35 protein-coding genes and 1 pseudogene are annotated in these 40,591 nt (G+C 38.9%); 21 read left to right on the top strand and 15 right to left on the bottom strand.

The annotated features are described in order from the left end of the window. The 5 genes from H6F62_RS17685 to H6F62_RS17665 form a co-directional block, all read right to left on the bottom strand. Positions 1 to 1,886: glycosyl hydrolase family 18 protein (locus tag H6F62_RS17685; protein WP_190372597.1), on the bottom strand; the 1,886-nt coding region annotated here is incomplete at its 3' end. Between the two features lie 261 nt (positions 1,887 to 2,147). After that, on the bottom strand, positions 2,148 to 4,388 hold the full coding sequence (locus H6F62_RS17680) for an FdhF/YdeP family oxidoreductase (RefSeq protein WP_190372596.1): 2,241 nt from the start codon (positions 4,386 to 4,388) through the stop codon (positions 2,148 to 2,150). Between the two features lie 99 nt (positions 4,389 to 4,487). Further along, on the bottom strand, positions 4,488 to 4,757 hold the full coding sequence (locus H6F62_RS17675; RefSeq protein ID WP_190372595.1) for a type II toxin-antitoxin system Phd/YefM family antitoxin: 270 nt from the start codon (positions 4,755 to 4,757) through the stop codon (positions 4,488 to 4,490). A gap of 340 nt (positions 4,758 to 5,097) precedes the next feature. Beyond that, positions 5,098 to 6,000 carry a S1 RNA-binding domain-containing protein gene (locus H6F62_RS17670; protein ID WP_137909106.1) on the bottom strand — a complete coding sequence of 301 codons (903 nt, stop codon included), beginning with the start codon at positions 5,998 to 6,000 and terminating at the stop codon, positions 5,098 to 5,100. A gap of 53 nt (positions 6,001 to 6,053) precedes the next feature. Continuing rightward, positions 6,054 to 6,806 (bottom strand): dienelactone hydrolase family protein, encoded by a 753-nt coding sequence (locus H6F62_RS17665; protein WP_137909105.1) that lies wholly within the window; start codon positions 6,804 to 6,806, stop codon positions 6,054 to 6,056. A gap of 204 nt (positions 6,807 to 7,010) precedes the next feature. On the opposite strand from H6F62_RS17665, the gene H6F62_RS17660 reads away from it, so the two are divergent. Beyond that, complete coding sequence (locus tag H6F62_RS17660) at positions 7,011 to 7,997, top strand: GntR family transcriptional regulator (protein ID WP_137909104.1); 987 nt, start codon at positions 7,011 to 7,013, stop codon at positions 7,995 to 7,997. A 164-nt stretch (positions 7,998 to 8,161) separates the two neighbouring features. On the opposite strand, the gene apcD is transcribed toward H6F62_RS17660, so the two are convergent. Next, positions 8,162 to 8,647, bottom strand: a complete 486-nt coding sequence (apcD, locus tag H6F62_RS17655; protein ID WP_137909103.1) for an allophycocyanin subunit alpha-B — start codon at positions 8,645 to 8,647, stop codon at positions 8,162 to 8,164. A 146-nt stretch (positions 8,648 to 8,793) separates the two neighbouring features. Here apcD and rlmD point away from each other — a divergent pair, with 146 nt between their 5' ends. Then, complete coding sequence (rlmD, locus tag H6F62_RS17650) at positions 8,794 to 10,176, top strand: 23S rRNA (uracil(1939)-C(5))-methyltransferase RlmD (RefSeq protein ID WP_137909102.1); 1,383 nt, start codon at positions 8,794 to 8,796, stop codon at positions 10,174 to 10,176. Between the two features lie 411 nt (positions 10,177 to 10,587). Beyond that, the gene (locus tag H6F62_RS17645) at positions 10,588 to 11,037 is read left to right on the top strand and encodes an anti-sigma regulatory factor (protein WP_137909101.1); all 450 of its coding nucleotides are present in this window, start codon (positions 10,588 to 10,590) and stop codon (positions 11,035 to 11,037) included. An 83-nt stretch (positions 11,038 to 11,120) separates the two neighbouring features. Here H6F62_RS17645 and H6F62_RS17640 read toward each other — a convergent pair whose 3' ends face one another. Next, entirely contained in the window at positions 11,121 to 11,387 is a 267-nt protein-coding gene (locus H6F62_RS17640) for a DUF6439 family protein (RefSeq protein ID WP_137909100.1), read from the bottom strand. 120 nt (positions 11,388 to 11,507) lie between these two features. On the opposite strand from H6F62_RS17640, the pseudogene H6F62_RS21085 reads away from it, so the two are divergent. The 4 genes and pseudogenes from H6F62_RS21085 (at position 11,508) to H6F62_RS17625 (ending at position 14,109) form a co-directional block, all read left to right on the top strand. Further along, positions 11,508 to 11,759: pseudogene (locus tag H6F62_RS21085) on the top strand (hypothetical protein). 153 nt (positions 11,760 to 11,912) lie between these two features. After that, on the top strand, positions 11,913 to 13,304 hold the full coding sequence (gene asnS / locus H6F62_RS17635; protein WP_137909099.1) for an asparagine--tRNA ligase: 1,392 nt from the start codon (positions 11,913 to 11,915) through the stop codon (positions 13,302 to 13,304). 86 nt (positions 13,305 to 13,390) lie between these two features. Beyond that, positions 13,391 to 13,663: a hypothetical protein gene (locus H6F62_RS17630; RefSeq protein WP_137909098.1), complete on the top strand. Its 273-nt coding sequence runs from the start codon at positions 13,391 to 13,393 to the stop codon at positions 13,661 to 13,663. Positions 13,664 to 13,665: 2 nt separating this feature from the next. Next, the gene (locus tag H6F62_RS17625) at positions 13,666 to 14,109 is read left to right on the top strand and encodes a putative toxin-antitoxin system toxin component, PIN family (protein ID WP_137909097.1); all 444 of its coding nucleotides are present in this window, start codon (positions 13,666 to 13,668) and stop codon (positions 14,107 to 14,109) included. A gap of 604 nt (positions 14,110 to 14,713) precedes the next feature. Here the strand turns inward: H6F62_RS17625 and groL are convergent. Both groL and groES read right to left on the bottom strand, forming a co-directional pair. Continuing rightward, positions 14,714 to 16,351 (bottom strand): chaperonin GroEL, encoded by a 1,638-nt coding sequence (groL, locus tag H6F62_RS17620; RefSeq protein WP_137909227.1) that lies wholly within the window; start codon positions 16,349 to 16,351, stop codon positions 14,714 to 14,716. A 98-nt stretch (positions 16,352 to 16,449) separates the two neighbouring features. Then, a complete protein-coding gene (groES, locus tag H6F62_RS17615) occupies positions 16,450 to 16,761 on the bottom strand; it encodes a co-chaperone GroES (RefSeq protein ID WP_028082734.1) in 312 nt (103 codons plus the stop codon). Positions 16,762 to 17,837: 1,076 nt separating this feature from the next. Between groES and H6F62_RS17610 the strand changes: the two genes are divergently transcribed. Further along, positions 17,838 to 18,518 (top strand): response regulator transcription factor, encoded by a 681-nt coding sequence (locus tag H6F62_RS17610; RefSeq protein WP_137909226.1) that lies wholly within the window; start codon positions 17,838 to 17,840, stop codon positions 18,516 to 18,518. Positions 18,519 to 18,818: 300 nt separating this feature from the next. Here H6F62_RS17610 and H6F62_RS17605 read toward each other — a convergent pair whose 3' ends face one another. Next, positions 18,819 to 19,691 (bottom strand): ParA family protein, encoded by an 873-nt coding sequence (locus tag H6F62_RS17605; RefSeq protein ID WP_137909225.1) that lies wholly within the window; start codon positions 19,689 to 19,691, stop codon positions 18,819 to 18,821. 362 nt (positions 19,692 to 20,053) lie between these two features. Between H6F62_RS17605 and H6F62_RS17600 the strand changes: the two genes are divergently transcribed. The 6 genes from H6F62_RS17600 to H6F62_RS17575 all read left to right on the top strand — a co-directional run bounded on the left by H6F62_RS17600 (position 20,054) and on the right by H6F62_RS17575 (position 25,262). Beyond that, on the top strand, positions 20,054 to 20,893 hold the full coding sequence (locus tag H6F62_RS17600; RefSeq protein ID WP_137909224.1) for an urease accessory protein UreD: 840 nt from the start codon (positions 20,054 to 20,056) through the stop codon (positions 20,891 to 20,893). A 40-nt stretch (positions 20,894 to 20,933) separates the two neighbouring features. Next, a complete protein-coding gene (locus tag H6F62_RS17595) occupies positions 20,934 to 21,236 on the top strand; it encodes an urease subunit gamma (RefSeq protein WP_137909223.1) in 303 nt (100 codons plus the stop codon). Positions 21,237 to 21,323: 87 nt separating this feature from the next. Next, on the top strand, positions 21,324 to 21,629 hold the full coding sequence (locus H6F62_RS17590; protein WP_137909222.1) for an urease subunit beta: 306 nt from the start codon (positions 21,324 to 21,326) through the stop codon (positions 21,627 to 21,629). 42 nt (positions 21,630 to 21,671) lie between these two features. Then, positions 21,672 to 23,378 (top strand): urease subunit alpha, encoded by a 1,707-nt coding sequence (ureC, locus tag H6F62_RS17585; RefSeq protein WP_137909221.1) that lies wholly within the window; start codon positions 21,672 to 21,674, stop codon positions 23,376 to 23,378. Then, positions 23,327 to 23,809, top strand: a complete 483-nt coding sequence (locus H6F62_RS17580; RefSeq protein WP_190372594.1) for a hypothetical protein — start codon at positions 23,327 to 23,329, stop codon at positions 23,807 to 23,809. The genes ureC and H6F62_RS17580 overlap by 52 nt, the downstream gene beginning before the upstream one ends. A 67-nt stretch (positions 23,810 to 23,876) precedes the next feature. Beyond that, positions 23,877 to 25,262 carry an aldehyde dehydrogenase gene (locus tag H6F62_RS17575; protein WP_137909219.1) on the top strand — a complete coding sequence of 462 codons (1,386 nt, stop codon included), beginning with the start codon at positions 23,877 to 23,879 and terminating at the stop codon, positions 25,260 to 25,262. A gap of 263 nt (positions 25,263 to 25,525) precedes the next feature. Here the strand turns inward: H6F62_RS17575 and rpmF are convergent, their stop codons facing one another. Further along, positions 25,526 to 25,702, bottom strand: a complete 177-nt coding sequence (gene rpmF / locus H6F62_RS17570; RefSeq protein ID WP_137909228.1) for a 50S ribosomal protein L32 — start codon at positions 25,700 to 25,702, stop codon at positions 25,526 to 25,528. A gap of 318 nt (positions 25,703 to 26,020) precedes the next feature. On the opposite strand from rpmF, the gene H6F62_RS17565 reads away from it, so the two are divergent. Beyond that, entirely contained in the window at positions 26,021 to 27,856 is a 1,836-nt protein-coding gene (locus tag H6F62_RS17565) for a caspase family protein (protein WP_137909218.1), read from the top strand. Between the two features lie 103 nt (positions 27,857 to 27,959). On the opposite strand, the gene H6F62_RS17560 is transcribed toward H6F62_RS17565, so the two are convergent. The 4 genes from H6F62_RS17560 to H6F62_RS17545 form a co-directional block, all read right to left on the bottom strand. After that, a complete protein-coding gene (locus H6F62_RS17560; RefSeq protein ID WP_137909217.1) occupies positions 27,960 to 28,337 on the bottom strand; it encodes a Mo-dependent nitrogenase C-terminal domain-containing protein in 378 nt (125 codons plus the stop codon). A gap of 1,012 nt (positions 28,338 to 29,349) precedes the next feature. Continuing rightward, positions 29,350 to 31,116, bottom strand: coding sequence for a ribonuclease J (locus H6F62_RS17555; RefSeq protein ID WP_190372593.1), 1,767 nt, complete (start codon positions 31,114 to 31,116; stop codon positions 29,350 to 29,352). 339 nt (positions 31,117 to 31,455) lie between these two features. Continuing rightward, on the bottom strand, positions 31,456 to 32,340 hold the full coding sequence (dapA, locus tag H6F62_RS17550) for a 4-hydroxy-tetrahydrodipicolinate synthase (RefSeq protein ID WP_137909215.1): 885 nt from the start codon (positions 32,338 to 32,340) through the stop codon (positions 31,456 to 31,458). A gap of 79 nt (positions 32,341 to 32,419) precedes the next feature. Further along, complete coding sequence (locus H6F62_RS17545) at positions 32,420 to 33,445, bottom strand: aspartate-semialdehyde dehydrogenase (protein WP_137909214.1); 1,026 nt, start codon at positions 33,443 to 33,445, stop codon at positions 32,420 to 32,422. Between the two features lie 587 nt (positions 33,446 to 34,032). Between H6F62_RS17545 and tig the strand changes: the two genes are divergently transcribed. The 6 genes from tig (at position 34,033) to H6F62_RS17515 (ending at position 39,803) form a co-directional block, all read left to right on the top strand. Then, entirely contained in the window at positions 34,033 to 35,445 is a 1,413-nt protein-coding gene (gene tig, locus H6F62_RS17540; RefSeq protein ID WP_190372592.1) for a trigger factor, read from the top strand. A 161-nt stretch (positions 35,446 to 35,606) separates the two neighbouring features. Then, on the top strand, positions 35,607 to 36,284 hold the full coding sequence (clpP, locus tag H6F62_RS17535) for an ATP-dependent Clp endopeptidase proteolytic subunit ClpP (RefSeq protein ID WP_028084510.1): 678 nt from the start codon (positions 35,607 to 35,609) through the stop codon (positions 36,282 to 36,284). 30 nt (positions 36,285 to 36,314) lie between these two features. Continuing rightward, positions 36,315 to 37,655 carry an ATP-dependent protease ATP-binding subunit ClpX gene (gene clpX / locus H6F62_RS17530; RefSeq protein ID WP_137909212.1) on the top strand — a complete coding sequence of 447 codons (1,341 nt, stop codon included), beginning with the start codon at positions 36,315 to 36,317 and terminating at the stop codon, positions 37,653 to 37,655. Positions 37,656 to 37,810: 155 nt separating this feature from the next. Next, positions 37,811 to 38,638, top strand: coding sequence for an alpha/beta hydrolase (locus H6F62_RS17525; protein ID WP_137909211.1), 828 nt, complete (start codon positions 37,811 to 37,813; stop codon positions 38,636 to 38,638). 353 nt (positions 38,639 to 38,991) lie between these two features. Further along, positions 38,992 to 39,381, top strand: a complete 390-nt coding sequence (locus H6F62_RS17520; protein ID WP_190372591.1) for a hypothetical protein — start codon at positions 38,992 to 38,994, stop codon at positions 39,379 to 39,381. Beyond that, positions 39,378 to 39,803 (top strand): PIN domain-containing protein, encoded by a 426-nt coding sequence (locus tag H6F62_RS17515; protein WP_137909209.1) that lies wholly within the window; start codon positions 39,378 to 39,380, stop codon positions 39,801 to 39,803. The genes H6F62_RS17520 and H6F62_RS17515 overlap by 4 nt, the downstream gene beginning before the upstream one ends. Positions 39,804 to 40,591: the final 788 nt, after the last annotated feature.

Genomic DNA, 40,591 nt, shown 5'->3' with positions numbered 1-40,591 from the left:
GAAGCCAAAGTTAAAACAACAGTTTCATCGCTTTCTGGAGTGCTATCACCTGTGGGGTCAATAGTCAGAGTGGCTGTACTCGCACCCGCAGCAAAGGTGATGGTTTTTCCTGTTCCTGGTGTTGCACCTGTATAGTCGCTACTATCTGCTGTACCCGTAACGCCATAGTTAACGGTTAAGGCGTTGGTTGTTGCTTCTGTACGGGTGAAGGTGTAAATTAGGTTGGTAGTTCCGTTTTCTAATACGCTACTGGGTGATACTGCTAGGGTAATGCTGGGTGAAACAACATTATTAATTCCCAAATTTGTAGCCGCAACATTGATTAAGGAATCAGGATTAGTTATGGGCAAATCTTGGGTGATTTCCCAGAAGAACGCACCACCGAGTCCTTGTTGTTTGACATAATCAGTTTTCCCCAAAATTGATTGGTTATTTTCATAGGTGCTAAACACCCCTGTTTGAGAACTATAAATGTAGGGAACTTTGGCGCTATTATCCCAGAACGATTGATAGCCATTTGTCCCCAATAGATTATAAAGCTCCCTATATGTGCGCTCAGAGCTACCAGTACCCTGCTGGAACAGCCCATTGTTGCTACCAGCGTTAACTCCAGTCCAGGTGCGCCCATAAAGTGGAATGCCCAAGACAATATCTGTAGCTGGAACTCCAGCACTGAGATAATGTTGAATCGCCCAATTAGTATTTACTTTAGCCGCGTTGTAGGTAGTGTCATTTGTGCTTTTATACAAAGCTGACTGATGATTTGTTGTGTTCTCCCAAGGTCCGTGGTAGTCATAAGACATGACATTAATAAAGTCTACATAATCGGAAGTTGCTCTCAAATCTTGTGGGCTGAAATCGTAAGGGTTGCCCCCATAATCAGATGCAGACAACTGGTAAGGAGAACCAGAAAGGGCTGTAGTGAGAAGATATTGCTTGCCATCATTTTGAGAGGCTTGATTGATTTGTGTCCGCAATTGTGCCAGCAATTGAATGTAATTATTATCCTCGTTTGCTTGAGGATAGTCCCAGTCAATATCTAAGCCATCAAATCCATTAGTCTTCATTAGTTGGATAGCAGACTGAGCAAAGTTTGCCCTAGACTGCACCGTAGCAGCAGCAGAGGAGAAATCATTCTCTGTTGCACCGCCAATGGAAAGCATGATTTTCAGGTTGGGATTTTGAGCTTTAATTTGTTGAAGTTTAGCGATGTCACCTGTTCCTGTTCCATCTTGAGGTAGTTGAACCGTACCAGTTGAAGTGACATCAGCAAATGAGTAGAACAAATGTGTAAGTTTATTAAACGGAGTATCTACAGGTGTATTGGAATTAAGATTCCAAGAGCCTATATATCCACCCACGATATAATTGGGTAAAACAGAATTATACGCCTCCATTGCCTGAATTTGCAAAGCCAGAGGCGCTTCAATTAATCCAGTCGCATATTCTAACAGCCAATCTCCACCCAATGCAGCACTACCAGTCCAGTCATCAGATGCAGCTACATCTGCCCCGGTCAATTGACTAATTTGCTGGACAAAAGCTTTACCAATAACCCCCCCAGCCACGTCACAACCATACAGCAGAATGTCTCCTGTGGTAGTGAGAGATTGACCCCACTGCTGTAATTGTGAACTATAGCTATTGAGGTTTGCTGAGTTTAACTGAGTTGAAGCAAGGGATAAACTACTCTCTCCACCGTGAGAAATAATTTGAACACTATCAATGTCTGTCAGTGCTGCTAATTTATCGGTAATTTGCCTAATACCATCCCGTGTTTGGTCAAGAATAAACACCAGTGAGCCAGGTTCGACACCATTAACTAGATTCTGCCAGTCTGTAACATTGGGATCAATGAAAACGACGTTTTTGGTAGATTTTGCCACAATTGTAATCCTGTATTAATTAAAAAGTTGTTTTTTTTACTTTACCAACCCCGCACTGACTCCAGTATCTATCTTGAGATAGGTTTTCATGTCGCATTCGTCATTAGACGATATCATATCACCTATAGTGTCTACAATTTTCTCGTTTCCTCTGTATGAAAAAAAATTTTTAGAAGGCTTTGCTTTTTTTTTCAAATGGAGGCAGAGCCTCCTAATGGCATTCCCAGTCTGAGACTGGGAACGAGATAATAGAGATAATATTTAGTACACAAAAACCGGAACTCTTTTATAAGCAGGTGTACCACTTTGAGGATCAATTGCTGCTGTCAATAAAACGTTAGCTTCAGGATAAAACATAAAGGCTACACCTTCACGAATTGCACCACAAATAATTTCAATATTCTCTAGTTCTCCTCCACTTCCTTTAACTGTAACTCGTTGATGTTCTTGAAATCCTGCTTTTTTAATATCCAAACTATTCATTAAAATACAATGACGATGGGGCATATTGCGATATTTATCTGCACTGCGATAAACTACGGTATTATGTTGTCCATAACCGCGTCCTGTTCCCAATATTAAGACAATTCCTGGTTGATTTTCCTCCACACCAAAAGCTGATTTATCAGGTAAATTTAATTGTGGTAAAGGTGTGACAAACATCCGGGCTTTACCATCAAAAGTGGGAAATTTAGGTTGATCAAAAATCCGTCCTGCAATGGTAAATTCTGCCTGAGTTTGATCAATTTGACCTATTTTTTCGTAACCAGGAATAGTTTTAGCAATTAATTCTCTAACATAAACCGTATCTTGCAATTTACGCCAATTAATCGGATGTTCATCATGTAAACGATGGGCTATTTCTGTAATTAATTCTACTTCAGAAATCAAATCAGAATTATCTGGTTGTAAATGACTTTTACCTGCATCATTTAACCTGACAAAATTATTACCTGATTCCGTTGTTGTCCGGTGGGGGTTTTCAAAGCGATTGAAAACAGGTAAGATTAAAGTTTGCTGTTTTGCTAATCCGTGAAAATGTCCTAAATTCGGTTTGGTCGCTACATAAAAAATGGTTTCTATTTGTGATAAAGCCCGTTTTGCTTGTGATAAGTCTGGGTTAGCTGCATACAAATTTCCCCCTAAACAAAAGAGGGTATTGATCTTTCCTAATTCTGCGGCTGCTATTAAATCACGGGTATGATAACCTGGAGTTTCATTCAGGGGTTTTCCTAACAGCTGAGATAGTGCTTGTTTGATTTCTTCTCGCAAATTGACGGTGACACCCATTGAACCAAATCCTTGGACGTTAGAATGTCCTCTAATGGGCATTGTTCCTGCGCCAATTTTACCAGCATTACCTGTAATTAAAGCCGTATTTGCTATACTCAAAACATTATTTACACCGTTAGTTTGTTGAGTGATTCCCATAGCCCAAGCAAATACTACTCGCTCAGATTTACCAATTATATAGGCTGTGGCGGTAATTTCTTCTTGAGATAATCCGCAGGTTTTGGTGATATCATCCCAAGATATATTATGGGCATAATCTAAGATTTGTTGCCAGTTTTGAGTGGAGGATTTGAGATATTCTATTTTAATTAAATTTTGGGCAATTAGGGATTTTTGTAACCCTAGAAATAAGGCTACATCACTACCAGGAATGGGTTGCAAATACAAAGAAGATATATCAGAACCACCGGTAAGTAAGGATTTGATCGGAAAAGCAGGAGAAGCAAATTTGACTAAACCGATTTCAATTTGGGGATTAATAATAATCACTTTACCACCCCTGTCCCGTAATTTGATTAATTCGTTCATTAATCGGGGATGATTTGCGGGTGCATTAGAACCAATTAAAACCACACAATCACTATGTTGTAAGCCTTCTAAACTTACCATTGATGTTCCTGAACCGAAAACTTTTTTTAAGCCGACGGTTGAGGGAGCGTGACATAAATCCGAACAATCTGCTAGATTATTACTACCTAGCGATCGCATTAACAATTGTAATAAATAAGCGGCTTCATTAGATGAACGTCCAGAACTATAACTAGCTATAGTTGCTGGTGTTAAACTAAAGGCTGGTTTTGCGATTTGATAAACTTCTTCCCAACTAATACGTTGATAATGGGATGATCCTGATTTAAGAATGAGAGGATAACTAAGTCTACCTAAGTTATCACATTCTTGAGAAGTTAATTTTTGTAATTCACTGATATTATATTTTTGGAAAAAATCTGGTTTAATTCCTGGTTGCAATTCCGCAGCAATAGCTTCTACACTTTTAGCACAACGTTGTAAATATTCTCCTGCTTCATTGACAAATCCTCCTTGTTGTCCACCCGTACCCCAAGCACAGGATAAACAAGCGCTTTTATGATTGAGAGTTTGCCATAATTGTAAACCTTGGGGTGAGAGAGTTTTTTCTACCCAATATTGGATTACGGGTAAACCGCCCCCTGCATGGGAATTAGATTTATTTTCTGGTAAATTGTCCATAAATAGGAGTTGTATATCTTATTTATAAAGCTTTAATGAATTCTTCTGGACTAAAAGATTCTTCATCGTCTTCAGAAATTAAATAAATGTCCAATTGTTTTAAAGGTTTCCATTCTTGATACAGCAAGTAGCTTTGAGTGAAGTACACCTTGTGCGGGCAAGATGCCCGCACCACAAGAGTTTTATTATTAATATCTGTACTTCATAATATCGGGAACTGCTGTAACTAATGAGAGTAGCGATCGCTTTTCCAGCTTTTTCAATAACAATTGATGTTTCTCCTTGGGTAAGACTATCCAAAAAATCACTCAAATGTTCTTGTATTTCAACAGCAAGTAGCTTTGAGTGAAGTACACCTTGTGCGGGCAAGACTTGTACTGAGATTGGTCGAAGTATGCCCGCACCACAAGAGTTTTATTATTAATATCTGTACTTCATAATATCGGGAACTGCTGTAACTAATGAGAGTAGCGATCGCTTTTCCAGCTTTTTCAATAACAAATAACAATTGATGTTTCTCCTTGGGTAAGACTATCCAAAAAATCACTCAAATGTTCTTGTATTTCAGTAGCATTTACTTGATTCATGATCATTTCACTATGATGATATTGATGATTTTAACTGCATCTGAATAAATAGGGAATAGGGATTAGCAATTAGCAATTAAGATCTGACAATTACCAATTACCAATCACCTGTTATCAATCAACTATTCAGCAGTTTTATTAGCTGCACGATTAGCACGAGCTTCTGCTGAATTCATGACTTCTGCAAAATTTTCCACAAGTTCACCAGGGAAATTTTCCAAAACTCTGGTAGAAATAGCAATTCGACCTTTACCCTGGTCTAAATCAATAATTACAGCTTTAATGGGTTGACCAATTTGAAAGACCTTTTCTAAAGATTCAATAAATTTTTGGCTGACTTGTTTAATGTGGAGTAAAGCACTGACACCATTTAAATCTACAAATACACCAAAAGGTTTGATGCCGGTAATTTTTCCCTCTACTAATTGACCTAATTCTAATAAACTGAAGTTACTAGAACGAGCCGCTAAACGTTGAGAAAGAACCAGTTTCTTAGTTTCACGATTAATTTCTAAAAAGCCGACGGTGAGACTTTGGCCTTTGAGTGCTTCTAGATTATCACGTTCAGATATGTGCGATCGCGGAATAAACCCCCGCACACCCAAAAGATCAACCGTAACACCGCCTTTATTAATACCTGTTACCCGCACTTGGACGGTTTGGGAATTTTCTTGCATTTCTAACAGTCTGTCCCAGATCTGACGCATTTCCAATTGCTTACGGGAAATAGTAACTTGACCTTCAGCATCCTGATCCCGAATAATTAAAAACTCTAGTTCCTCATTCATCGGTAATACTTCCGACAAATCAGTTACTGCTCTCAAAGAAGCCTCATCTTGGGGAAGAAACGCAGACGATTTTCCACCAATATCAACATAAGCTCCATCATGGTCAATTTGGAAGACTTTACCACGAACAATTTGCCCTTTTTGAAATTGGTAATCGTGCTTTTCTAGTGCTTTAGCAAAATCGTCCATTGAAAAAGACGAATTGGCTGTTTGAGAAAGTTTGGATTCGGAATTCATGACTTTGAAGATAAATTGTTATTTGTTAGTTGTCAGTGGTCACTGGTCAATTGTCAGTTGTCAATTGTCAGTTGGCTAAAAAGTTCTTGGACTTGTTGCCAAGCATTCGCCGCAGCTTTAGAATTATAACTGGCACGATGGTCACAAAAAAATCCGTGATCAGCCCCATTGTAGCGAAAAACACGATGGGGAATTTTGTATTTTTCCAGTTCTGCTTCAATTTCGTCCACTTGTTCTAGGGGAATACTCCCATCTTGGTTCCCAAAAAAGGCGTAGATAGTTCCTTTAATCTCTGATGTCCGGGTAATAGTGGGATTTCCACCTCCAGGAGTGCGATTAGTAATCCCCGCACCGTAAAAGGATGCAGTAGCCTTAATATCTGGTAAAGTAGCAGCTAGATAGGCGACGTGACCACCAAAACAAAAGCCAATACAACCAAATCCCTCTTTTTTGACTTGGGGTAAAGTTTTTAAGTAGTTAATAGCTGCTTGAATATCGCTTAAAATTTCTGATGCTGTGGTCTGTAACCAAGCGTATTTTCGGCCTATTTCCACGTCTTCGGGAGTATAACCAGTTTCAAATCCAGGTGCTTGACGTTGAAACAGTGCCGGGGCGATGGCTACATAACCCAGTTTAGCAATTCGTTCTGTTACATCCCGAATATGCACGTTAACACCAAAAATCTCCTGTAAAACAATAATTCCCGGATAAGAACCAGGGGAAGTTGGTTTTGCTAAATAAGCATCTATTTGGAAATTGTCCGCGGAAATTTGAATTGTTGAAGTATTTATTGCTGGCTCTGTCATAATTAAGTTGGCAGTAAGGGAAAAGACAAGAGATAATAGGCCACAGACAAGAACTTAAATAGCTCTTTAATTGATTTTGACTCTTAACTCCCGACTCCTGTATAGTTCCTTGGTAATATTTATCAGAGTAAATTAACCCATTAATCATATATTTAATAGGTAACTGATGGCAATTAATATAAGTTTTAGGCAGAGGAATTGGTCATGATTCAGTTCCGTATTCAACCAGACAGTGAAATTCCCGCATCTAACCAACTATTTAATCAAATCCGATTTGCGATCGCCTCCGGGCAATATTCACCCGGATACAAATTACCCAGTACCAGGGCTTTAGCAATGCAAACCGGGTTACACCGCAATACCATTAGCAAAGTTTACCGCCAATTGGAGGTAGAAGGATTTGTGGAAAGTCTTGCAGGTTCAGGAATCTATATTCGTACCCAAGGTCATGAAGGTGGAAATAGATCACAGTCCCCCATTCTCAAACAACATCCAACCAGTTATAAAGTAGTTCAACAAGCCCTAGACGAGTTACTCACCCAAGGCTGTTCTCTCAATCTAGCACGGGAACTATTTTTAGCAGAAGTTGACTGGCGTTTGCGTTGTAGCGCGAGAGTATTAGTAGTAACTCCATCTCAAGATATTGGGGCTGGGGAATTAATGGTTGATGAATTAGAGGAATCCCTGCAAATTCCCGTCCAGCTAGTACCAATGGAACAACTAATGGCGGTATTAGACCAAACAGCCTCGGCCACATTAGTCACCAGTCGTTATTTTATCGGAGAAGTGGAAGCGATCGCTGCCCTCAAAGCCGTTCGTGTTATCCCCCTAGATATTCACGACTACGGAAAAGAACTAACTGTAGTTAAAGGCTTACCCAAATCCAGTTGTATCGGTATAATTAGCCTCAGTTCTGGTATTCTCAGAGCTACAGAAGTCATTCTCCACGGTTTACGAGGTGAAGAATTATTAGTAATGACTTCCCAGCCTAAGGATGATTATAAACTACACGCCATTGTCAAACGCTCAGAAATCATCTTTTGTACCGATCAAGTCAGCTACTCCACAGCCCAAGCAACCTTACAAACCTTCCTAGAAGACCTCATTCGTCCACCTAAACTCATTCGCTGTGAAAACTATATCGGTACACAGTCAATTAATTTACTAAAACGCGAACTGGGACTAATTTAACTAATTTAACAGCAGTCACTTATCACGGAGATAAAATATCCCCACAACTGGTTAATAACTTGACAAATATTGCCATAGCCACTACCAACTGCGGGGAAGTCAAGAGCCTTAACCCTATTCCCTATTTACTGTTCCCAATTCCGGGCTATAATACAGGCCTTTGATTAAGACATGGCTTGAATGATGTAATCAAAGTAGGGTGCGGTCTCTGAAGCGTCTTCTGCATTTAGTAAATCCAAGGACGCTTGTTTGAGAGAATTAATCGCCTCTACCATTCCTGGAACAGGAACGCCTAGAGAATTGTACATTTCTCGTACACCAATCAAACCAATTTTTTCAATGGGTTCTTTGTCACCAGCAAGTACACCGTAGGTAATTAGGCGTAAGTACCAGCCAAAATCCCGAATACACAAAGCCCGTTGTTTTTCACCGTAAGCATTACCACCAGGGGCGATAAAATCAGGGCGTTTTTGCCAAAGTTTTTTGGTGGCTTCTTGAACAATTTTTTTCTCGTTTTCTGAAAGGGTGGCAGCGATTCTTGTGCGCTTTACACCAGTTTCCAAAAATGCTTTGATGTTTTTGAGTTCACCACTGCTGGGATAACGCAGTTCGTCGTCAGCTTGGAGAATAACTTGGCTAATTACAGTCATGATGATCTAAATAACCCGAAATATTTATATTTGCTAGTTTACCGACTTAGAGGAACATTCGTGAAGTGTGTGGGAAGATAGACATAAATCTATTCACAATTCTACATTAAGGAACTCTCCCTTCCCTATTCCCTAACAACTCACTAATGACTAATATAATGTGGCGACAAGGTGAAATTATCGAACTGGAAATTACTGATTTAAACGACACTGGTGACGGTGTGGGACGCTTTGAACAGCGTGTGGTTTTTGTTCCTGATACTGTACCAGGCGATCGCCTACTTGTCAAGTTACTCAATGTTAAGCCAAAATATGCTTATGGTCAGGTGCAGGAATTATTGCAAGCCTCGCCTCAACGGGTGCGACCAAGCTGTATTGTCGCTGATAAATGTGGTGGTTGTCAATGGCAACATATTAAATATGATTACCAGTTAATAGCCAAACAAAATCAAGTAATTCAAGCTTTAGAAAGAATTGGCGGTTTTGTTAACATACCTGTAAATCCAGTATTAGTAGCTGCTACATCCTTGGGTTATCGCAACAAAGTTACCTATCCTCTTGGTATTGCTGCTACAGGTCATGTCCAAGCTGGATATTATCACAAAGGTACACATAAATTAATAAACTTAAATCAATGCCCAGTGCAAGATCCACGGTTAAATCCTTTATTAGCTGAAGTAAAATTAGATATTGAAAAGCAGGGTTGGTCAATTTATGACGAAACCAGACACAAAGGATTAATTCGCCATTTAGGTTTACGCATTGGCCGTCGCACAGGAGAAATGCTGCTAACTTTGGTCGTCAAAGATAGGAATTTACCAGGAATTGAAAACCAAGCACAGCAATGGTTACAGCGTTATCCCCAATTAGTGGGCGTGTCATTAAATCGTAATAGCGATCGCACAAATGCTATATTTGGACTAGAAACCCGTTGTTTAGCTGGAGTTCCTTACCTACGAGAAAAATTCGCCGGACTGGATTTTCAAATTCGCCCAGATACCTTCTTCCAAGTGTACACAGAAACAGCCGAAGCACTATTAGAGGTAATTCAGTCAGAACTAAATTTACAAGGTCATGAAGTCCTAGTAGATGCCTATTGTGGCATAGGGACCTTAACTTTGCCCCTGGCTAAACAAGCAAAGCATATCATCGGTTTAGAATTACAATCAACAGCAGTAAAACAGGCAATTGTCAATGCTCAAGAAAATAGAATTAATAATGTCACATTCCAAGTAGGTGCGGTGGAAAAGATTCTCCAGAATTTAGAGATCATACCGGATGTCGTCTTACTTGATCCACCACGGAAAGGATGTGAAGATAACGTTATCAAAACATTAAGAAACCTGAAACCTTCTCGAATTGTTTACGTCAGTTGTAAAGTATCTACCTTAGCCCGTGACCTCAAATTACTTTGCGAAAATGGACTGTATAGACTCACAAGGGTGCAACCTGCCGACTTTTTCCCCCAAACTGCCCATGTAGAGGCAGCCGCTTTTCTGGCACTATCGGACAATGACCAGAGTAGTTAATTTTTCACAAAAAATAAAAATCAGAAATTTGTAGTCTAGTGGATACTCATAATGCTAGAATGAAACTACATAGAAATAGAAACTCATTTTGTTTTAAAGAAATCGAGGCTGCATAAAATGTTAAGAAAGGAATAAGATTGTGTTAAATACAAACCAGCAGTTAATGAGATTGTTTTTCTCCTCCTGTTCAAAAATAGCAGTTTTTATTTATCTGCTAAATCAACAGATTAACTTGAGAAAATTGTAAATAAGCAATATGAATTCTCGTCTTAATTTACCAGCCAAGAGCATTTTTATAAATTTAGTTTTACAGACGTAAGTTTACAGGCAACATGATCACCTAATTCTGATCAGAATGCCTGAAACAGCTTTCCTGATGTCTAGCTAACTAAAAGCTACGGGGTTTCTCTTGTGATTACCATTTCTCTTCGTCCAGTCGGGCGTTACTGGGGGACAATTAGTTTTGCTTCCACCCTTTATCTTTGTCCAATCCTAGATTTATTGTTGACAGATATTCCGGCAAAATTGCAATCAGAACTGCGACTAGGACTCCAAGAAGCCCTAGTAAATGCCGCTAAACATGGGAATAATCTTGATCCCGCTAAATTAGTAGTAGTCCGTTTCTCATTAGTAGATAATCAATATTGGTGGATTATCTCAGATCAGGGTAGCGGTTTCACTCCCTCCATTACAGGTGATAGTGATCCCAATGACTATTTACCACCTGAGGAAGCAGAAAGTGGACGCGGTATGTCCTTGCTGCATCAGATTTTTGATCAAGTAGAATGGAATCGCAAAGGTACAGAACTCAGGCTTTGTAAGCAGGTAGAAAGCCGTCGTTTATTATCTTTGGGAAGGTGAAGGGTGAGGTTAATTCCTTTATTACTGGGGCAACCACAGGGGGTTTGCCCTTACCCCATTGGGCAACCACAGGGGGTTTGCCCTTACTTTGTTTTGTGTCCGTGGGTGGGGCAAGGAGGGGCGGAAATTGATTTGTCTAGCCAGCCTACAGCCTGTTCTAGTCTGGCTTGCGCCTCTTGGGGTTCATTTTTGACTAAAAAGACTATGGCGGCGGCAACCTGTTCACTAGCGCGGGCATTGCGGTTAGATTTGAGACGATGCCAATCCTCTGGAGTGATCCTTAACCTTTCCATGAGTGCTTGTGCCAGTTCTAAAGTGCTAATTTCATTTAGTTGACTAGTTTGCAACATAAGACTAAGTGCTAAGTTAAGAGTAAAATTTATGATTTAATCATCATAGCTAATTACGAATCGCTAATGACTAATTTAGAGGAAAATCCCCACTTAGATTTTGCACAGGAATGAGAGGAAGTGGAAACTTGAGTAAGATTCTTGAAGGCACAATGGCAACAATAATTAAAGAATTTAAAGCAAAATAGCAAACAGACCCCATAAATTAAGACAGAGTTAACCTGCATTCAAAAACAGTGGGAAACCTTGGAAATCAACTGAGAAAGCCGGTTGTTTTCTTGGGATACCCTAAAAAGACCTTTTTGGCAAGCTATCCGTTTTGGCGGTTTGGGCGTTATTATAGGTTGGTTACTAAAATCTTGGGTTGGATGATGGAATTTTAGATTTTGGATTTTGGATTTTGGATTTTATTTAAACCAAGTCCAATGATATCAAATCGGAAATTTTATGATTCGGTTTATCCGATTTTCAGTCTCTATTTTGCTATAATTGGTATTATATAGTCAAAAAAAACAGTTGGAGAAAATGCTAAATCGTCGTATTGCAGAAATATTAAGAAGTGGTAAACCAGAAGAAACTTTGGTAGTCCAAGGTTGGGTAAGAACAAAACGCGAGTTAAAAGGATTTGCGTTCTTAGAAGTTAATGATGGTTCATCCTTGGGTAATTTGCAAGTTGTGATTAATCAAGATTTACCAGATTATCAAGGAATCTTAAAACAAATCAATACGGGTGCTTCTATAGAAGTATCAGGAGTGATAGTAGCTTCCCAAGGTAAAGGACAAAGAATAGAATTAAAAGCGGATACGGTGAAAATATACGGAGACGCTGATCCTGATACCTATCCTCTGCAAAAGAAACGTCATTCCTTTGAGTTTCTAAGAACCATAGCCCATTTGCGCGGTAGAACTAACTCCTTTGGTGCGGTATTTCGGGTAAGAAATGCTTGCGCGACTGCTATTCACCAATTTTTTCACGAACGGGGTTTTTTATGGGTACATACTCCCATTATTACTGCTAGTGACTGCGAAGGGGCTGGAGAATTATTTACTGTTACTAATTTTAATTTAAAGAATGTTCCCCGCAGAGAAAATCAAGAAATTGATTATAGTCAAGACTTCTTTAGTAAACCTGCATATTTAACAGTTAGTGGACAGTTAGAAGCCGAAATTATGGCTATGGCTTTTACTAATGTCTATACTTTTGGTCCTACATTCCGGGCGGAAAATTCTAATACTTCTCGTCATTTAGCCGAATTTTGGATGGTTGAACCAGAAATGGCGTTTTGTGATTTAGAGGGTGATATGGATTTGGCTGAGGAGTTTCTGAAATACATTTTTAAATATGTAATGGAAACTTGTCCAGAAGACATGGAATTTTTTAATGAACGCATTGATAAAACTGTTTTAGAAACTGCTAATAATATTATTAACAATCAATTTGAACGGTTGACTTATACAGAAGCAGTTAAACTTTTAGAAAAAGCTGATGTTAAATTTGATTATCCTGTGAGTTGGGGTGCTGATTTACAATCAGAACATGAACGCTATTTAGCCGAACAACTGTTTAAAAAGCCAGTCATTGTGACAGATTATCCGGCACAAATCAAAGCTTTTTATATGCGGTTAAGTGATGATGAAAAAACCGTCCGCGCTATGGATATTCTCGCACCAAAAATAGGGGAAATTATTGGTGGTTCCCAACGGGAAGAACGGTTAGATGTTTTAGAAAAACGGGTTTTAGCACAAGGTATGAACCCGGAAGATTTGTGGTGGTATTTAGATTTGCGTCGTTATGGGACTGTTCCTCATGCTGGTTTCGGTTTGGGGTTTGAAAGGTTGGTACAATTTATGACGGGTATGGGGAATATTCGGGATGTTATTCCGTTCCCTCGCACACCAGAAAACGCGGAGTTTTAATGATTTTAGAGACGTTGTAAATCACGTCTCTTTAACCGAAGCCTTTGTTATACTAAAAGTAGGTAAACTGTTCCTATGAAAATGTTATGCCATCACCTAAGATTATTGAAATTGAACAAATATTACAAACTTACTCCATTGAAGATAAACAATGGTTATTACAGCAGTTAATTCAACAACTGGGATTAAATAATCAAGAAAAACCACCCGGAGATTATAAACAACAAGCAAAAGAGATTATTGCAGAAACTATCAGCGAAGTTTTAGCTTTATCCAATGACTGTGAAGAGGAAGTTTGGCAAAAATTTTATGCCGCTAGTGGAAGAATATCGGCAAAATTAAATGAATCGGATTTCTGATAATGTCTTTTCAAAAATTTGATTCACCAATACCTTTAGTAATTGTAGATACATCTGTTTTCATCTCGGCTTTATTGAGTAAAAACCCAAATAGTGCGCCTTGTCAAATTATTATATTCTGGCGAGAAGGTAAATTTAATCTAGTAATTTCTCCACAAATATTAGAGGAATTAGTTGAAAAATTATTAGCAAAAAATATTGATAAAACTGATATCAAAGATATTTTGACAGCCATTTTTTACACAGCAATTAAAATCCAAGGTACTTATGAAGCAACAATCTTGGATAATATTGATCCTAATGATAATATGTTTTTGGCCGCAGCTTATGAAGTTAGTGCTGATTATTTAGTTTCTCTTGATAAGAAACATATTTTGCCGTTAAAATACTATCACGGAACACAAATTTTATCACCGGATTTATTTATCAGGATATTAGATAAATAAAATCAGTTTTAGTGAGGCTGAAACAATATTAGTATCTAGTACAGTAAGTAGCTTTGAGTGAGGTACACCTTATGCGGGCAAGATGCCCGCACCACAAGAGTTTTATGATTAATATCTGTACTTGATAATATCGGAAACTGCTGTAAATAACTGATTTACAGCAGATTTTATCTTCATGAGGTAGGCTTTTAGCGGGCAAGATGCCCGCACCACAAGAGTTTTATGATTAATATCTGTACTTGATAATATCGGAAACTGCTGTAAATAACTGATTTACAGCAGATTTTATCTTCATGAGGTAGGCTTTTAGCGGGCAAGATGCCCGCACCACAAGAGTTTTATGATTAATATCTGTACTTGATAATATCGGAAACTGCTGTAAATAACTGATTTACAGCAGATTTTATCTTCATGAGGTAGGCTTTTAGCGGGCAAGATGCCCGCACCACAAGAGTTTTATGATTAATATCTGTACTTGATAATATCGGAAACTGCTGTAAATAACTGATTTAAGCACCACGTTTTACAGATTCATCAAAAATTCGCAAAAAAAACAGCCGCCTCCTTACGGAAGCGGCTATTTATTTAAAGGTAGGAAAAGATTCTAGTAGTCGTAATCTCCACCACCCATACCAGCGCCAGCAGCGGGAGCGCCATCTTTAGGTTCTGGCTTGTCAACAACAATACATTCGGTTGTTAACACCATACCAGCGATAGAAGCGGCATTTTGCAGAGCAGAACGAGTTACTTTGGCTGGGTCAACAATACCAGCGGCCAACATATCTACAAATTCGTTGGTAGAAGCATTGAAACCAATGTTGAAGTCCTTCTCTTTGACTCTTTCTGCAATTACAGCGCCGTTTTGACCGGCGTTTTCTGCAATTCTCTTCAGAGGTGCAGGTAAAGCGCGAGCGACGATTAAAGCACCAGTTAACTCTTCATCTTTGAGGTGACTGTGGGCCCAAGTTTCTAACTGAGGAGCGAGGTGAGCCAAGGTTGTACCACCACCGGGAACAATACCTTCTTCTACAGCGGCCTTGGTAGCGTTGATAGCGTCTTCCAAGCGTAGCTTCTTGTCCTTCATTTCGGTTTCGGTAGCTGCACCAACTTTAACTACAGCTACACCACCGGACAATTTAGCCAAACGCTCTTGGAGTTTTTCTTTGTCGTAGGAAGATTCGGTTTCTTCCATTTGACGACGGATTTGTTCGCAACGGGCTTTGACACCAGCTTCATTACCTTCAGCCACAATGGTGGTGCTGTCTTTGGTGATGGTGATGCGACGAGCTTTACCTAAGCTTTCTATCTTGGTGGTATCTAGTTTCAAACCAGCGTCTTCGGTAATCATTTGACCACCGGTTAAGACAGCGATATCTTCTAGCATAGCCTTACGGCGATCGCCAAAACCAGGAGCTTTCACAGCAGCAACGTTAAGAACACCGCGTAAACGGTTAACTACCAAAGTTGCTAAGGCTTCTTTTTCGATGTCTTCAGCGATAATTACCAAAGGACGGCCGGAACGAGCTACTTGTTCGAGGACGGGAACTAAATCTTGGACTAAAGCAATTTTCTTGTCGGTTAACAAGATGAAAGGCTCATCAAAAACGGTTTCCATGCGCTCTGCATCGGTAGCGAAGTAAGGGGAAATATAACCCTTATCAAAGCGCATCCCTTCGGTGATTTCCAATTCGGTGGTCATAGACTTCCCTTCTTCTAGGGAAATTACGCCTTCTTTACCCACTTTGTCCATAGCTTGAGCAATCATGCTACCGACTTCTTCATCGTTACCAGCGGAAATTGCTGCAACTTGAGCGATCGCTTTAGAATCTTCTACAGGGCGGGCGTGTTCAGCAATTTTTTCGACTAAAAACGCAGATGCTTTATCAATACCGCGCTTTAATAAAATCGCATTAGCACCAGCAGCAACGTTCCGCAGACCTTCTTTAACGATAGCGTGAGCCAAAACGGTAGCTGTGGTTGTACCATCACCCGCAGCGTCGTTGGTTTTAGAAGCAGCTTGACGAATCAGAGCCACGCCAGTATTTTCGATGTGGTCTTCTAATTCAATTTCCTTAGCGATGGTGACACCATCATTAACGATTTGTGGTGCGCCGAATTTCTTTTCTAGAACGACGTTACGACCTTTAGGACCGAGGGTAACAGCTACAGCTTCAGCCAGAATATCAATACCACGCTCTAGAGCGCGACGGGCGTTTTCGTTGTAAATAATGCGCTTTGCCATAATAAATCTAAATCCCGATAGTAAATTGAATTTGTCTTGAAATTGGTGAATGGTAAAGAGATAATGGGGAAAACTCTTGACCTATCACCCATCCCTAACTAGCTAACGACTGCTAGAATGTCTTTTTCAGAAAGGAGTACATATTCTTCAGTACCCAGTTTGATATCAGTGCCAGCGTACTTGGAGTACAACACTTTATCGCCAATGTTGATGTCCATTGGTTGACGGCTACCGTCGTCATTACGCTTGCCAGGTCCAACAGCGGCGATTTCGCCTACTTGGGGTTTTTCCTGGGCATTATCGGGCAAATACAAACCGCCTGCGGTTTTTTCTTGGGGGGCGCTCACTTTGATGAAAACGCGATCGCCCAGGGGTTTAACGGTGGAAACGCTTAGAGATACAGCTGCCATACAAAATTTCTTGCTTTCTTAGCACTCTCGACTCATGAGTGCTAATTTAGCGAAAGATGGGACATAATAGCAATGCTGGCTCATGTACGGGTTTCCGAACTCAGGACAGGGTGGCGGTACTTAAGTGCAAATATCCAATTATTTTAGTTGTCAGGGTTTGTTGCGTAAGTAATGAATATTTTGATATGGACAAATTTATTTGCAAACTTGGGAAATTGTTATAGAACTGTAATCAGGGATCTACTCAATGAGTAACAGCACAGTGATCCACAAACAGCCATCTCGTCCCCAAAACTACTAGGGACTAGAGACCAGGGAGCAGGGAACAGGGAGCAGGGAACAGGGAATAATTGCCAATTACCCATGACCCATTCACACAAAAACTCTAGACTTTGTGTAACCACAAACAGATAAATGCTCAATTCTGTTACAAATCCGCTAGTCTAGAACTTGGGAATGTTGTTAACCAGGATTGGGGAAGCGATAACCCCATCAGTTATCAGACAGCCGTTCCATAAGCATCTTCACAACTCAAGCCAAAAACTTGCGTGTTTGTTGTTCTAGAACGATAATGGTATATTACCTAGATGCGGTCTGGTATCGCCAATTAAGCCCAGAAGTCATGAGATCAAGTCATCTAAGACCAGTGAATTGGCAATTAGTATGGTGAAAAAATCTGCATTGCATTTTTAACCCATACTTCAAAAACTTCCCCGGTTGATTTTGAACCTCTGATAGAGGTTTCACCGCCGAAGGATATAGTAAAGCAGCAGTGGACCAATGAAAGCGCGGGTGAGTTTTGAGCTAGGGTCGTCTTGAAAAAATACCGACTTGTGATTCACAACGACGATGATTTAATCAGGGTTTTTTAGCCTGCACTTTTCAAATGGACATATAATAGCGCATTATGAAGACTACTGCTATACGTATCCTTACTAGACTTTTGCCATCCACCTACTAGTATGTTGAAAGTGACTACCACTTTTAAGACTTAGGGGCGATAAAGGTAATTTCAGTGGGAAAAAGACAACACAATCAAGTCATCCACCATACAGGATAACTATATCAACACCCTAATGGATCGAAGCGCGACAAGTGCCACTGTTATGAAAGAAACCAGCATGAAAGAACACAAACGACTTTTACTGATTGATGATGACCCCAACCTCATCTTGCTGGTGAAGGATTACTTAGAGTTCCGAGGCTATGAAATCGGAACGGCAGAAAATGGAAGAGAAGCTCTGGATATTCTAGAACATGACGTTCCAGATATGATTATTTGTGACGTGATGATGCCGGAAATGGACGGATACACTTTTGTCGAACAAGTCCGACAAAACGAACGCACTGGCTGGATTCCTGTTCTCTTCCTCTCGGCTAAAGGACAAAGCACGGAGAGAGTTAAGAGTTTAAATAAAGGTGGGGACGTATATATGGTCAAGCCTTTTGAACCTGAAGAACTCGTAGCACAAGTAGAATCTTCGCTTAAGCAAACTGTTCGTTGGAAAGAACACCAAAGCAAGGGGAGCGGCGACAATGCTTCTCGCATCCAAGTTCCTTTCGATGTCCAGCTAACCCCAACGGAACTGAAAGTTGTACAGTTTGTAGCTAGGGGTTTAGCTAACCGCGAAATCGCTGAAGAATTAAATGTCAGTCAGCGTACTGTTGAAAGTCATGTTTCCAATATGTTGGGTAAAACCAATCTCCACAACCGCACTGAATTAGCGCGTTGGGCGATTGAAAATCAAATGGCTTAAACAATTTTAGATTTTGGATTTTGGATTTTGGATGATTTATCTAAAGTCTAAAGTCCAAAATTTATGGGTTAGAAAAATTACGCTGGAGGTGAAAATTTACATCTTCATAATCTTCATAATCTTCATAAATAATTTGGGTTTTTGTCCTTTAATTTTAGATTTTGGATTTTGGATTTTGGATGATTTATCTAAAGTCTAAAGTCCAAAATTTATGGAGTGAAAGAATTACGCTGGAGAGGAAGAAAAAGCTGGCTATTGTTAGCTTATGTTAGCTTTTTTGTATCGTTTAAAACCTGCTATTTATACTAAAGTCGCCATTTGTAACAAATTAACAGAATTGTGATTTAGTCTTTGGATAAATTCCTGAGTTAGTTTTACCATTACATCATGAATATCACCATACTTTTGTTTGTATGTTAGCTGCATACTGAAATCTAAACTTTCCGCAATTTTCGCTCTTTCTGGAATTTTATTGGAGAAAGTTGGTGGGAAAAAAGGATTGACAATAATAAAATTCAAATTCTGTGTTTGAGAAACAGTACCATTATAACGAGAAATTAAAGTTCCTATGGGGTTGAGGTCATGTTGATAATCTTGATTAAACTTCTCAATTTGTTTTAGTAATAGTTCTAAACCGTGAATTGACATTCGACTGGGAACACAGGGTATAATACAGAAATCACTGGCATAAAACGCGCTTTTGATAATATTATTAATACTGGGTGGACAATCTATTAAAATGTAGTCATATTCTGTTAGTAATGGATTGATAAGTTGACGTAAAATTGCCACAGAAGTTTCTGGAAAATCTTCTTGAAGTTCAAATAATTTAGAACTACTAGGAATTAGATGTAAACAATTAAAAGAGTTTTTATTTCTGACATTAGAAACTTCTTCTTTGACTATAAATTTCTGATAATTACCATTGGCTAAAAAATGGTCAGCATTTTTAAATAAAAAGGGTAATGTCAATCCTCGATAATTATATTGCCATTCCCAGACTTGTTCAGACATTAAGGCAGTAGTTAAGTTACATTGGGGGTCTAAATCAATGGCAAGAACCCGCTGACCATACATGGTATCCCCTGCTAAATACTCTGACAAGGCCATAACGATGGTAGTTTTGCCAACTCCACCTTTGAGATTACAAACACTAATTACTTTAGCTGTCATATTTTTTTCGTAGATGCTGTATTTATGGAAATTCTATTATATTTTGACCGGAAATAGTGTGAAGGCAACAGGTGAATTTTTCAGATTGTGGTTATGGACTGTGAAAGCAAAATCATAGCACTGAGGAGATAATCAAGTAAAATTAATTACTTATTTATAGGTTTTCTACATATAAATACGCAATTAAATAGTTTTCAAAAAAATGATTTAGTTAAAATAGAACCTGATTAGGTACTGATAAAATTTTTGAATTACCAACCTGACGATAATTTATTTAATAGCAGTAACTACAACCGTATTTATTAATAAAAAAGCAAAAATGCTATAAAATTAAAATCAGATAAAATGTATTTCTTCTAGCAATGATTATTAACAGTCCAATAGATAAAAGTTGGCATGGAAAACTTAATTTAGTCTATGCTAATTGCCAAAATTCCACTCAATTAATTTACAATCACCATCAAGCACCTTTTAAGGTACAACGTCCCTTCTACCCGGAAGGACAAGGAATTTGCCATACAGTGATTTTACACACGGCTGGGGGCATTGTGGGGGGCGATCGCTTGACATCTGATATTCACCTCCAACCTCAGACAAAGGCCTTAATTACCACCGCAGCCGGAAGTAAAATATATCGTAGTCAGGGCTTACCAGCAAGACAAATTGTCAATATCCAAGTTAATGATCATGGAAATTTAGAATATTTACCCCAAGAAACTATTTTATTTAATGGGGCAATTTATCGCCAAGATTTGCGGGTAGAATTAGGTAAAAACGCCAATTATTTAGGCTGGGAAATTATGCGATTTGGGCGCAGTGCTAGGGGTGAAAAATTTCTAGAGGGAGAGATGCGATCGCACACAGAAATATGGCAAAATGGTATGCCATTATGGATTGATAGACAAATTATCCCTGGTAGCGATGAAGTATTTCACAGTCCCCACGGGTTAGCAGGAAATCCCGTTCTTGGTACTTTGGTTTGGTTAGGAAATTCCGTTTCTGGAGAAATGATTGACAAAGCCCGTTCTTTAATGATTGAAAATAATTTTGCTGGAGTAACTCGCTTACAACAGGGATTTTTATGTCGCTATCGTGGTAATTCTATATCAGAAGTGAGAAATTGGTTTACAAATATTTGGCAAAATTTACGAATAAATTATCAAAATCGTGGTAATTGTATTCCTAGAGTATGGCAAATTTAAACTAACCACTTCAGGTACAGAGGACGCAGAGGAAAGAAAAATGCAGCTTACACCCCAGGAAAAAGATAAATTATTAATTTTTACCGCTGCTTTAGTCGCGGAGAGAAGGAAAAATAGAGGTTTAAAATTGAATTATCCTGAAGCAGTGGCTTTGATTTCTGCTGCTATTTTAGAAGGTGCAAGAGATGGTCAAACTGTGGCAGATTTGATGAGTTATGGGACAACATTATTAAATCGTGATGATGTTATGGAAGGTGTACCAGAAATGATTGATGATGTTCAGGTAGAAGCCACTTTTCCTGACGGAACTAAGTTGGTAACTGTACATAATCCCATTCGTTAGAAACGATTAAGATAGGAGAAGGTACAAAAAGCATTTACACCATTTGTCTAATTCTTAGAAAATTTGTAACTTAGGAGAAATGAGATTATGATCCCCGGAGAAATTATTACCCCAGTAGGAGAAATAGAATTAAATGCAAATCGTCCAACTACTAAATTAGTAGTAGCAAATACAGGAGATAGACCAATTCAAATCGGTTCACATTTTCATTTTTACGAAGTTAATAGTTTTCTACATTTTGATAGAGAAAAAGCGCGAGGAATGAGATTAGATATTCCCGCAGGTACAGCAGTCAGATTTGAACCGGGAGACGAAAAGGAAATCACATTAATTCCTTTAGTTGGTAGCCGCCAAATCTACGGATTTAATAACAAAATTAACGGAAACCTGTAAATTCTCTCTGCACCAAAAACGTGATCAAAAAAGGATAAAAATATGTCATACAAAATGAACCGCCAAGCCTACGCCGAAACCTATGGACCAACTGTAGGAGACAGAATTAGATTAGCAGACACAGAATTATTTATTCAAGTAGAAAAAGACTTCACAAATTATGGAGATGAGGTGAAATTTGGGGGCGGAAAAGTGATTAGAGATGGGATGGGACAATCCCCAATTTCTAATAGTGATGGTGCGGTAGATTTAGTGATTACTAATGCTTTAATTCTTGATTGGTGGGGTATTGTCAAGGCAGATATTGGGATTAAAAATGGTAAAATTCACAAAATTGGTAAGGCCGGAAATCCTTATATTCAAGATAATATAGATATCATTATTGGACCGGGAACGGAGGCTTTAGCTGGTGAAGGAATGATTCTGACTGCGGGAGGAATTGATACCCATATCCATTTTATCTGTCCCCAGCAAATTGAAGTAGCTATTGCATCAGGTATCACGACAATGATCGGTGGTGGTACTGGACCAGCTACGGGAACAAATGCCACAACTTGTACTCCCGGACCATGGAATATTTACAGAATGTTGCAAGCGGCGGACGCTTTTGCTGTTAATTTGGGATTTTTAGGAAAAGGTAATACTAGTCAACCTCAAGGACTGATAGAACAAATTGAAGCGGGGGTAATGGGGTTAAAACTCCATGAGGACTGGGGAACAAATCCTGCAACTATTGATACTTGTTTAACGGTGGCTGATGAATATGATATACAAGTAGCAATACATACGGATACGTTAAACGAAGCTGGCTTTGTTGAAGATACAATTGCGGCTTTTAAACATCGTGCTATTCACACCTACCACACCGAGGGGGCGGGAGGAGGACACGCACCGGATATTATTAAGGTTTGCGGACAAAGTAACGTTTTACCCTCTTCTACCAACCCTACCCGTCCTTACACCATTAATACCCTAGATGAACACTTAGATATGTTGATGGTGTGTCATCATCTTGATCCCGCTATTCCTGAAGATGTATCTTTTGCTGAGTCTCGTATCCGTAGAGAAACTATTGCTGCTGAGGATATTCTCCACGATTTAGGCGCGTTTAGTATGATTGCTTCCGATTCCCAAGCGATGGGGCGCGTTGGTGAGGTAATAATTAGAACTTGGCAAACTGCCCATAAAATGAAACTGCAACGCGGAAGCCTGGGTAATGATGGCAATGCAGACAATTTTCGAGCGAAAAGATATGTTGCTAAATATACTATTAATCCAGCGATTACCCATGGAATTTCTGGGTATGTGGGGTCTGTAGAAGCGGGAAAATTAGCGGATTTATGTTTGTGGAAACCTGCTTTTTTTGGTGTCAAACCGGAAATTGTCATTAAAGGTGGTATGATTGCTTGGTCACAAATGGGCGATGCTAATGCTAGTATTCCCACACCCCAGCCTGTTTATATGCGTCCTATGTTTGGCAGTTTTGCCGGTGCGAAAAATGCCACATCATTAACTTTTGTGTCTCAAGTAGCTTTAGAAAGAGAAATTCCCCAACAATTAGGATTGAACAAGTTAGCAATTGCTGTTTCGGGAACTCGTCAATTAACTAAAAAGGATATGAAATTAAATGATGCTTTACCTCTTATGGAAGTAGATTCGGAAACCTATGAAGTTCGCGCAGATGGTGAATTATTAACTTGCGAACCGGCGACAGTTTTACCTATGGCACAAAGATACTTTTTGTTTTAATTTATGTCAGAATCCTCTTAGAAAGCGGTTTGAGTCGGCAAGATATTAGACAATTATTCCGGTTTATTGATTGGATAATGGTCTTACCTGAAGAATTGGCAATTAGTTTTAAAACAGAAATCAAAAGTTACGAAGAGGCTAGAAAAATGCGCTATGTAACCAGTATTGAAAGATTAGCTAAACAAGAAGGAATTGAGGAAGGTCTGCAAGAAGGTCGTCAGTTAGGAGTCATTCAAAGTAGTCAAGATAGCGTGATTGAAGTCTTAGAAACAAGATTTGGTGAAGTACCAATAACTATTATTAATGCAGTGAATAATATCAATGATTCATCTGTTTTGAAAACACTCTTAAAAAGAGCAATTTCTATTCCTCCACTGGCTGAGTTTCAGCAGTTTTTACCATCAATTAAAATTTTGTTATTAATGCAGTAAAAAACATCTGCATTAATAATAATTTTTCTACAAATTCCGAATTTTATAACCTAGTTATCACCAGAAAATGCTTACTACTGAACTATCAAAACCTCTGGATATTATTAACAAACAACGGCAGTTTTTCCAAACAGGTAAAACTAAAGATGTAGCTTTTCGGATTTCTCAATTAAAAATACTCAAGCAGTTGGTAATTGAGAATAAAGAGGGAATTATCCAGGCATTAAAGGCAGATTTACATAAACCAGAATTTGAAAGTTACGCTACAGAAATCGGTGTTAATAAAGAAATTGATTATGCTCTCAAACATATCAATAACTGGACAAAACCGCAAAAAGCAGCGGTTCCTGTGGATTTATTCCCTTATTCCGCTAAGATATGTCCAGAACCTTTAGGAATAGTATTAATTATTGGTCCTTGGAATTATCCTTTTCAATTAATCATATCACCTTTGGTTGGGGCGATCGCTGCGGGAAATTGTACGGTAATTAAACCTTCAGAACTCGCACCCCATACTTCTGATTTAATCAGCGAACTGATTCAAAAATACTTTCCTCCTGAATATATTACGGTCATTCAAGGAGCAGTAGAAACTAGTCAACAGTTACTAGCCCAAAAATTTGATCACATCTTTTTTACTGGTGGTACAGCCATTGGTAAAATTGTCATGGAGGCTGCTGCAAAACATCTGACTCCAGTTACTTTGGAATTGGGGGGAAAAAGTCCTTGTATTGTTGATCATGACATTAATTTAGAACATACCGCTAAACGGATTACTTGGGGAAAATTTATTAACGCTGGACAAACTTGTATTGCACCAGATTATCTGTTAGTAGATCAAAAAATTAAACCAGATTTAGTCGCTGCTTTACAAAAATGTCTCAAGGAATTTTATGGGGAAAATCCCGCTACTAGTCCTGATTATGCCAGAATTGTTCATCAAAAACATTTTGATAGATTAGTTAATTTACTTCAATCTGGTAAAATCATTGTTGGTGGAGAAACCAAACCAGAAGAACTTTATATTGCTCCCAGCTTACTAGAAAATGTTTCTTTAGAAGATCAGGTAATGCAAGAAGAGATTTTTGGTCCAATTTTGCCCATCATTGAATATACAGATATTAACGAAGCCATTACCTTAATTAACTCCAGACCAAAACCTTTAGCTTTATATTTATTTTCCCAAAATAAAGACTTGCAAAAACGCATTTTACAGGAAACATCATCTGGTGGGGTATGTATTCAGGACACAATAATGCAGGTTGCTGTTTCGTCTTTACCATTTGGGGGTGTGGGTGATAGTGGGATGGGTAGCTATCACGGTAAAGCGGGTTTCGATACTTTTTCACATTACAAAAGCGTTTTACAAAACTTCCTACCTTGGGATATAAATTGGCGATACGCACCCTATAAAGGTAAAATATCACTTTTGAAATGGATTGTTGGTATTTAAGAGCAAATAAACCGCATTTACCCTAAAAACCATAGATTTCGGGAATTAGGGTTAATTATTCGGAAAATCCTAGAGCAATGAGGATTTTCTACCAATCCTCATCTATACTCAAAATGGCTGAATTATTTGATTTTACAGATCGGGGTTTAGCACAGCTAAAACCCCACAAGTCTAGATTTTCTTAATCTGGTAAAAATTCAAATCTCAGCCGTTACGAGTATAAATTTATCAGAAGTCTCTATGATAGATGACGGAATTATGCTTTAAGATTCTTGAGTTTCTTCTTCCTGGTCGGTTGGATAGACGAATTTAGAACGGCCACTTAAAATGGATTTACCGAGGGAGATAGCTTTTTGGGCTTCAACAGCAGCCTTGTGTCTCCAGGTAGCGCGGCGTTTATCTCGTTTAGATTTTGATGTTTTCTTCTTAGGAACAGCCATGACAGCGGATATTGTAATTCTTAACAACCTTCCTATTCTAAGCGATAAAATTCACATCAGGCACTATAGAAATAACTGTTAAGCTGTTAAGCATTTAATTTAAATTATATAAACTCAATGAATTTAACTCTTGTGGGATAGGCCTCCCTGCCTGAATATTTAAGTTAGGTGTATTTTTATGAGTATTTATATAGTGTAAAAAATAACTTATGTCAGAAATGAGTTAAAATTATCTAAACTATAAAACATAAGTTAGTTTTGTAGTTAAAGGTTCGTGCTAACAGCAATTTCAGGCAAATAATAGCCGATAAAGATGGGATGGTAAATTACTGGGCGATCGCCATTGGCATTAATCAATATCAATTATTTCAACCTCTAGGTTGCGCTCAAGCTGATGCTGAGGCAATTAAAGGCTTTTTAGTGACACAGGCAGGTTTTCCCCCTGAAAACTGCTTATTGATGACAAACACTTCCCCCCCCATAGGAGATAAATCCTCTTATCCCACCAAGGAAAATATTCTGTCGTTACTACAAGAATTAGCGGCTACATTTTGGCAGCCGGAAGACTATTTATGGTTATTTTTTAGTGGCTATGGCGTTAACTACAAAGAACAAGACTATTTAATGCCCGTTGGCGGTGATCCTGAACAAGTTGCTGAGACGGGTATAGAAGTGCGATCGCTGATGCAAAGTCTAGAATTTACTGGCATCAAGGTCTTACTGATCTTTGATATTAACCGGGCTTTTGGGACACAAGCAGATGCACCCGTAGGCCAAGAAATTATTGAACTGGCTGCCCAATTACAAATGGGGGCGATTATTTCCTGTCAACCAGAAGAATTTTCCCATGAAAGTACAGAATTAGGTCACGGTTTCTTCACAGCAGCATTATTAGAAGCTTTGGGTTCGGGGAAGGGATACGACTTTGGCGATTTAGCCAGTTATCTGAGTTATCTTACACCCAAACTCTGTCAATACCACTGGCGGCCGGTCCAAAATCCTATCACCGTTATTCCTACTCAACAACCAGCTATTTTGCCTATCTTGACATTAGATGAAAACTCCGCAGCCATCATTTTCCCAGAAGCCAGTTTTGCTGTCACTAGAACTGCACCCCCTCTGAAAAATAGTGACTTTATTACTACCATAGATCAAGCTGACTGGACAGAAAATGCCTCGGTAGCAACTACTTTAAACAAAATACCAACCGAATTAGTTTCCGAGTCAATTGTCGAAAACAACCACACCTTAGAAACTGCCCCAATATCCCATTGGGAGGGTAGATTTATCCCCTCCCCTATCACCACCGCCAAAGACAAGGCTTCAAGCCCGTCGGAGAAGCCTTTATGGCAACAATTTATCATCTGGGGTGGTGGCAATATGGTGATAGTAGCTTTACTTGCTACATTTTTGCTCCGCCATCATGAAAATTTCCGGTTTAAAAATTTATCAAAAACAGTATTTGACAATACAACTAGCGCGACTCAATTTCCCCAGTTATCACCTACTACCCAAAACCGCAGTACCAGCAAAATTAGTTTGAATACAGACTCTAAAAAACGCAATCAAGCCATTTTGGAGCTAGGAAAAATGTCTCTTGTCCCTACTCAACCAGGGGATTTGGTGACAGCGATCGCCAAAGCCCGGAAAATTAAAGCGAACACACCAATATACGCAAAAGCACAGGAAAATATTCAAGTTTGGTGTCAGATGATTTTAGAGTTGGCACAAGCACAAGCCGAACAAAGAAAATATGAAAATGCTATAGCCACGGCTCAGTTAATTACCAAAAAAGAGCCGCTTTATTCCCAAGCTGAAACTGTGATTAAAAAATGGCAAATAGAGGCTAAGCAGTATGTGAGCAATAAGACTCTCTTAGATACAGCTACAGCATTAATTATTCCTGAACAAGCTTCTACTTATAATCGTGCCATTGCCGTTGCTAAAAAAATACAACGGGGACAACCGGGTTTTGAAATCGCCCAAACATCAATTAACCAGTGGAGTGAAAAAATCTTAAATCTAGCCAAAATTCGGGCTAATCAAGGAGATTTTCAGGGTGCTATCTCCACTGCTATTTTAGTTCCTACAGGTGCGATCGCTTACGAAGATGCTCAGGATGCTATGCAAAAATGGCAACTTCAGAAGAATTAGTTCAGTGGTCAGTGGTCAGTGGTCAGTGGTCAGTGGTCAGTGGTCAGTGGTCAGTGGTCAGTTATAAAACGTGAATCACCTATTACTTATTACCCATTACCTATTAGCAGTACTGTGAAATATCCTCGCCGCAGGTATCGGCTAGATAGCACATTGCTCTAAATCGTAAACCTACTAATTCTTCATACAAGGGGTTAAGCTTGCACAATGGTGGAATGTGAAACAGGGTTTTACCAAATAGCTTGATATCGCGCTCAAATGGACACTGAGCGGGAATTAATTGACATAAACGGTGAGCTAATTGGCGATCGCTGACTTGGATGCTATCTAACCAATTTCGCAAAGGACGTAAAAATCCCCAAACAGGCTTAGGTCTAATATCCTGTAAAGGACTCACATTAGTTTCACTAGCGTCTGTTTGATTTAGAGAAACCCAACTTGATACAAAAATATTTTTGTTGGTACTTTTAGATACCTTCATGGTAATTATTCTCTTCTTATGAGGGTATTCATCTTACTGATGAATATACAATATGACAAGAATTGTCACCGGAAAACAGTATTATGACGGAAATTTTATCAAAGATCAAAGATCCCATAAACCGGTTTCCAAATTTCAATCCATCTGTTAATAGTTACTAAAAATATAGTCAAATATTTCTAGCTTGGTAAGGAACACACACCTTACAGGACTAACTACAAGCCACTAAAACTGAGTTTCTATCAAAGATAGAGTCCCCAACTACTTTTCTGAATATGTTCAAAGAACCGTTTAAGTCTGCTGAATAATGTTTACCAGACTGGGACTTAAATAAACCTCTTTTAACTCTTTTACTTAAATATTGCATTGCTCATGCTTTTTGATTGGTTCAAAGTCCAGAAAACTACATTTTGATGTATATCTTTCTGTAGTAATTTGTACCTTGATTCCCCTAAGTATCCTACTGATTCAATCCTATTGATAACTTGACACAGTTAAGATTTTAGTGAACACATCTGCCTTTGGGTGTGATTTATCTTAATTGTAACACAACTTAATATAGTAACTATTATCAATAATCACGATCAAGGAAAATACTCTTAAATAGCTAACTTCAGAGATAGACACCAATATTACGCTGGACTGTTTTGCAAAGCAGTGATATTGTTCCTGATGTTTACCCCTAGTCTTCCAGGCTTATGGATAGTTATTAGCAGTTATTAGCTGCGGCCGTGGTATTATCTCTAATTTCTTTCTCGATGACACCATAGCTTTAATTCTTACACTGCTTACTCTCAGTCCAAATCTATCTTGAGGCTTAAATCCCATTCCTGAGAATTTTTGAGTATTCTTGCACCAGAGACGGTAAATTCACGTCCAATCCCAACATTATGTTAAAAAACAATAAAATTACTTGATTTAACTCGTTCTAACTTTGTTGAAATTCCCCGTTTCCCATTAAAAAACGCAAAGATGCTCAAAAACACCTTTGCGCCTTGGCATGAGATAACTCTTAAGAAGCCACAGCAGTAGAACGAGTGCGTCGTCTTCTGCCGTCAGAAACCTTCACAGCAGGCTCTTCCGGGACTTGCATCAACAAAGTCAAAGCTGGTTGACATTGCAACTCTCTCCGCATGGAACGAGCTAACTCCCGTTCTAAAGTTTCCTGCAATCCACCCCAGTCTGTATCTGCGGGTTGTCCTCCAGCAGGGGAAAACTCCAACCAACGTACACCAAGAATTTCTTCAATGCGTTGTTGTACCCATTTTTGTAGAAGCGATCGCTCAATACTCGTCACCACACCTTGCATATGTAGTTCTGGTTTAGCCATGAGCTTACCACTCCAATCAATAGCCGCAGCAATAGTTACCATACCTTCTGAAGCCATGCGTTGGCGTTCTTCCAAGACTTTAGAACTAACCATACCCGAACTAGAAGTATCCACCAATTCAATGCCAGCGGCCACTTGACCAGAAACGCGGATAGAATTTTCTGTCAATTCTATGACATCACCATTTTTGATAATTACGATATTTTCTGCCGGAATGCCCATACTTTGAGCAGTTTCCGAATGCTTGACTAACATCCGATGTTCACCGTGGAATGGGACAAAGAACTTAGGACGAGTTAAAGCAATCATCAGCTTTTGTTCTTCTTGACAGCCGTGGCCGGAAACGTGGATACCTTTATCCCGTCCATAGACCACTTTTGCTCCCTGAATCATCAATTTATCAATGGTATTAACCACTGCAATGGTATTACCGGGAATGGGGTTAGCGGAGAATGCAACTGTATCTCCTTGACGAATTTTGATATGGGGATGTTCTTTATTAGCAATTCTTGTCATTGCTGCCATTGTCTCACCCTGAGAGCCAGTAGTTAAGATTAACACTCTTTCATCTGGCATTCCTCGGACAGTATGCAGCGGTTGAAATAGACTATCTTCACATTTGATATAACCTAAATTCCGCGCATGGGCGATTAAATTTAACATGGAACGCCCGACAACTGTGACAACACGATTATGTTTCTTTGCCAATTGCAGAATCATGTTAATGCGATGGACACTGGAGGCAAAGGTAGTAACAAATAAACGTCCAGTAGCCTGGTAAAATACTCGGTCAAGGTTGGGAAAAACAGCACGTTCAGAAGGTGTAAATCCTGGAACTTCTGCATTAGTGGAATCACTTAATAAACAGAGTACGCCTTTTTCACCATGTTCAGCTAAACGTTGTAAATCAAAGGTTTCACCATCTACGGGAGTATGATCAATTTTAAAATCTCCCGTGTGGATGACTACACCTAATGGTGTGTGAATAGCAACGGTAAAGCTATCAGCAATGGAGTGAGTATTGCGAATATATTCCACAAAGAAATGTTTGCCAATTCGCACTACGTCACGGGGGAGGACTGTTCTTAATTCTGTGCGGTCTCTGACTCCTGCTTCTTCGAGTTTACCTTCTAGCATGGCCAGTGCTAGTCTTGGTCCATGAATCACGGGAATATCAAACTGCTTCAAATGAAAAGCAATACCACCTATATGGTCTTCATGACCATGAGTGACGATCATGCCTTTAATTTTGTGGCGATTTTCCCTGAGATAAGTTGTATCAGGTAATACTATGTTTACGCCGTGCATGGCCTCTGTGGGAAAGGCTAATCCTGCATCTAACAGGATAATTTCGTCCTCATACTCGAACACACAAGTATTTTTACCTATTTCGTGTAAGCCGCCCAAAGGAATAATTTTCAGAGCGGAATTAGCTTCGGTTTTAACCATTTTCTCCTGGAGATTGTTTTTTGTTGTGAATCAGTTGATAGTTCGGTTTTTTGTATAAAAGGAAACTTTACACTTCCGTTTAAATCCAGCTTTTATAGAGTCATATTTGATTTCATTGCCATCAAATTGAGTCATTTTTATATTAGACTTTTCGCATAATTGCCTAATTTGTGATGTTAAGCGCAGGTAAACATCCTGAAGATTCTTCCGTTGGGAATGAGATATATCATTTTTGGACTTTTGCAAAAGGTCTTTTGTTCAGTTGTAGCACAGGTGCTTAAATTGTAATTTACTAACAAGTACACATTCTTTATAAATAAATTCCTTACTTATTCTTGTTTAGATTAAATTCAGCTTTTGCATCACTGATTCTAACTTATTCAACACATCTGTATCAGCTTCACACAGGGGTGGACGAGTTGAACCTACTTCCCAACCTTGTAGCTTCAGTGCTGCTTTGATAGGAATGGGATTTGTAGTTAAAAATAAAGCTTTAAACAATGGGAACAGTTCTAGATGAATGTCGGTAGCAATTTGCATTTTTCCTAGACGAAATGCGCGAATCATCTCTTGTAGTTGATTACCTACTAGGTGAGAAGCCACACTTACCACACCTTCAGCGCCTATTGCTAACATGGGTAGGGTTAAAGAATCGTCTCCAGCATAAATCTGAAATTCTTTTGGTGTCAAGCGGCGAATTTCACTAACTTGATCTAAGTTACCACTGGCTTCTTTAATGGCGACAATGTTATCAATTTCCGCTAAATGTACCACTGTTTCTGGCAGCAGGTTTTGACCAGTCCTGCCAGGAATATTATATAACATCATGGGCAGATCGGGACAAGATTCTGCTATTGCCTGAAAATGCTTATATAATCCTGCTTGTGGTGGTTTGTTGTAATAGGGAACTACTTGTAAAGAACCATGTACTCCTATTTTAGCCGCTTTTTGGGTGGCTGCGATCGCTTCTTTGGTGTAATTAGAACCACACCCAGCTATTACTTTAGCTTTTCCTGATACAGTCTGCAACACCTCCACAAATAATTGGTATTCTTCTTCCCAACTCAGTGTTGGGGATTCTCCTGTTGTTCCACATACCACTAGTGCATCTGTACCGTTATTCACTAGATGGTCTGCTAGTTTTGCGACTACATCATAATTAATACTACCGTCTGCTTGAAACGGCGTAATCATAGCGGTTACTATTGTGCCAAAATCTCCCACACTCTTTTCTCTCCTAAGTTAGTTGTCCGTTTTCCGTTGTTAATTACCCGTGAGAAATGACTCAATTAAAATTTATAGTCTAAGTAGATTTTAGTAAATTCTTCTCTACTAATAATTCTGCTATTTGTACTGCGTTTAAGGCTGCACCTTTACGGATTTGATCTCCACACAGCCACAATTCTAACCCACAAGGATGAGAAATATCTTGACGAATTCTGCCTACTAAAACTTCATCTTTCCCACTAGCTTCTATAGGCATAGGAAAGTAATTTGCTTGCCAATCTTCCACTAATTTTACACCGGGTGATATTCTTAAAATTTCTCTAGCTTCCTCTGGATTAAAGGGAGTGGCAAATTCTAAATTAATGGCTTCCGAGTGAGCGCGGAGGACGGGAACACGGACACAGGTGGCGGTAATTTTGATTTCTTGACTACCAAAGATTTTCCGGGTTTCGTTGACCATTTTCATTTCTTCCTCACAATAGCCCCAAGGTGTTAAGGGGGAATTATGGGTAAATAAATTAAATGCCAATGGGTAAGGTAAGACCTCGGCTACTGGTTGCTGTCCTTGTAGTATAGCTTCACTTTGGATTTTTACTTCTTCCATGGCTTTAGCTCCAGCGCCACTGGCAGATTGATAGGTAGCTGCTACAATTCTTTTCACTGGTTTGACCTGATGTAATGGCCATACTGCCAATGACATGAGAATTGTGGTACAGTTGGGGTTGGCGATAATTCCCTGATGATTAGCTGCTGCTTGGGGATTTACTTCCGGGACTACTAAAGGTACATCCGGGTTCATGCGGAAGGCACTAGAATTATCAATTACCACTGCTCCCTTTTCCACTGCTACTCCAGCCCAAGTTTTGGAGATGCCACCTCCAGCACTAGCTAATACTATATCCACATTTTCCCAGACATGATCACTTACTGCCTGAATGGGGATATCCTCACCTTTGAATTTTAGTGTTTTTCCCGCGCTGCGTGGCGATGCTAATAATTTCAGGTCAGCTAAGGGAAAGTTCCGACTTTCTAGTAATTCCAGCAACTCCGTACCTACAGCACCAGTTGCACCCAAAATAGCGACACGATAGGATTTAGACAAACTCGACTCCTCCTTTAAGAGGTAATTAACAATTTTTTTTGCACGACTCAAAAAATTATCTCTTTTCTTCCTCTCAACGGTGGGCATCGGTGGGCATTAAATAATAAAATTTGCATATTTTCGGAATATTATCTTATTTTTTGAGGTTTATTGAGGAATTTGAGACTTGGTTAAATCGCAGTTGACAACAATACAATTTAGTTATGACAATCAAATATACCACATTATCCTATAATATAACATTGTACAATAAAATTGTACAGCAAAATGCAAGAAAAGGAAAATCAAGGCCATTGACACTTAGGTATTTTAAATCAGCCCTGATTGTTAAGTTATGTTACCGGGATTAGGGCTGCTATGTGGAAATAATATCATAAAGTGTTCAATCCCTCACTTTTGACGATAAAATGGATATCTGCTCAGGGGTATCTATCCACCAATGGCAGGGAATGATGCCTGATCAGCACATCCTAACCGTGAGATATCAAGATATAATCGCCGAGGCTATCTTAGTTTCTCACTGTAGTGGGCGATCGCGTCTTGTGTATGATCCTCAGATCAAAATATCATAAAAATAGAAACAAAGCATGAAAGTTACCCAGGAAAAACTTCCCGCCAGTCAAATTGGTTTGGAAATAGAAATTACATCGGAAATTACCAAACAAAAATACGAGCAAGTCATCAAAAATTTAACTAAGACCGTAAATATTCCTGGGTTTCGCAAAGGGAAAGTACCCCGGCAAATATTAGTACAACGGCTGGGAACGACTCGTGTTAAGGCAACTGCTTTAGAAGAAATTATTCAAGAAGGTATTGAGCAAGCAATTAAACAAGAGGCCATTAGCGCCATTGGTCAACCTCAGTTACGCTCATCCTTTGATGATTTAATTAACAATTATGAACCGGGACAACCCCTAATTATTGCGGCGGCTGTGGATGTAGTACCAGAAATCAAGTTGAACAAGTATACTGGTTTAGAGGCCAAAGCAGAGGAAATCAAGTATGACCCCAGCCGCGTAGATACAGTTATTGACGAACAAAGAGATAAATTAGCCACATTAGTACCTGTAGAAGGACGGGCTGCACAAATCGGTGATATGGCAGTTATTGATTTTAAAGGTGTAATTGCTAAATCTGAAGGTGATGATCCTGACAGTGAACCCAAACCAATTCCTGGTGGTCAAGGAACGGATTTTCAAGTTGAGTTACAAGAGGATAAGTTTATTCCCGGTTTTGTTTTGGGTATAGTGGGGATGAATCCTGGAGAAACCAAAGAAGTAGCGGCTCAATTCCCAGAACCCTACGGTAACGAAGAATTATCTGGTAAAGCGGCCTTGTTTACAATCACACTCAAAGAAATTAAAACCAAAGAACTGCCAGAATTAGATGACGATTTTGCTCAAGAAGTCAGCGAATTTGAGACATTAGAGGAATTGCGGGCATCATTAACACAAAGGTATGAAAAAGAAGCGGCAGATAAAACCAAAGAAAATCAGCAAGAGGCTTTATTAACCGAACTACTGAATCATGTGGAAATAGATTTACCGACAACATTCATTGATCAAGAAGTTGATGCTATGCTGACACAAACAGCGATGAAGTTGTCTGAACAGGGGATAGACGTGAAAAAGCTATTTACCCAGGAAATTATTCCCCAATTGCGGGAAAGATCAAAACCGGAAGCTGTGGAACGTATTAAGCGTTCTTTATCCTTAAAAGAAATTGGTAAACGGGAATCTATTGAAGTGACCAATGAAGAAGTGGAAGCGAGAGTCACGGAATTGATAGCAGAATACCCTAATGAAGACTTGGATAAAAATAGACTCAGTGGCGTTGTCAAGGAAGAACTTTTAACCAAAAAGATCGTAGACTGGTTACTAGAACGCTCATCTGTGGAATTAGTACCGGAAGGTTCTTTAAGTTCTACAGCAGCCGAAATAGATTCCCCAGTCCAAAGCGCGGAAACAGTTCAGGCAGAAGAAACTAGTAATCCTGAGTAATGGGTAATTGGTAATGGGTAATGGGTAATTGGTAATTAGTAGTTAGGAAACATCTTTCCCCTACTCCCTACCCCCTGCCTCCCCTACCTTCTGAATTGTGCCGTAGGGCATAATGGTTAAAAGTTCACAATTCGATTCCATTTATTGTTAAATATTCTAGTATGCTTGTATCGCAGTCGGGAAATTACCCAATTACCAGTTTGAGTTCTCTAGCCAATAGCCGCAACCTAAGCAGCCCCAGCAACATCGTCCCGATGGTGGTAGAACAGTCTGGTATGGGAGAAAGAGCTTTTGATATCTACTCCCGCTTACTGCGCGAGCGGATTATTTTTTTAGGAACGCCCATAGATGATGTGGTGGCTAATTCAATTGTCGCCCAATTACTATTCCTAGATTCTGAAGACGCGGAAAAAGATATCCAATTGTACATTAATTCTCCTGGCGGTTCTGTTTACGCTGGTATGGCAATCTATGATACAATTCAACAAATACGTCCCGATGTGGTAACTATCTGTTTTGGACTAGCCGCGAGCATGGGGGCCTTTTTACTAACATCTGGAACTGCTGGAAAGCGGATGTCTTTACCTGACTCCCGGATTATGATTCACCAGCCCCTGGGTGGCGCTCAAGGACAGGCCATTGACATTGAAATTCAAGCGCGAGAAATTCTTTACATTAAGGGTGAATTAAATCAATTAATGGCCAAACATACTGGTCAACCTTTGGAAAGAATTGAAGCTGATACAGAGCGCGACTTTTTCATGTCAGCAGAAGAGGCGAAGAATTATGGTTTGATCGATCAGGTCATTTCTAGGCAAAATCTTCCCACAGCAGGGTAAAACGTCACTATTCTGAAATAAGAGGCTGATATGTCTAAGTACGACTCCCATTTAAAATGTTCATTTTGTGGTAAGTCTCAAGAGCAAGTACGTAAATTAATCGCAGGTCCGGGAGTCTACATCTGCGACGAATGCGTTGACTTGTGTAATGAAATCCTCGATGAGGAATTGCTGGATACAAGTAATGCCGCCTCACCACCGGCACAAAAGTCAGAACCACCGGAAAAACGCCGCACCCGTTCGTCTAATCTCTCTTTTAATCAAATCCCGAAACCAAGAGAGATTAAAAAATATTTAGATGAACACGTGATTGGCCAGGATGAAGCTAAAAAAGTCCTGTCGGTGGCTGTTTACAATCACTACAAGCGGTTGGCTGTTCTTCAGTCTAAGGCTAGTGGTAAACCAGGTGCAGATGATGCTATCGAACTACAAAAGTCTAATATTTTACTCATTGGACCAACTGGTTGTGGTAAGACTCTATTAGCACAAACTCTAGCCAAAATTCTCGATGTTCCCTTTGCGGTGGCTGATGCTACAACCCTAACGGAAGCGGGCTATGTAGGGGAAGATGTAGAAAATATCTTGTTGCGACTGTTACAAGTGGCAGATTTGGACGTGGAAGAGGCTCAAAGGGGGATTATCTACATTGATGAAATTGATAAAATCGCCCGTAAAAGTGAAAATCCCTCAATTACCAGAGATGTTTCTGGGGAAGGGGTACAGCAAGCTTTGCTGAAAATGCTAGAGGGGACTATTGCTAATGTACCACCCCAGGGCGGACGTAAGCACCCGTACCAAGACTGTATTCAAATTGACACAAGCAATATCTTGTTTGTCTGTGGTGGTGCTTTCGGCGGTTTGGAAAAGGTTGTAGATCAGAGAATTGGCAAAAAGTCAATGGGCTTTGTGCAACCAGGAGAAGCGCAAACTAAGGAAAAACGCGCTGCTGACACCCTGCGTCATCTACAACCGGATGATTTGGTCAAATTTGGCATGATTCCTGAGTTTATCGGGCGCATTCCTATGGTGGCTGTAGTAGATCCTTTGGATGAGGAGGCACTGATGGCAATTTTAACAGAACCACGGAGTGCCTTGGTGAAACAGTACCAAAAACTACTAAATATGGATAATGTCCAGTTAGATTTTAAACCAGATGCGTTAAAAGCGATCGCTCAAGAAGCTTATCGGCGGAAAACTGGGGCGCGAGCTTTACGAGGTATTGTGGAAGAATTGATGCTAGATGTGATGTATGAGTTACCTTCCCGTAAGGATGTGACTCGTTGTACTATCACTAAGGAAATGGTGGAAAAACGTTCTACTGCTGAATTACTAGTACATCCTTCTTCTTTACCAAAACCAGAATCAGCATAATTGTCAGTTGTCAATTGTCAATTGTCAATTGTTGCTCATCAGTTGTCAGTTGTCAATTGTCAATTGTTAGTTTTTAACTGTTAGTTTTTACTTGTTAGTTTTTACTTGTTAGTTTTTACTTGTTAGTTTTTACTTGTTAGTTTTTAACTATTACCATGACTTATATAAATGTTCGGGGTGTTGATCATTATTACGAGTGGGTCAAAAAACCATCAAATATTATTAAACCAGTAATGGTTTTTATGCACGGTTGGGCGGGTTCAGGCAGATATTGGCAAAGTACCGCTAAAGCGTTATTAGATAATTTTGATTGTTTACTTTACGATATGCGCGGGTTTGGGCGTTCTCATGTTCAACCTGATTTAAGTTATGAACTAACAGAATATGCGGAAGATTTAGCGGTGTTATTAAATCAGTTAAATCTGGAGCGTGTTTATATTAATGCTCATTCTATGGGTGCTTCCATAGCGACTTTATTTCTCAACCGCTATCCGCAAAAGGTAGAAAAAGCAATTTTAACCTGTAGCGGTATTTTTGAATATGATGAAAAGGCTTTTGCAGCTTTTTATAAGTTTGGAGGATTAGTAGTTAAATTCCGTCCTAAGTGGTTAGGAAAAATCCCTTTAGCCGATAGAATGTTTATGGCTAGATTTCTCCATAGTCCCATTCCTAAATCTGAACGTCAGGCTTTTTTAGAAGATTTTATTAATGCTGATTATCAAGCGGCTTTGGGAACAATTTTCACTTCTGTGAGTAAGGAACAAGCGGAATTTATGCCCCAAGAATTTGCTAAATTAACTGTACCAACTTTGTTAGTAGCGGGGGAATATGATATTATTATTCCCGCTGAGTTGGGTAAAAAAGCAGCGGCTTTAAATGATCAGGTTGAATTAGCAATTATTCCTAATACTGCACATTTTCCGATGTTAGAAGATGCAGAAACTTATTTAGCAAGGGTGAGAGATTTTTTAAATATTTCTTAAATACATAAACCACCGTTAGGGAACAGGTTACAGGTTACAGGGGACAGGGAACAGGGGACAGGGAATAGGTTACAGGGAACAGGGAACAGGTTACAGGTTACAGGGAACAGGGAACAGGTTACAGGGAACAGGTTACAGGGAACAGGGAACAGGTTTTGAATAACTTTACTTTTTGTTACTTATGTCGGTTTTTTTCCGTTCACCTACTTAAAATAATATAAAATATAAAATGGGCGATCGCTAATAAAGTCCTATAAATCTTAACATCATTTAGATGATAATTTAAACTATTTTTTTAACTATTTTCAAGTATTGTGTTATAATTAATTCAGAGTTAGAAGAGTAAAAATATCATGATTTTAGCTGTGAAAAATGCTCTTTCCACAATTGCACCTAAGTTAACTTATGATGTGTTGATTGAACATCAAGAAGATGGCACGGTTAAAGCGACATTGTTAAGTTTACCAGAATGTCAAGGTTTTGGTGCGACTAAAGAAGAAGCATTAAATGATCTGATTCAACTTTTTCAAGCCCGAAAACCAGAAATAGTAACTTTAGAAATTAAATGTTATGAAACTAAAAATCCTTTAATGGAAGTTACAGAAATAGGCAATAATGAAGGTAATGCTTGGGATGTGCTAGAGGCCTTAACAGGAACTATTGAAGCACCAAGTGATTGGTCAAGTCAACATAATCACTATTTATATGGTAATTCTAAACATGACAATGAGATCAGAGAATGAATCAGGAAAGACTATTTTTAGATACGGTATTTATTCAGGCTTTATTAAACAAGAATGATCAATACCATATTCAAGCAAAAGCATTATTACCAAGGGTGAAAAATGCTGTTGAAGTATGGATAACAGAAGCCATTTTAATAGAAGTTGGTAATGCTTTAAGTGCAGTGAACCGCACAGCATCAGTTCAGTTTATTAATCAGTGTTATCAAACAGATAATATCAAAGTTGTCAGTGTAGATACACCGCTTCTTATGGGTGCGCTGGAACTTTATCACAGTCGTCAAGACAAAAATTGGGGTTTAACAGATTGTATCTCATTTATTGTGATGAAAGAACAGGGTTTAATTTATGCTGTAACGGCTGATATTCATTTTGTTCAAGCTGGTTTTGTGGCTTTATTAAGGAATCCAGGGAATAAGTAAATTGTCAGAATCAGGATGTCCAGGATTAGAGGATTAATAGGATGTTTTTTAGGAAATACAAGTTTTTGTGAATGATAGAAAATATATTTTGCTCATAAAATTGTCTGAATCAGGATGTCCAGGATTAGAGGATTAACAGGATGTTTTTGAGAAAATATAGGTTTTTGTGAATGATAGAAAATATATTTTTCTCATAAAATTGTCTGATAGCGTAGCGTGGCGCAAGCCATATCAGGATGTCGAGGATTAGAGGATTAACAGGATGTTTTTGAGAAAATACAAGTTTTTGTGAATGATAGAAAATATATTTTCCTCATAAAATTGTCAGAATCAGGATATCCAGGATTAGAGGATTAACAGGATGTTTTTGAGAAAATATAGGTTTTTGTGAATGATAGAAAATATATTTTGCTCATAAAATTGTCAGAATCAGGATGTCCAGGATTAGAGGATTAACAGGATGTTTTTGAGGAAATATAGGTTTTTGTGAATGATAGAAAATATATTTTGCTCATAAAATTGTCTGATAGCGTAGCGTGGCGCAAGCCATATCAGGATGTCCAGGATTAGAGGATTAACAGGATGTTTTTTAGGAAATATAGGTTTTTGTGAATGATAGAAAATATATTTTTCTCATAAAATTGTCAGAATCAGGATATCCAGGATTAGAGGATTAACAGGATGTTTTTGAGGAAATATAGGTTTTTGTGAATGATAGAAAATATATTTTCCTGATAAAATTGTCAGAATCAGGATGTCCAGGATTAGAGGATTAACAGGATGTTTTT

The organism is Anabaena sp. FACHB-1391, assembly GCF_014696755.1.
GTDB lineage: Bacteria > Cyanobacteriota > Cyanobacteriia > Cyanobacteriales > Nostocaceae > Dolichospermum > Dolichospermum planctonicum.
The sequence above is the reverse complement of the archived record's forward strand: the minus strand, read 5'-3'. Positions and strand labels throughout refer to the sequence as shown.

Excerpts from the sequence above, each read along its gene's own strand:
- H6F62_RS17590 (WP_137909222.1), top strand. The coding sequence starts at position 21,324 with ATGATCCCCGGAGAAATTATTACCCCAGTAGGAGAAATAGAATTAAAT.
- groES (WP_028082734.1), bottom strand. The coding sequence starts at position 16,761 with ATGGCAGCTGTATCTCTAAGCGTTTCCACCGTTAAACCCCTGGGCGAT.
- clpX (WP_137909212.1), top strand. The coding sequence starts at position 36,315 with ATGTCTAAGTACGACTCCCATTTAAAATGTTCATTTTGTGGTAAGTCT.
- H6F62_RS17575 (WP_137909219.1), top strand. The coding sequence starts at position 23,877 with ATGCTTACTACTGAACTATCAAAACCTCTGGATATTATTAACAAACAA.
- H6F62_RS17625 (WP_137909097.1), top strand. The coding sequence starts at position 13,666 with ATGTCTTTTCAAAAATTTGATTCACCAATACCTTTAGTAATTGTAGAT.
- H6F62_RS17525 (WP_137909211.1), top strand. The coding sequence starts at position 37,811 with ATGACTTATATAAATGTTCGGGGTGTTGATCATTATTACGAGTGGGTC.
- H6F62_RS17520 (WP_190372591.1), top strand. The coding sequence starts at position 38,992 with ATGATTTTAGCTGTGAAAAATGCTCTTTCCACAATTGCACCTAAGTTA.
- H6F62_RS17595 (WP_137909223.1), top strand. The coding sequence starts at position 20,934 with ATGCAGCTTACACCCCAGGAAAAAGATAAATTATTAATTTTTACCGCT.
- clpP (WP_028084510.1), top strand. The coding sequence starts at position 35,607 with ATGCTTGTATCGCAGTCGGGAAATTACCCAATTACCAGTTTGAGTTCT.
- H6F62_RS17660 (WP_137909104.1), top strand. The coding sequence starts at position 7,011 with ATGATTCAGTTCCGTATTCAACCAGACAGTGAAATTCCCGCATCTAAC.
- H6F62_RS17560 (WP_137909217.1), bottom strand. The coding sequence starts at position 28,337 with ATGAAGGTATCTAAAAGTACCAACAAAAATATTTTTGTATCAAGTTGG.
- H6F62_RS17515 (WP_137909209.1), top strand. The coding sequence starts at position 39,378 with ATGAATCAGGAAAGACTATTTTTAGATACGGTATTTATTCAGGCTTTA.
- groL (WP_137909227.1), bottom strand. The coding sequence starts at position 16,351 with ATGGCAAAGCGCATTATTTACAACGAAAACGCCCGTCGCGCTCTAGAG.
- rpmF (WP_137909228.1), bottom strand. The coding sequence starts at position 25,702 with ATGGCTGTTCCTAAGAAGAAAACATCAAAATCTAAACGAGATAAACGC.
- H6F62_RS17670 (WP_137909106.1), bottom strand. The coding sequence starts at position 6,000 with ATGAATTCCGAATCCAAACTTTCTCAAACAGCCAATTCGTCTTTTTCA.
- tig (WP_190372592.1), top strand. The coding sequence starts at position 34,033 with ATGAAAGTTACCCAGGAAAAACTTCCCGCCAGTCAAATTGGTTTGGAA.
- H6F62_RS17565 (WP_137909218.1), top strand. The coding sequence starts at position 26,021 with ATGGTAAATTACTGGGCGATCGCCATTGGCATTAATCAATATCAATTA.
- ureC (WP_137909221.1), top strand. The coding sequence starts at position 21,672 with ATGTCATACAAAATGAACCGCCAAGCCTACGCCGAAACCTATGGACCA.
- H6F62_RS17680 (WP_190372596.1), bottom strand. The coding sequence starts at position 4,388 with ATGGACAATTTACCAGAAAATAAATCTAATTCCCATGCAGGGGGCGGT.
- H6F62_RS17630 (WP_137909098.1), top strand. The coding sequence starts at position 13,391 with ATGCCATCACCTAAGATTATTGAAATTGAACAAATATTACAAACTTAC.
- H6F62_RS17555 (WP_190372593.1), bottom strand. The coding sequence starts at position 31,116 with ATGGTTAAAACCGAAGCTAATTCCGCTCTGAAAATTATTCCTTTGGGC.
- H6F62_RS17640 (WP_137909100.1), bottom strand. The coding sequence starts at position 11,387 with ATGTTGCAAACTAGTCAACTAAATGAAATTAGCACTTTAGAACTGGCA.
- apcD (WP_137909103.1), bottom strand. The coding sequence starts at position 8,647 with ATGACTGTAATTAGCCAAGTTATTCTCCAAGCTGACGACGAACTGCGT.
- H6F62_RS17600 (WP_137909224.1), top strand. The coding sequence starts at position 20,054 with ATGATTATTAACAGTCCAATAGATAAAAGTTGGCATGGAAAACTTAAT.
- H6F62_RS17665 (WP_137909105.1), bottom strand. The coding sequence starts at position 6,806 with ATGACAGAGCCAGCAATAAATACTTCAACAATTCAAATTTCCGCGGAC.
- rlmD (WP_137909102.1), top strand. The coding sequence starts at position 8,794 with ATGACTAATATAATGTGGCGACAAGGTGAAATTATCGAACTGGAAATT.
- asnS (WP_137909099.1), top strand. The coding sequence starts at position 11,913 with ATGCTAAATCGTCGTATTGCAGAAATATTAAGAAGTGGTAAACCAGAA.
- H6F62_RS17610 (WP_137909226.1), top strand. The coding sequence starts at position 17,838 with ATGGATCGAAGCGCGACAAGTGCCACTGTTATGAAAGAAACCAGCATG.
- H6F62_RS17605 (WP_137909225.1), bottom strand. The coding sequence starts at position 19,691 with ATGACAGCTAAAGTAATTAGTGTTTGTAATCTCAAAGGTGGAGTTGGC.